Annotated in this window: 51 protein-coding genes and 1 pseudogene (1 of these 52 only partly in view); 25 read left to right on the forward strand and 27 right to left on the reverse strand. The window is 57.6% G+C overall.

Annotation, left to right across the window (positions count from 1 at the left end; translation table 11 throughout):
* Positions 1-562: 562 nt before the first annotated feature.
* The 11 genes and pseudogenes from PQU89_RS11375 to PQU89_RS11420 all read left to right on the forward strand — a co-directional run bounded on the left by PQU89_RS11375 (position 563) and on the right by PQU89_RS11420 (position 12,151).
* A complete protein-coding gene (locus PQU89_RS11375) occupies positions 563-1,162 on the forward strand; it encodes a DUF5710 domain-containing protein (protein ID WP_272765932.1) in 600 nt (199 codons plus the stop codon).
* Between the two features lie 115 nt (positions 1,163-1,277).
* Positions 1,278-1,415, forward strand: a pseudogene (locus tag PQU89_RS11380) (transposase); the annotation flags it as partial.
* Between the two features lie 147 nt (positions 1,416-1,562).
* Positions 1,563-2,447, forward strand: a complete 885-nt coding sequence (locus PQU89_RS11385) for a hypothetical protein (protein ID WP_272765933.1) — start codon at positions 1,563-1,565, stop codon at positions 2,445-2,447.
* A gap of 197 nt (positions 2,448-2,644) precedes the next feature.
* Positions 2,645-3,208 (forward strand): hypothetical protein, encoded by a 564-nt coding sequence (locus PQU89_RS11390; protein WP_272765934.1) that lies wholly within the window; start codon positions 2,645-2,647, stop codon positions 3,206-3,208.
* Positions 3,209-3,604: 396 nt separating this feature from the next.
* Positions 3,605-3,913: a 4-fold beta flower protein gene (locus tag PQU89_RS17165; RefSeq protein WP_373322808.1), complete on the forward strand. Its 309-nt coding sequence runs from the start codon at positions 3,605-3,607 to the stop codon at positions 3,911-3,913.
* 153 nt (positions 3,914-4,066) lie between these two features.
* A complete protein-coding gene (locus PQU89_RS11395; protein WP_272765935.1) occupies positions 4,067-4,795 on the forward strand; it encodes a hypothetical protein in 729 nt (242 codons plus the stop codon).
* A gap of 85 nt (positions 4,796-4,880) precedes the next feature.
* A complete protein-coding gene (locus PQU89_RS11400) occupies positions 4,881-5,102 on the forward strand; it encodes a hypothetical protein (protein WP_272765936.1) in 222 nt (73 codons plus the stop codon).
* Between the two features lie 997 nt (positions 5,103-6,099).
* Positions 6,100-7,815 carry an SIR2 family protein gene (locus tag PQU89_RS11405; RefSeq protein ID WP_272765937.1) on the forward strand — a complete coding sequence of 572 codons (1,716 nt, stop codon included), beginning with the start codon at positions 6,100-6,102 and terminating at the stop codon, positions 7,813-7,815.
* Positions 7,812-8,387, forward strand: coding sequence for a hypothetical protein (locus tag PQU89_RS11410; RefSeq protein ID WP_272765938.1), 576 nt, complete (start codon positions 7,812-7,814; stop codon positions 8,385-8,387). The genes PQU89_RS11405 and PQU89_RS11410 overlap by 4 nt, the downstream gene beginning before the upstream one ends.
* On the forward strand, positions 8,384-10,813 hold the full coding sequence (locus PQU89_RS11415; protein WP_272765939.1) for an AAA family ATPase: 2,430 nt from the start codon (positions 8,384-8,386) through the stop codon (positions 10,811-10,813). Before PQU89_RS11410 ends, PQU89_RS11415 begins: the two co-directional genes overlap by 4 nt.
* A 372-nt stretch (positions 10,814-11,185) precedes the next feature.
* Positions 11,186-12,151, forward strand: coding sequence for a hypothetical protein (locus PQU89_RS11420; RefSeq protein ID WP_272765940.1), 966 nt, complete (start codon positions 11,186-11,188; stop codon positions 12,149-12,151).
* Between the two features lie 666 nt (positions 12,152-12,817).
* On the opposite strand, the gene PQU89_RS11425 is transcribed toward PQU89_RS11420, so the two are convergent.
* From PQU89_RS11425 to PQU89_RS11440, 4 genes are all read right to left on the reverse strand, one after another.
* Positions 12,818-14,332 (reverse strand): DUF8370 family protein, encoded by a 1,515-nt coding sequence (locus PQU89_RS11425; RefSeq protein WP_272765941.1) that lies wholly within the window; start codon positions 14,330-14,332, stop codon positions 12,818-12,820.
* Between the two features lie 217 nt (positions 14,333-14,549).
* A complete protein-coding gene (locus PQU89_RS11430; RefSeq protein WP_308446596.1) occupies positions 14,550-14,795 on the reverse strand; it encodes a tyrosine-type recombinase/integrase in 246 nt (81 codons plus the stop codon).
* Between the two features lie 290 nt (positions 14,796-15,085).
* Positions 15,086-16,351, reverse strand: a complete 1,266-nt coding sequence (locus tag PQU89_RS11435) for a Y-family DNA polymerase (protein WP_272765942.1) — start codon at positions 16,349-16,351, stop codon at positions 15,086-15,088.
* 9 nt (positions 16,352-16,360) lie between these two features.
* Complete coding sequence (locus PQU89_RS11440) at positions 16,361-16,789, reverse strand: LexA family protein (RefSeq protein WP_272765943.1); 429 nt, start codon at positions 16,787-16,789, stop codon at positions 16,361-16,363.
* Between the two features lie 79 nt (positions 16,790-16,868).
* On the opposite strand from PQU89_RS11440, the gene PQU89_RS11445 reads away from it, so the two are divergent.
* On the forward strand, positions 16,869-17,486 hold the full coding sequence (locus PQU89_RS11445; RefSeq protein ID WP_272765944.1) for an SOS response-associated peptidase family protein: 618 nt from the start codon (positions 16,869-16,871) through the stop codon (positions 17,484-17,486).
* A gap of 238 nt (positions 17,487-17,724) precedes the next feature.
* Here PQU89_RS11445 and PQU89_RS11450 read toward each other — a convergent pair whose 3' ends face one another.
* From PQU89_RS11450 to PQU89_RS11460, 3 genes are all read right to left on the reverse strand, one after another.
* Positions 17,725-18,546 (reverse strand): endonuclease, encoded by an 822-nt coding sequence (locus PQU89_RS11450; protein ID WP_272765945.1) that lies wholly within the window; start codon positions 18,544-18,546, stop codon positions 17,725-17,727.
* Positions 18,547-18,661: 115 nt separating this feature from the next.
* Positions 18,662-18,964, reverse strand: a complete 303-nt coding sequence (locus PQU89_RS11455) for a helix-turn-helix domain-containing protein (RefSeq protein WP_373322809.1) — start codon at positions 18,962-18,964, stop codon at positions 18,662-18,664.
* 204 nt (positions 18,965-19,168) lie between these two features.
* Entirely contained in the window at positions 19,169-19,480 is a 312-nt protein-coding gene (locus PQU89_RS11460; protein WP_272765947.1) for a helix-turn-helix domain-containing protein, read from the reverse strand.
* Positions 19,481-19,570: 90 nt separating this feature from the next.
* On the opposite strand from PQU89_RS11460, the gene PQU89_RS17170 reads away from it, so the two are divergent.
* Positions 19,571-19,846, forward strand: coding sequence for a transposase (locus tag PQU89_RS17170; RefSeq protein WP_373322810.1), 276 nt, complete (start codon positions 19,571-19,573; stop codon positions 19,844-19,846).
* A 36-nt stretch (positions 19,847-19,882) separates the two neighbouring features.
* On the opposite strand, the gene PQU89_RS11465 is transcribed toward PQU89_RS17170, so the two are convergent.
* The 6 genes from PQU89_RS11465 to PQU89_RS11490 form a co-directional block, all read right to left on the reverse strand.
* Positions 19,883-20,368 carry a hypothetical protein gene (locus PQU89_RS11465; RefSeq protein ID WP_272765948.1) on the reverse strand — a complete coding sequence of 162 codons (486 nt, stop codon included), beginning with the start codon at positions 20,366-20,368 and terminating at the stop codon, positions 19,883-19,885.
* Positions 20,369-20,382: 14 nt separating this feature from the next.
* Positions 20,383-22,455, reverse strand: a complete 2,073-nt coding sequence (locus PQU89_RS11470; protein ID WP_272765949.1) for an integrase — start codon at positions 22,453-22,455, stop codon at positions 20,383-20,385.
* A complete protein-coding gene (locus tag PQU89_RS11475; RefSeq protein ID WP_272765950.1) occupies positions 22,445-23,989 on the reverse strand; it encodes a site-specific integrase in 1,545 nt (514 codons plus the stop codon). The genes PQU89_RS11470 and PQU89_RS11475 overlap by 11 nt, the downstream gene beginning before the upstream one ends.
* Positions 23,986-25,263: a tyrosine-type recombinase/integrase gene (locus PQU89_RS11480; protein WP_272765951.1), complete on the reverse strand. Its 1,278-nt coding sequence runs from the start codon at positions 25,261-25,263 to the stop codon at positions 23,986-23,988. The genes PQU89_RS11475 and PQU89_RS11480 overlap by 4 nt, the downstream gene beginning before the upstream one ends.
* 129 nt (positions 25,264-25,392) lie before the next feature.
* Positions 25,393-25,866, reverse strand: a complete 474-nt coding sequence (locus PQU89_RS11485) for a single-stranded DNA-binding protein (protein WP_047967281.1) — start codon at positions 25,864-25,866, stop codon at positions 25,393-25,395.
* Between the two features lie 74 nt (positions 25,867-25,940).
* Positions 25,941-27,302, reverse strand: coding sequence for an MFS transporter (locus tag PQU89_RS11490; protein WP_272757117.1), 1,362 nt, complete (start codon positions 27,300-27,302; stop codon positions 25,941-25,943).
* Between the two features lie 141 nt (positions 27,303-27,443).
* On the opposite strand from PQU89_RS11490, the gene uvrA reads away from it, so the two are divergent.
* The 3 genes from uvrA (at position 27,444) to gmtY (ending at position 32,073) form a co-directional block, all read left to right on the forward strand.
* Positions 27,444-30,266 carry an excinuclease ABC subunit UvrA gene (gene uvrA, locus PQU89_RS11495; RefSeq protein ID WP_272765952.1) on the forward strand — a complete coding sequence of 941 codons (2,823 nt, stop codon included), beginning with the start codon at positions 27,444-27,446 and terminating at the stop codon, positions 30,264-30,266.
* Between the two features lie 42 nt (positions 30,267-30,308).
* Positions 30,309-30,746, forward strand: coding sequence for a VOC family protein (locus PQU89_RS11500; protein ID WP_272765953.1), 438 nt, complete (start codon positions 30,309-30,311; stop codon positions 30,744-30,746).
* Between the two features lie 244 nt (positions 30,747-30,990).
* Positions 30,991-32,073 carry a gamma-mobile-trio recombinase GmtY gene (gmtY, locus tag PQU89_RS11505; RefSeq protein WP_272765954.1) on the forward strand — a complete coding sequence of 361 codons (1,083 nt, stop codon included), beginning with the start codon at positions 30,991-30,993 and terminating at the stop codon, positions 32,071-32,073.
* An 8-nt stretch (positions 32,074-32,081) separates the two neighbouring features.
* On the opposite strand, the gene PQU89_RS11510 is transcribed toward gmtY, so the two are convergent.
* From PQU89_RS11510 to PQU89_RS11545, 8 genes are all read right to left on the reverse strand, one after another.
* Positions 32,082-32,906, reverse strand: a complete 825-nt coding sequence (locus tag PQU89_RS11510; protein WP_272765955.1) for a hypothetical protein — start codon at positions 32,904-32,906, stop codon at positions 32,082-32,084.
* A 35-nt stretch (positions 32,907-32,941) separates the two neighbouring features.
* Positions 32,942-33,445: a hypothetical protein gene (locus tag PQU89_RS11515; RefSeq protein ID WP_272765956.1), complete on the reverse strand. Its 504-nt coding sequence runs from the start codon at positions 33,443-33,445 to the stop codon at positions 32,942-32,944.
* Complete coding sequence (locus PQU89_RS11520) at positions 33,442-34,119, reverse strand: P-loop NTPase family protein (protein ID WP_272765957.1); 678 nt, start codon at positions 34,117-34,119, stop codon at positions 33,442-33,444. Before PQU89_RS11520 ends, PQU89_RS11515 begins: the two co-directional genes overlap by 4 nt.
* A gap of 735 nt (positions 34,120-34,854) precedes the next feature.
* On the reverse strand, positions 34,855-35,919 hold the full coding sequence (locus tag PQU89_RS11525) for a patatin-like phospholipase family protein (RefSeq protein ID WP_272765958.1): 1,065 nt from the start codon (positions 35,917-35,919) through the stop codon (positions 34,855-34,857).
* Entirely contained in the window at positions 35,916-36,809 is an 894-nt protein-coding gene (locus tag PQU89_RS11530) for a diguanylate cyclase regulator RdcB family protein (RefSeq protein ID WP_272765959.1), read from the reverse strand. Before PQU89_RS11530 ends, PQU89_RS11525 begins: the two co-directional genes overlap by 4 nt.
* A gap of 1 nt (position 36,810) precedes the next feature.
* Positions 36,811-39,231, reverse strand: coding sequence for a dynamin family protein (locus PQU89_RS11535; RefSeq protein WP_272765960.1), 2,421 nt, complete (start codon positions 39,229-39,231; stop codon positions 36,811-36,813).
* Positions 39,232-39,432: 201 nt separating this feature from the next.
* On the reverse strand, positions 39,433-40,464 hold the full coding sequence (locus PQU89_RS11540; protein WP_272765961.1) for a helix-turn-helix transcriptional regulator: 1,032 nt from the start codon (positions 40,462-40,464) through the stop codon (positions 39,433-39,435).
* Between the two features lie 69 nt (positions 40,465-40,533).
* Entirely contained in the window at positions 40,534-42,165 is a 1,632-nt protein-coding gene (locus PQU89_RS11545; protein WP_272765962.1) for an AAA family ATPase, read from the reverse strand.
* Between the two features lie 154 nt (positions 42,166-42,319).
* On the opposite strand from PQU89_RS11545, the gene PQU89_RS11550 reads away from it, so the two are divergent.
* Both PQU89_RS11550 and PQU89_RS11555 read left to right on the forward strand, forming a co-directional pair.
* The gene (locus tag PQU89_RS11550; protein ID WP_272765963.1) at positions 42,320-42,517 is read left to right on the forward strand and encodes a hypothetical protein; all 198 of its coding nucleotides are present in this window, start codon (positions 42,320-42,322) and stop codon (positions 42,515-42,517) included.
* A gap of 233 nt (positions 42,518-42,750) precedes the next feature.
* The gene (locus tag PQU89_RS11555) at positions 42,751-42,990 is read left to right on the forward strand and encodes a hypothetical protein (protein WP_272765964.1); all 240 of its coding nucleotides are present in this window, start codon (positions 42,751-42,753) and stop codon (positions 42,988-42,990) included.
* 162 nt (positions 42,991-43,152) lie between these two features.
* Here PQU89_RS11555 and PQU89_RS11560 read toward each other — a convergent pair whose 3' ends face one another.
* Complete coding sequence (locus tag PQU89_RS11560; RefSeq protein WP_272765965.1) at positions 43,153-43,767, reverse strand: tyrosine-type recombinase/integrase; 615 nt, start codon at positions 43,765-43,767, stop codon at positions 43,153-43,155.
* Positions 43,768-44,192: 425 nt separating this feature from the next.
* Entirely contained in the window at positions 44,193-44,930 is a 738-nt protein-coding gene (locus PQU89_RS11565; RefSeq protein ID WP_272765966.1) for an EAL domain-containing protein, read from the reverse strand.
* Between the two features lie 180 nt (positions 44,931-45,110).
* Here PQU89_RS11565 and PQU89_RS11570 point away from each other — a divergent pair, with 180 nt between their 5' ends.
* Positions 45,111-46,709, forward strand: coding sequence for a methyl-accepting chemotaxis protein (locus PQU89_RS11570; protein ID WP_272765967.1), 1,599 nt, complete (start codon positions 45,111-45,113; stop codon positions 46,707-46,709).
* A 4-nt stretch (positions 46,710-46,713) separates the two neighbouring features.
* Here the strand turns inward: PQU89_RS11570 and PQU89_RS11575 are convergent, their stop codons facing one another.
* From PQU89_RS11575 to lptF, 4 genes are read right to left on the reverse strand one after another with little or no spacing between them, the layout of a single operon-like run.
* Positions 46,714-47,160 (reverse strand): MaoC family dehydratase, encoded by a 447-nt coding sequence (locus PQU89_RS11575; RefSeq protein WP_272765968.1) that lies wholly within the window; start codon positions 47,158-47,160, stop codon positions 46,714-46,716.
* A 4-nt stretch (positions 47,161-47,164) separates the two neighbouring features.
* Positions 47,165-49,738 carry a [protein-PII] uridylyltransferase gene (locus PQU89_RS11580; protein WP_272765969.1) on the reverse strand — a complete coding sequence of 858 codons (2,574 nt, stop codon included), beginning with the start codon at positions 49,736-49,738 and terminating at the stop codon, positions 47,165-47,167.
* On the reverse strand, positions 49,735-50,808 hold the full coding sequence (gene lptG / locus PQU89_RS11585) for an LPS export ABC transporter permease LptG (protein WP_120809636.1): 1,074 nt from the start codon (positions 50,806-50,808) through the stop codon (positions 49,735-49,737). The genes PQU89_RS11580 and lptG overlap by 4 nt, the downstream gene beginning before the upstream one ends.
* The gene (gene lptF, locus PQU89_RS11590) at positions 50,809-51,915 is read right to left on the reverse strand and encodes an LPS export ABC transporter permease LptF (protein ID WP_272765970.1); all 1,107 of its coding nucleotides are present in this window, start codon (positions 51,913-51,915) and stop codon (positions 50,809-50,811) included. It lies immediately after the preceding gene.
* A gap of 166 nt (positions 51,916-52,081) precedes the next feature.
* Here lptF and PQU89_RS11595 point away from each other — a divergent pair, with 166 nt between their 5' ends.
* From PQU89_RS11595 to PQU89_RS11620, 6 genes are all read left to right on the forward strand, one after another.
* A complete protein-coding gene (locus tag PQU89_RS11595; RefSeq protein ID WP_272765971.1) occupies positions 52,082-53,644 on the forward strand; it encodes a leucyl aminopeptidase in 1,563 nt (520 codons plus the stop codon).
* Positions 53,631-54,062, forward strand: a complete 432-nt coding sequence (locus tag PQU89_RS11600; RefSeq protein WP_272765972.1) for a DNA polymerase III subunit chi — start codon at positions 53,631-53,633, stop codon at positions 54,060-54,062. The genes PQU89_RS11595 and PQU89_RS11600 overlap by 14 nt, the downstream gene beginning before the upstream one ends.
* Positions 54,055-56,001, forward strand: coding sequence for a hypothetical protein (locus tag PQU89_RS11605; RefSeq protein ID WP_272765973.1), 1,947 nt, complete (start codon positions 54,055-54,057; stop codon positions 55,999-56,001). Before PQU89_RS11600 ends, PQU89_RS11605 begins: the two co-directional genes overlap by 8 nt.
* Positions 56,001-56,546, forward strand: a complete 546-nt coding sequence (locus PQU89_RS11610) for a cob(I)yrinic acid a,c-diamide adenosyltransferase (RefSeq protein WP_272765974.1) — start codon at positions 56,001-56,003, stop codon at positions 56,544-56,546. The genes PQU89_RS11605 and PQU89_RS11610 overlap by 1 nt, the downstream gene beginning before the upstream one ends.
* A 63-nt stretch (positions 56,547-56,609) precedes the next feature.
* Positions 56,610-56,909 carry a thermonuclease family protein gene (locus PQU89_RS11615; protein ID WP_272765975.1) on the forward strand — a complete coding sequence of 100 codons (300 nt, stop codon included), beginning with the start codon at positions 56,610-56,612 and terminating at the stop codon, positions 56,907-56,909.
* Positions 56,910-57,279: 370 nt separating this feature from the next.
* Positions 57,280-57,495, forward strand: partial view of a site-specific integrase gene (locus PQU89_RS11620; RefSeq protein ID WP_272765976.1) — the 5' end (the start) only. It continues 1,218 nt past the right edge of the window; only the first 216 of its 1,434 coding nucleotides appear in the window; it begins with the start codon at positions 57,280-57,282; the stop codon falls past the right edge of the window.

A 57,495-nucleotide genomic window follows, 5' to 3' on the forward strand; every position in this document is an offset into this window, starting at 1 on the left:
CCAACAAATGACGCACATAACCAAAGGAAGGCGTGGCGTCACAGGGGGGAATTTGAAAGGCTGAGTAATCCGTCAGCTCGGATGGAAAAATTGTAAGGGGAAGTGCTTACAATTGCAATCCAGATTATAAGTATTTCATTTGTGAATGATGTTGACCTTCCCTACCTGTCGTATCCGCAATTAGGAAACGGGTCTGTCGGTGCTGTCTATGATCTCAGACGAAAGAACGTGTGAATCGTTCACTGATGTTGTGTGGTGCTAAGCATTACTAGAAAGTATTACCGGCTTCCGATCCACTGCTATTGTCGACGATCGGATCCTACGCTCGATCTGTCCACAGGTCGGCTTTAGCCGCTTGGGATGTATCCTGCGCAACGTTAGCAATTAGTCAGCTATCGGCCCATGGCGATAGTCCCAGTCTGAATGACTGCTTTCCTCTGTAGCTTTGGGTCGTTCTCGCTTTGAGAGCAGCCATTGAAGTATCTGATCAGAGGTAATTCAGCATGTCAGGTGTGTCTGAGCCTCCAAAGATCTATGATAACGAAATGAAAAGGAGAGGGTGATGCCGCTATACCTAAACGTATCCTTCTCTGAGAAGGATGAAGCCAAGTCCCTTGGCGCAAGGTGGGATGCGCAAGCAAAGAAGTGGTTTGTACCTGATGGGGTAGAACCAAGTCCTTTTACTAAGTGGCTCCCACAGGTAGCCGTGCAGCAAGTCATGGTTGCACCCGTCTACTTACGAACATCAGTTGAGAGGTGCTGGAAGTGTGGTGAGAACAGTCATGTGTACTGCCTTGGTGCTTCCTCTATTAACGATGTCGAGTATGACGATGATGATGAGCCATACATTTACTCAGTTGATAATGACAACAGTTTGGTCGATCTCTGTGACCTGAATGAAGTGGATCACCGCTTGTTCATTGTCTTGAAGGAGCGGGCTCCTAAATATCGTCCTGATTATTCAAGTACCAAAAATTCCAGATGCTGGATGAATCACTGTGAGTACTGTGATGCGAAGTTGGGGGATTTCTACTTGCATGGAGAGCCGGGAGGTGCTTTTTTCCCGCTTACAGATAATGAATCTACTATCACTGAGATCCTGTTGTTTCAGAGTGGGGAGTTCACTTTTAGCGGCGGATATAGCCTGAAAGGAACTCTATGAGGTTGGTGCCAAAGGAATGAGTTGCCCCTATTTACTTGTTACCTCAATGGTGGCTTGGGCTGCCCCGGCTCCTGTAGGAAATCCTGCTCTATGATTTTAGCATGGGAGGATGTCCATGAGCACACAGCGTTTCACCCCTGAATTCAAAGAAGAAGCCGTCAAGCAGGTCACTGAGCGCGGCTACTCTGTTGCCGAAGTTTCCGCCCGGCTTGGGGTTTCCAGCAATAGCTGGTACAAGTGGGTCAAAGCCGTCACATTCAGAGAAGAAAACTGCTGAACTGATTGAAACTTCGGGCGGTGTGATTAACTTTCAGAAATCTGGCCTGAAGAACTCATTCCCAACAGCACATGTTTGACGCTACTGATAATACATTCATCACTTAGGTACAGGTTCTTAGATATGAAAACTTCTATTTCTGAGAGCAGTCGGAAGATTTTGGCGCAAAAATTTCTTTGTGCGGTTCCTGGTGAGCGTCGAAAACTAAAGTGGGATCTCAAACATGGCTTTCGAATCAGTAGCGACGGTAAGCAGGTTGCCTCCGCATACTTCTCTGATAATGCGCCGGATCACGAAGTTGAGTTTGCTCTGGACTATGCTCACTTAGCGGATACCGATCGTGAGAGGGGGGCACTTGTGAAGTGGCTCCGGTATCAAAAGTGTCTGTTTGGTGGACAAGATCCCAAGGTTCACCAGCGCGGAGATCCGGTCGATTGGTTTCGTATTGGTTTTTCTTCTGTCGGCGATGCTCTGACATTCCTCCAAAGTTTCAAGAATGAGCGGCAGATGCTTAACCCAAGTGTTAGATGGCAGATCCTCGCAGATGCCACCTCCGAGGCGTCGGAGCAAGAGTTACCTACCGTAGTTGAAAAATTGGAGGTTCCAGAGCCTCACACAGCACGTGAAAACAAGATGAGCATGTGGAAGCAGGTGGTGGATCGATTAGTAAGTACTGCTCAGCAGACAACCTCCCAGTCCAACGGACAGGTGGCATACAAGACAATAAAGAACAAGAATAATGCGTTCACGTCACAAGAGGAATTCGCGTTATACGTGCTGGCTCTAATCGAGAAACAAGATGGCTGTTGCGCCATTAGTGGCCTGCCGCTCCGGCCAGATGAGCAATGTGAAGACGTCGAGATGCTTGCGTCTCTGGATCGCATCGATAGCAACGGTCACTATGAGCCTGGTAATCTTCAAGTCGTGTGTCGATTCATCAACCGTTGGAAAGGGGCTGATGAAAACGCACTATTTGTGCGGCTCATAGGCGCTCTCCGAAGTTCCTAAACATTGAGCCATCAGCATGCCTAAAGATTAGTTGGTTAGGCAACCAAATCGTATTGGTGTGGCGGCAGATCGGCCTTAGCTGACGATCGAGCAACTGAGAAAAATGGCTGCTTTCCTATTGGAAGTAGCTGAAATTTATATAGCAAACAAAGGGCGATTCAAGTATATTCCTTAGAAACTCTTCAAGGGACTTATAGATGTCAAGCTGCTACGATGATAGTTTTCTCTGTCAGAATCCGCAATATCCAGATTTTGATAACATCGCAATAAAAGAACTTCGCAACCCACCTTCAGTACATGAAATTATAAATCAAAGTAATTTTTGCACTCACTTGCCAACCAATGCAGACGATATTATTGGTGATATTACACATAAAATGTACCTAAAAGGTCTGAACAATAAAACTGGGCTCTACCACCTCTGGATTGAATTCGAAAATTGTACAGATCATAACGCACACACCATGCTATGCATTTATGTAGGAAAGGGCATGGCAGAGAATAGAATCAATATTCACATTAAAGAAAAACTTCTCAATAATAATGTTTCAATTTATGCGAGCTTCTATGAGTGCAGCAATCGTATATCTAAGTATCTAGAACAGCTTTTCCTGGATACTTATAGCTTTATACTTAATAAAAATGAAAATAGTGGCGACAAGAAACTTTTCGCAGTATGGGGTGAAGAGCGGTATATTTTAGGAACTGAGATTAATGCTGTCAGCAGTCTGTGCCGTATCCAAAACTTTGACGACCTGTAGATGTTCTAGCATGGCTCGAATTTTTACAAGATAAACAATGTAAATAACTATTTTGTTTTACTCCCCCATTTTTTTCTTGTGCTCTATTGCAAATGTAGAAAATGCAATTCTTGACTGTAATAGAGCAGTAGCTGGTGGCTTGGCGTGCTGTGATGAATTTAATCTACCGAAGCAGATTTCGGTTTGCGATTTTATAAGAAACTTATTCTAGTATGCGCTGTAAAGCACTCGTAGCTGAGAGGAAATTCTCAGGCGAAATAGCTATCAGTACATCACAGAAAAAACCAAGGGCGGTCGAGAAATAGAAAGATGTTGAACCCCCAGGCAAACCAAATATGTACCTGCACAGGTGTATATTTCACGTTAGGCTCTAGTGCAGCCTACCAACCCAAGGAGATGAAATTGGATCACTTATGGACATGGAGCGGAAAGTATTTTGGCTACATGGATGGGGATCGGCTGTGGACGCGCGATGGTCGTAATGTAGGCCGACTTCAGAACGGAAAAATATATGCGTCAAATGGCGACTACATCGGAGAAGTCAGAAACGACAACCGACTTATCACACATAGCTCGAAGCAAGGCCACAGAGGCAGTTCCTTTACGCCCTACGGAAAAAGAATCGGGATAGTTCCATTCGTGGACTACGTTGGCTATGTCATGTATGCCGGGTACGAAGACTTTCCAGGGCCTTCCGAGATTTAAATTCAGTCAAATCATGTTCGCTTTTCGCAGCAGCCTAATTGGTCGTTCAACGCGGACGCCACTACAGGCCATGGCCTGTAGCGGTACCCTCCGCACTTCGCGCTGCGGTGCCGGTTAACTTGGGCGTTATACGTACGATTTTCTGTAGAGACCATGATGAGTTGGAAAGAATTTTTACTTGAGGCATTTCGAATATATCGGGGCACGCTTGCTTCCAAGGTTGTCTTGGCGATCATCGCGCTGGCTGCGTCTCTGCTTGGGGCATCACCATGGTGGAGCAGTATTCTGGTTCCCATCATCGAAAAGTACCTGGACATTAAGGTTTCGGACCCGTCTGTGCCAATTGGGTTGGGGCTAATCGCGCTAGCCGTATTGCTAACGTTGATCGAGATGTATAGGCTTTATCGCCTTGAAGCTATGAAGGTTCAAAGCAACTCCTTCAATGAGGAAACTCGACAAATTCAGAGTGATGAGGCTTTCTTTCGTCTTAGGTCAGAGTCAGAGAAAAGCGCTTTGAGCATTCTTCGCCGATTAATTGATATGCACCTCAGTATTTATGAAACAGACCAGATTCTTGCGCCGATTGGTAAGCAGGTCAGGTACGGGGACGAAGAAGCAGTCTTTCGATACATCGACGCCATAGTTGTCGGGCAAGTGCCACACAAAGCCAAGCTAGACTTCTTCAGTTTGCTTGGTGACGCTACCGGTCACCCCCTAGCCTATAAATTTGTCCTCGTATACGAAGGGCTGGCAAAAGAAGCCGCGAGCAAATCGAAGACGCATCTCGTATATGGAACACCCCTTTATCAGGCCTTTTCCAACATCACCCATGACAAGATGCAAACAATTCGAACGCAAGCATCTTGGGAGGAGTACGTATAGCCATTCGTTCCAGCCGACCGCCTTCGGCGGCAGCTGGACTCAAACGCTAGACCCACATAGCAAGTAGCAGTTTCATGGAGAGTGAATGACAGAGGGCATATGCGAAAACCAGGTCATCACCCAGCAGACGCTGGTCACGCAGAACCTTTTCACAGGTGTTTCAATTGGCACCTTCCAGGAGGACTTCCAGCTATGCAAAGCAGACTTTCTTCGTCTTAAAAGCGAAGGCTCACCCATGGCCACATGGTCGCTAATCATTCTTTTCGCGTCTATTGGCTACGGCATGAGCATCTTGCCTAATGGATAAGCATCTGGTCAGCATGTGATTCGTGAGTGGCTGAATATTCGCACGGACTCCTCCACTAGCGCTCACCACAAAACCGCCATAGATTCGCGCTTGAAAAGCGCCATCATTTCGCATTCCAAATCCGCCATGCCGCCGCTTGGAAAAACCGCCAGTGCACTTATCCCATCTATTTAGCAGAATATGTGAATCCCGGAGAGTCAGGCCGCCAGAGCGGTCGCATCTGATCAGTTCCAGGCCCTTGTGCTGATGGCAGCCAATCTTGATCAGCAAGTGGGGCGTATCTGGATTTTGGCCAGAGTCGTCTGAACTGTCCCGGCTCCTATCGTATTTCTGCTCAATTACTGGTGGAGTTCGTGCGAATAGTCAGCTGCGGATTTCAGCGCTGCTGACCACTTGTGCCGGCGCACTCTTTCCGTTTCGTGGATGCTGCGCTGGTGGTGACCGCTTTCGGTTGATATGCTGTCAGCAAGGTGGATGACTTGCTGTGTCGCACTTCGGCCAGGTGCAGTCCGTCAATTAGGGCGAGCAGATGCCTGCTTCAGGCTGGTTGCTGCCATTCGTCTCTGGCCTCGCTGATAGCCGCAACCGCACCATTGCCGCTGGTTATGTTTCGCCAAAGCTGCCCGTCGCTCGGCCTTACCTCATTCGAGTCTCTCGACTACCAAGAAGCCATTACGTGGTTGCTTTGAGTGTCTTTTATTCCACGGACGACTAACTGGTTGACCAGTTCGCGAAACGCGGGCTGAGGATCAGGAAGCAGTGCTGCGGGGGCGATGTCAAGGAAGCGTCGGCGCCCATCTTTTCCGAGTGGTCACGACGTCAATCTACCCCCTATCAGGAGCGCATGACCTGGCCGAACAGAACGCGATCTCGTTTGGCCAGGGCAATCGGCCTCGTTCGCCGACAGGATGGCGGCAAATGATCCTTCCCGCGTTACGCGCACGTGAAGTATCATTCGATGACTCCGTAATAAAATGAAAACTGGGAGAGGCCACGCATGGCCGCGTCTGACATCAGCGTACGTGATACGCTCAATCTGCTTGATGGCTCGTTCGATCCCTTCGCTGCCGGCGTGTCAAACGGGCTTTACGCATTCTGGTTGGGGTCTGGGATTTCATTCGGACGCGCGCCGAGTCTGCGGATCCTCGTCGGCAAAGTTGTCGAGTTCGTACGCTCGCGCATTAACCATGCGGATCCCAACTGCAAGTTCACCCGCACCTTGCAAGAGATTCTCAACTTGGCCAGCGCCTCAGCGGACGAACGTGCGCGCTCGAAGTTCGATGAGCCCTTTGCCAGTTGGCCGGATCAGGATGCCATCGCTTGGCGCTTGGTCAATAACTATTCCAAGCTGCTCGGCCTCACTGTCGAAGGCGAGGACATGGACTATCTCTTGTGGAGCGTCATCGACGTTGGCGCGACGTTCGCTGATCCCGCCATGCTCCCCGACGTGGAGCACCTCTGCCTCGCGGCCTTGAGTCTGGAGGGCGCTGTGCCTGAGATGCTCTCCGCCAATTGGGACCCGCTGGTCGAAAGGGCTGTGGACACCCTGACAGGCGGCAATGTCGCGCTGAGCCCGACGGTTGTCGCACGTCCCGCCGATCTTCAACTGCCCCGCAATAAGACCCGCCTCATCAAGTTCCACGGCTGTGCTGTGAAAGCTCAAGGTGACCCGGGCCAGTACCGCCAATGGTTGGTGGCGTCCAACGATCAGGTCGCCGCCTTCTGCACGCAGGCGAACAACCAGGGGCTGGTCACTGCATTGACGCACATCGTTGGGAGCAAGCGCACGCTGATGCTTGGCCTTTCAGCTCAGGACTCCAATATCCAGGGAGTCTTCAACAAGGCGGCTAACGAGTTGACGTGGCAGCTTGGCGATCCTCCCCCGAGCTATGTGTTCTCGGAGCAAGAACTGGGCATGGACCAGCGATCGCTCCTGAAAAATGTCTACCGCGACCAAATCACGCCAGCCAACCTGACGGCGGTCTTTGAGGCAGCGCGCATCCAGGCATACGCAAAGCAGTTGCTCACCGCGCTGCTGCTGGATGTGTGGTCGAGAAAGTTGCAGGCGTTGATCCTTCTCGCTCCAGGTCCGCTTCTGCTTGCGGAGCGTCAACATCTGTGCGCCGGCATCGTGTCGCTTCGCAACCACCTGGCAGATGTGGCGGAGCCGGAGATCGACTTCATCGATGCGCTCCTCGATCGGTTTGGACGCGCCTGTAAGTTGCTGCGTGACGGCCAAATCGAACTCCCCAATGTCAGGTTTGAGCCGATTACGAATGATGTCGTGACGGCCCTCCCGGGCAATCTTGCCTTGGGGGCCCTCGGGTTACGCGAGGCGGCCGTTGCACTTGGCCTAGTGGGAATGGGCTTGAGCCGCGATGACTGGACAGTGGAAGCCGAGGCTTTGGACAGGGAATCGGGGGTGCTGGCAGTCACCGGAAAAGGTGCAGCAGCGGCTCGCACCAAGGTGTACCTGACGGCCAGCGCGGCAGGCGCCGCGCTGCTTCGCAGCGAGGGCCACCTAGTAGAAACAGAAGGCCCCCTCTTGATCCAGTCTCAGAAGCTGGCGGTGCCAATGACTCGATCCCCAAGGGGGGCAGCAGGGCGAACCGGATTGCCGAAGGTGCGCGAGGTCAGCATATCGACCCTGCTGCAAACCTCCACCACCGCTGACGAGCTGTATGAAGCATTCCGACAGGAGCTTGCGCTATGACTGATTCAACGCCAGTGGGCCGTGTCACGGTGGCGCTTGAGAACGCTGGGTATCAGCGGCTTGCCAGTGGGCTCCAAGTCGGCGAACTGAAGTTCCAGTTTCCGGCCGCGTTCGTGAAGGCGAAGAGCTCGGCCGAACTGATCCTCGTCGCTGACATTGCAAGCGAGAGCGAGGCGCAGCTGACCCGCAAGGTCGACGGCGTGGCGCGCGCGCTGGACATCGCTGCCTCCACACGCTCGCTCACCCTAGTGGTCACCGGACCCCGTCCCAGTGCTGCCGCTCTGGAATCACTGGGACGGGTCTGCCGGGTCCTTCCTACCGGCAACATCACCGGGGACGATGGCGACGAAGTCCTCAAGAACTGGCTGGCTGTGCTGTTGCCCCTGTCGTTGCCCGAGCCTGAGTCCGTGTCGAGCAACTCCTTGGCCCGCATCTACGCCGCCGCACAAAACCTGGACGAGAACACCAGGAAGCTGATCGATGTTGCGTCTCTAGGGGAGCGCGCCGTCAGCAAGGAGCTGTACTCGATCATCGACGCCGCTGCCGTCCAGGCCAAGGAGAAGAACATATGACACCGCGCATCACGTCACTCACGGCTACCGACTTCCGCAGTCTTCGAGGGACCGTAACGGTCCCTATGGACAGCCCTGTCGTGCTGATCCATGGCCGCAATGGCGCTGGCAAGACCAGCTTGTTGACGGCGATGGAACTTGGCCTGACCGGCAACCTGGCATCGCTATCTCGGTTGGACCCGCGGTTTCAGGAGCATCTAGTTCATAAGGAGGCGATGTCCAAGAAGGGCTCGGTGTCGATCGGCGTCCACGGGCTTGGTGTCGAGTTTCCTACAGGGCATTTCGATATCCATGGCCACAAGTTCACTGGCAAAGCAGCGCTCGATCCCGTCCTGACAAGGCACTTTTCGGAGCGCTGCTACCTGGCGCAATCCACACTGACGAGGCTGCTGGAGTTCTACGAGGACAAATCGGCGAATGGCACAGCACTGACGCGATTCGTCAAGGAGCTGCTCGGGCTGGATGCGCTTGACGCCCTTATCGACGGCTTGTACGACGCCGGCGATGTTCGCCGGCTTCGCGGTCATGCCGTGAGTTTCTGGGACATGCGCGAGCAACTCCCAAGTTTGGATGACGAATTGAGCCGCCTGGCCAAAGAGCTCACTTCCGCCGAGGGGCAGGCAACGCAGCTCATACAGTCGGCACGGGAGCGACTCATCCCGCACTGGCCAGAAGTTGCCAGTCTCTCGGCGCTGGCGATGCTTGACCTGTTGAAGGAGCAGTCACAAGAGCCGGAGCTGCAACGCTTCACGCAGCTCCGGCGGGAGCTCAACGACACGGTTGCGCAGAGCCAGAGGGGGGTATCCGCCATGGCAGCCGACCAGCGCGTTGCCATCGAAACGGCCGCCGGCGCCGCAGACGTGGTACTACGGGCTTGGCTGGGTACCAGCGGCCAGCGTATGACGGAGCTGTTCGACAAGCTCGGTGATTACTTCTCTGATCTGCCGTCCCCCATTCAGAACCGCCCTGAGTACGCTCGCGCCTATGCCCATCGGGTCGTGTCCAATGAGGTGGCGCGATGCCAGCAGATTCAAGTCAAGGATCAAACAGCGCAGAAGCAGATATCGACGCTTCAGACTGACCGGCAAGGCCTCGCCACACGGCTGGAAGAGATCGACAAGCAGATCGTGCAGCATTCGGGCGAGGCCGGCCAGCTTGCGCAGGCGCTGTCCGCCCTGGTGCCGCATGTGCACACCGAAGAATGTCCGGTCTGTAGTCGGGACTTCGGTGAGGTTTCGTCTTCGCCGCTGCTGGGTCATCTCACGGCTCGGATTGCTTCCCTGACTCAGTCTGCGGGCCTTCTCTCAGCGTTGTCGCGGGAGCGGGCGAACACCGTGAGCGCCGTCGCGGCCCGCGATCGAGAGATCGGTGTCGCTCAGGCGCAAGTGCTCACGGCCGAAGCGAGAACGGAATACGGGCAAAGGCTTGCAACCCTTGAGCAGGCCTTGCACGATTTGAAGTCCCTGGAAGCGGAAGCTAAGGCTGGCGAAACCCTGTTCGGGCAAGCTGCCAACGCCGCGCAAGCTCTGACATCAGCTCGCGCCGGCGATCAGCAATCAGCAGCCATTCGAGACGCTGCTGGTCGGTATGCCACGGTGCTCTCCATGGATCCCATTGGTGCCAACGAGCCTTTGCAAGCGGCACTGCAGCGGTTCCTGGCTGAAGTATCTGCGCGGTTGGAGCGGCTGACTTCGAAAGAGTCGGCGCGCCGCGATGGCGAGGCGGCGTTGAGGGAACTACTGCTGAAGCAGCAGCACATTGAAGCCATCAAGGAGCGGCAGCTGGAGCGCCGAACTGCTCGTCGAGGCCTGCACGCGGCAAAGGAAGCGGGGGAGCGAACGATGGAACAGGCGCGCGAGCTTCTCAAGCTCGCTCAGGCCGAGCGTTCCCGTGTTGTGGGCCAGGTGTTCAACGATTCCTTGAATGCGGCATGGCGAGACCTCTTCGTCCGCATGGCACCGGATGAGCCTTTCATCCCCGCCTTCGCTTTGCCCCAGGCGACGAGGGGCGGCGTCGAAGCGAAGCTAGAGACCCACTACCGAGATGGCAGTAAAGGCGGCAATCCAAGGGCCATGCTCAGCGCCGGGAATCTCAACACGGCCGCGCTGACGCTGTTCCTCGCGCTCCACCTGTCCGTGAAGCCGCAGCTGCCGTGGCTGATCATTGACGACCCGGTGCAAAGCATGGACGAAGTTCACATTTCGCAGTTCGCTGCGCTGTTGCGGACACTCTCCAAGCAGCATGGACGCCAAGTGATCATTGCTGTTCACGAAAAACCCCTCTTCGACTACCTTTGCCTGGAGCTAAGCCCAGCCTTCGAAGGGGACCGATTGATCACAGTAGAGCTGGGGCGTTCGGCCAACGGAGACTCGGTAGCAAACACTCAGGTCAGAGACTGGAAGCAGGACCTGGCGATCGCAGCTTAGCCACCTTTGCTCGCTATAGACTTTCCGATGTCTGCAACGGCCGCGTGACTATGTCGATGTCTTGACATACGATGCGGCCATCTCGCCTTGGCTGTCGAACAACCGGTCTCAGGCAGTTTCGCGAGGGACTGTTCCTGGCCGAGTGCTGCCGCGCTATCACCGCAACCCGACTGACCGCAATCGCAACGTAGCGGTCGTTCATGGGTTGCCTCTTGCCCGACCGCTTTGGCCGACGACCGGCCATATCTGCACCGGGGAGACTGCTGATCGGCCAAAGCTGTCCTTCGCATGCGAAATGAAAAACGGCAGCTTACCGATAGGTAAGCTGCCTGATCATGCCGCTCATGGAAGCTCGGGAAAGATCATTCTGTTTTGATTCTTGCCTTGCATCTCCAGGCGCCTCATCATTTTGCATTCGTTGGCAGAGCCGAAATCACCCATACAATCTTCGAAAAAATTATGTCCCTCACTGGTATCCTTAGTTCGCCGTCGCAGCGACGAAGCTTTTTGCTCTTATCCGCATTGTTGTTGGTGTGTGGCATAGCTGGCATCCTCTCGATTGCTCTCTATGCGCCAAACACTCCCGTCTGGAATGCTGTGAACAGTTTCTTCATTTCGGTCGTTGCAGGCGGTGTCTTTGCGCTTGCCTCTGGACTGTACCTTCTCTATTTCTTTGATGATCCAAACGACATAGCCGCGTCCTCCATTTTACTACCGCAAGACATTGGTCAGACGTTAGAAGACATTGCAAAGAATGCGCCTGACTATAAGATCTTTGTAAGGACAGGTAGGCATTTTCGGGCAGAAATTCTTCCGATCCTAGCGAAGCAAGCTCGCCAAAACCGGCGCCGGGTTAGAATAGAAGTCGTCTTACTCGATTTGCGCGACGAAGCTATCTGCGGAAAATATGCAATCTATCGAAAAATATCGTCGTTTGACGGTAAGTCTTGGTCCGCGCGATACGTCCAGAAAGAAGTGCTAGCTACCATTCTCACAGTCATCGCCGCTTCGCGGGAAAACTCTGGATTGCTAGACATCCGCTTGTTCCTAAGCAGGCGACTGTCAACGTTCCGAATCGAGGGCTCATCCGACGAAATTCTTGTTACTCGCGAGGATCCGAAGGACACTGCTTCCCGCTATCTGCGGAGTCATCGCGACTTCCCCGCCTTCGTTAACGAGTTTGATTGGGTACGCGATGAGGCACACGAGGTTGCCCTAGAGGGTGATGATGAACTGCCTGCAAGGCTTAACGTAATGCTTGACGAGAATGTCATTATCAAAAGCCTGATGGAGGAAGCTGTGCAGGCCATGAAATCCGAATCGCCGTATGCTCGCTAACCTTGATGTCACACTCGAATGGAGTCGCGTTCGAACAGAGCCGCTACCGGCCCTTCAATCTGCCGTGAAGGCATGGCTAATGAGGGAAAGACCAACTTGTCTGAGGCATCCCCACGGTTTCTACGTCGTGTTTCTCGGACGTACCGAGACTGAGGAATGGCGCTTGCATTTCTGGCCTAAAGGACCACGAATCGTAACCGGGATGCCCGCCTTTATCCACACGCATAATTGCCACATCGAAAGCCGGATCCTCAAAGGTCAGATCACCAATATTCTATACAGCGTGAGTGCAGATTCGACCGGTTGCCACCCCCTTTACGAAGTCGACTACAGTGGCGATAGATACGCTGCAGCCACATCAAACCAACTCCGGAAGACCGCCACCAGGGTCCATGTTGCTATTCAGCAGCAGGATACATATAGATGCGGCGATACGTACAACGTTGAATGCAATGCCTATCATGAAGCCGTGGTATCTGATCGAGACTTCACGTCAACGTTGGTCTGCATGCATGGGCGCTCAAAGAGTTCAGTGATGGTCGTGGGGCTGGATGGATATCCGCAAACCATCGCCTTCACACGCGCCGAGTATCGTGCGCTAGACTTTGCCGAATGGCTTTAGCTATTAGCCATATACGCTCACAACTAATAGGAAGGAATCGTTTCCTAGGTCTTCGCCTTCGAGGCCGACGGCTTGTTCTCGTTGCTAGCGTCGATGAGGATGATGTCTGGCTTGCCGGCGAGCCCGAGAGTCTTAAGGATGCGCTGCACCTTGTTCAGTTCCGAGTCGCTGAAGTACAGGATGACCTTGAGCGACCGCTTCGTGTTGCTTGCCTTCTCGTAGATGGCAACCTGATTGCGCAGGTTCTTCTCAAGGCTCGTGTTGCTGGCCAGCTTGAACTCCACCAGGCTGGCGTTTTTCTTCCCCATCGAAATCTTGTAGTCAACCGGGCCACGGCCGTTGTTCACCTCCGCGTTTACGTCGAACGCCGTCGCGCACCATGTCAGTCGGAACATCGTCTGCAGGTCGGTTTCGCGCTTCACGGGCTTACCATCAACATAGAACAGCCGATAGCCGTCGTTGTCTTCGATGACGTGCTTCAGAAACATAACCCTACGGCGAGCCTCTTCCAGCGCGTCACCGCTTTCGTCCCCTGCCGGAGCCTGCTGCTGATTGCGCAGTTCATGAAGCTGGCGCACCAAAACCTGCACGTTCTCAACGAACTGGGCTTGGGTCACCTTGACCTTGATGTCGCTCTGCGCGTGCGCCTCTGGCGCGTCGTCCTCCTTCATGCGGATGTAGACGTCCAGAACTTCCGGATATGCGACAAGCGTCCGCAGCGCGGCTTCCTTGCGCTCGTTAGCCTTGGTGCGCTCGTCAATTTGGCGCATGAAGTGGTCACTGACGCGGCTGCGCAGGTCTTCATCAGGGATACAGACCTGAATTTCGGTGAACTGAGCGAGCATGTCGGCCTGGTTAATCCACGCTTCTTCTCGGGTCAGGATGTCCTTCGGTGTCAGTAGCACGTAGTCACCATTGAAGTACGGCAACTCGAAGTAGCCACTCCGCCAACGCCTGGTTCTGTAGTCGAAGACCACCTTGTCGACCCTGAAGCGCCGCACGGACTCCCTGCGCAGGTGCTTGATAGCGAATTCCTGTGTGTATTCGAGGAGGAAGCCCTTGATGAGGTTGGTCGTGAAGTCGCTCAAATGATCGCGGCCGACACCGTTACTCAGCAGCCCCAGTTTTTCAAGGTGACTGCTTGCCGTAATCGCCTCACGCCCGAAGTCCCGAAACACCGTGCGCAGATTCGTTGCGAGGGAGCGAGCAAAGTTGACACCTAGCCCAGTGCCGCCGTTTCCCACCCGGCTGAAACCCAACCAGTTCTGCTTGACCTCCTTGAACAGGAGCCACTGGTTGGTGTCCCCAGCGCTCAGTTCGCCTTCCAAGGCCCGCTCCTTCAGGAATACAAGGTACTCGATGATGCCGTCGTGTAGCTTCTTATACTTGTCCCCCTCGCTGTCGAATAAAAGGAACGGATCCACGAAGAGCGGCAAGTCGTTGACCAGTGCCACATTGAATGCACCGTAGTTGTCGACGACCTGCTCATCCACCTCGAATACGTCCGAGAAGTAAATGGGCACGAGGAAGTCGTCCTTGTCGTCGAGGTCTTTCTCCATTTGCACTCCCGGCCTTCCCAGACTTATTGTTCGACAGATTCTCGGCCGCTTGTAGTACCGAATGTTGGCGAATGCCGGTACGACGGTGGCGGTTCGCTACCATGCAGGCTACCCGAGACCAGTCATTACCAAAGGACAGCTCCTGATAGATTCTACGCGCATAGAATGACAACGGAACACGACCGCTCGAAAAATATGCCAAACCGCTGATGATGATTCAGATATCAGTCTGCTCAGAAATCTCCAGCGCATCATCTACCACAATGCCGAGGTACCGCACCGTACTTTCCAGTTTGGTATGGCCTAATAGCAACTGAACCGCTCGCAGTTTTTTGGTCCGTTTATAGATCAACGTGGCTTTGGTCCGCCGCATTGAGTGGGTTCCGTAGATTGATGAGTTCAGCCCGGCAGCCTCCGCCCAACTATGCACGATACTTGCATATTGGCGAGTGGAGATATGAATTTAGCATTTTGTTCTATTAGGAAAGAAGCATTGATTCCCTCCCCCCAGATGTGCATTTTCCATGAGGGCAGCAATCGCCGATCTTGTCGGCTCCGTTACTTTAAATTGCACCGGTCGCTGCGTTCTCCTCTGGATGAGGATGGCACGAGAAAGAATTTCCCTGCAGAGACAGTCGTGTTTAGTAATGCCCAAACAGGTGTGTAAATGCCCGGTTTGTATCTCCAAGCTGACGCATTGAGTCTGGTGTGCAACTGTCCGCTTTGGCCGAAAACCCGCCTCAGCAAGCAAAACTAGCGAACCCTGATGAGCTCATCCCAACGGGTTGTCCAGCATGGGGACCTTTTTTCTTGCCGCATCGCCCAGTCCTTCCTGATGCCCTCACTTCCTAGCCGCAATGTTCCGCGACCGTACTCTCGATTGATGCGATCCATGGTGGACATGAGGGCTGTGCGGCGCGGATCCGGCAATGGGGTGAACAGGTCACGCTGCTCCCTGCCGGCTTCGCTAATTTCCATCAGTACGATGCCAGCCTTCTTGTAGTGGTAGCCCTCGCGATACATCTGCTGCAAGCCAGCCATGGCCGCACTTGTAATGACGACGCTATCGGAAGAAGGATGAACCAATGGCACAACCAGCCAGCCGTTGTACTGTGGATCCTGTACACGAAAACGGTTGGTATGAATGTTGACGGCCACCAGCCGCGCCTCACTGTGTTGTCGCCGAAGTTTCTCAGCGGCCCGGCATGCATGGTGGGTCAGGCTGCTGGCCAGCGTGTCGAAGTCGGTGACCAGCTGGCCAAAACTACGGCTAGCGATAATCTGTTGCTTTGCCGGGGAGACATCCTCCAGTGACAGGCAACTGATCCCGTTCAGCTCAGCCACAGTTCGTTCAATCACCACACTGAACTGCCGTCGAATCATCTTTGGGTCTGCATGTTTCAAATCGAGAGCCGTATGAATGCCCATGTTGGCAAACTGTTCCGTGAGACGACGACCGATTCCCCACACTTCGCCGACCGCAATGCGGGCCATCAGCTTGTCTTGCCACTCGGGCGCCAGCCAGTCCCAGGCAAACACACCCCTGGCCTTGGGAAACACTTTGCCGACGTGGTTGGCGAGTTTGGCCAGGGTCTTGCTGGATCCGATGCCGACACAAGTAGGGATGCCTACCCGCTGCAACACATCCGCTCGCAGACGAGTTGCGTAGTCACGTAATGTCGGGATGCCGTCCAGCGTAATGAAGGACTCGTCAATGCTGTAGACCTCCTGTTCGAGCCCCCAGCGGCCGATTACCTGCATCATCCGGGCCGACATGTCGCCATACAGCGCGTAATTGCTCGAAAACACAGCCACCCCGTGCCGGCGGCACAGGTCGGCGATCTGGAAGTAAGGCAGAAAGCCCTTGATTCCCAACATCTTGGCTTCGGCGCTGCGTGCGACCACACAGCCATCGTTGTTACTCAACACGACGATGGGCTTACCCTCCAGGTCCGGCCGAAAGACCCGTTCACAGCTGGCGTAAAAGCTGTTGCCATCGACCAGTGCAAAAAGTGGCATGTGGCGTACCTACAGGAACGATTTCACGCAGCCGGTAACGACGCCCCAGATCTGCAGCTCCTGGCCATCCTGCAGTTCGATGGGCGGGTAGGCCGGGTTTTCCGGTAGCAAGAAGATGTGCCCATTCTGTTTCCGCAGTCGCTTGACCGTGAACTCGCCATCCACGATGGCTAGCACAATGTGGCCACTGACCGGTTCGATGCTGCGATCAATGACCAGTACGTCATCGCTGCTGATGCCCGCGCCACTCATGCTGTCACCACAGACACGCACCATGAAGGTAGCGGCGGGGTCGTGCACCAGCAAGTCATTCAGGTCGAGGCGGGTTTCCAGATAGTCATCGGCAGGGGAAGGGAAGCCTGCCGGCACCGTTGAGCCGTAGACCGGGATCGTCAGTTTGGATGGTTGCGTGGTCGGGGCAAAGAAAGCGGTAATCATGATGACACTCCTTGGTTGATTTGATTATGTACGAAATCAAGTGCAACACCAAGTTACCGCCTGAAACTATACTGTTGCCATGTGTGTGAACTTCATTCCGCCCACCCGCCAGCAGCTGACCGAGTATTTCCACGTCGACCCACCCGAGGAAGAGTGGAAGTCCGATATCTGGCAGGATTACCGCGCCCCCTTGATCATTGATACCGGGACGGGGGCATTCACCTTTATGGCCTCGTACGGCTTCATCCCGAAAGCTCACCTCCCGCCAGGCCGGCGCTTTACCACCATGAATGCTCGTGCGGAAACCGTCGGACAGCTGCATAGCTACAAGTCTGCCTGGCACCAATGCCAGCTATGCCTGGTGCCGATGCAGGCTTTTGTCGAGCCCTGCTACGAAACCGGAAAGAATGTCTGGACCAGGATCGGGCTGGCAAACGGCGAACCCTTTGCCGTTGCCGGAATGTGGCGTGGCTGGCAGGAGAGAGATGGCTCGACCAGCTACAGTTTTACGCAGCTGACGATCAATGCTGATGACCACCCGTTGATGAAGCGTATGCACAAGCCGGGAGACGAGAAGCGTAGCTTGGTGATTATTCCGCAGGAGCAGTGCGCCAACTGGCTGCAGTGCCGGAGCCAGGAAGTCGCCAGATCGTTTCTAACGAGCTTCCCGGCAGATCAGATGGCAATCCAGGGGTGATTATTTAGCCCCCTCAACAACGCACCACAGTTGGAGTTCTGCGGGCATTGTTGGTCGCTGTACCACGCAGGTGTGCGTGTTACCAAGTGGAGGACGAGCCAGTTCCGCTATTGCGGTTACCGGCACCCTCCGTGCGCATCGGTGCTCAATTTGAGCGAAGGATCTACTCGGGAGCGGGTCTTACCTGGGCACAATCAGTGTTAACAGGCCCTAGTCGATGACCGAGAGCCCCTCGGCTTTAACCACATAGTTCCACAAGCTTGCCGGGGTCATTAACCAGCGCGTTACCTTCACCCTGTAGCTTGATGATGCGTTCGTCACGGCGCAGTTCCCAGTCGTCGACTGGATAGCTCTTCGCCCACGCACACCACAGCTGTTTATCCTGATTGCTCATTTTCAGGTTGTAGCGCTGATGCATATAGAGACTGATCCGAGCCGCACGGCCACGCAATTCTTCGCGTGGCTGGAATCGTTTGAGTTTGAAGTCAGGCAGGCTTTGGCACTGCCCGTAAACCGGGGTTGGGTTTCGCGTCCAAGCGCCATACGAAAGGTTGCCGCGGTCCCCGTTAACTTCACCGACCGCCGGGACCAGGTTGTTGAGGTCCCCCTCCATTTGCGCGAACAGGGTGTCAGTCGCCGTGCAGTTCTTCCGGCCACCATTCTGCCAACACTGTCGTTGTGAGCCGAGGTGCGATGCCGGTACCACATGTTCCCATTCGATGCGACCGGCGCGTGTTGCATTCTTGCGCGGGACATAACCACAGCTGTCCAGGTCGACTGTTTTGCCGCTATAGGCACAGCCACAGTAGAAGTCGACTTCCATGCCGGCAAAGACCCGGGGCAGTACTTTCTTGGCTGCATTGAAGTCACGGTGGCCAACATCTCCCTTACCACTGACCAGTGTGACGGTCTCACTTTGCGGGTTCTCTTGCGAGGGCGGCTGGTCAAGGCTGGTCGCGATATGTCCGATCACCTTGGCCGTTTTGGTGGCTAGCTCGTTGTTGTCGAGGCAACCACTCAATGACAAGGAGAGCATCGTGATGGCAAGGATGGCGCGCATGGTAAATACCGTTTGAAACAAAGTGCGCACCCTAGCTGTATTGCCCCGGACAGACAAGGTCTTTGCCATCTGGTGACTAGGAGTAAGCCTCGCCAAGTCGTGCTGCCCGGTCTGCTCAGAGGGTAGTGGCGGACTTGCTTCTTAGCTCGCTCTGCAGGGTGTGGTACAGATCAAGATGATCTTGCTTGATGAATTGTGCGATCTCGAAGTCCATCTTGGTCAGTTGGGAGACATCAATTCCCTCGATGTAGACAAGACGGAGCAGCTCACCAGTCGGTCTGGGCATCGCGTAGCCAGACTCGTAGCGTGAGCCACTGGACTGGGTAACGCCAATGCCGGTCCAGAATTCAACTTGAGTCATGCCGAGTTTCCAGCGAATGGCGCGGGGATCTAATACGTCGGAATGGTCGGCTGTCACTCGTGGTACACCTTCTCAATCTGAATACGGCAGGGTCACCCAGTTGCCGACGTGACTTGCCCTAGCCAATGATGATCAAATCATAAATGATTTTGTAATAAATTTAACGCTCTGATGTCAGAGCGAGCTCATGGTGTAGTGGTGCTTGTGTGAGTAGGGGAGTCAACCCAGACAGGTGCCATCGTATCCGTTGGTCCTGTCGTCTTATGTTTTGAGGGTTTCGATGAATGCCAGTAGGGCCTGTTTCTGCTCTGGTTGTAGTCGGTGCATGGCTTCCAAAATCTCTGCCTCTAGCTTGTCTTCGCAATAAAAGTAGGCAACAGGTACGTCAAGAATGTGAGCGATACGCTTGAGAGTATCGAAGTCAGGTGTGTGTTTGCCTCGCTCGTACTGGTTCATGCGTGCGCTCGCATTGTTCTGCTCCAGGCCCAACAGCGCGCCAAGTTGCTGTTGGGTTAAATTTTTGCGAATACGCGCCTCTTTCAGGCGCAGGGGAAGTGGGCTGTGCAGAGACATGAAGGAGCCAAGTGCGGAGTCATCATGTCTAAGATTTTCTTAGCACATCCTCTTAAGGTATACTAAGGATTTCTTAGTTATCAAGTCATAATGAAAAACTCATATCCGAACCATCTCAAGATTGAAGTGCTTCAGTATCTGGAGAAGGTCGGCAGCATCGCGAAGGTGTCACGCAAATACGGGGTACACCCTTCAACTGTGTATGGGTGGAAATACATCGGTCTCCGAGAGTTTCTCCGGCGGGAGCCTAGGGCCCAGGCTAGCAGCAAGCTAAACTCGTCAGACTTGGCACATCGAGTGAAGCAACTGGAGCAGGAAAATGCTGTGTTGCGAGAGGCCGCAAAGTTGTACTTTAAGTATGCCTGAGGAGGGGGCGGCAGGTACTGCCGATTCACAACAAGGTTATTTTGCTGCTCGGTGTTTGTTGGCTTTCGGTGCTTGCTGTTTTGGCTCTGCCCGGGTGTTATCCCGATCGATTGCAGGCAGCGATCGGCTCAGAAATTCCTCGGTCAGTCCCCGGGTGTGGGCGTTGTATGCCCACACCACAAATTGCTCAAGGAGTAGTGTGTTTTCTGCTTTTAGCCGAGCGTTCTCGGTCTGCAGCCTCTCGTTGCGCCCAATGAGCATTGCCACTTCCTCTTCCGATCTCGGTTGCGCAGCCGGAGAGAGTCTGTTCGTCTTTTCAGACAACGTCGCTTTCCGAAGTTGAAAGGCCAATAGGATCCGCTCGTGCTGGTGAAGAGCTTGCCGTGTGTAGGTACTGCCCAGTCTTTTTCCGATACTTTCGATAAGCTTTTCCCAAGTCAGCTTACCGCTCCAACCGTCGAGGATGCCGACAATTTCTTTAATGATGTTGTCATTAATGTTTTGGCCTCGTTGAGTTCCCATACTCAGTCTCCCCGTCAATCTGCAAATAAATCCCGAAGCTGCGCCATTGGCGGCGTGGTCTCATCCTGGTTGACAGTGAACGTCGGTAGGTTCCCCGTGGTATTTCCTGTGTCCTGCTCCAGCAGCGATGGCGAGCGGACGTTTGCTAGCTGAATGATTGCTCCGACGGGTACTGCAGGGTTTCGCATGATGCCGTGAAGTTGTTCGAGCCGGTTGACGGTGAGCTGGTGGTGCTGCATCCAGCGATCGCCGCCGACGTACCCATTCTTGGCTGCATCTTGTGCCTTCAGCAGTAACTGTCTGGCTTCGTCCAGTTGTAGCCGGAGGTAGGCCAATTTTCCCTCGTCCCCTTTAACACATGCGTGCTCTTCGCAGTTGATACAGTCCCGGTGAACTTGGCATGGCATCATCGAGTAATCGTGTATGCAGTAGCCGAGGTCAGTTGTGTGTGCTGTCTGGATTTTCAGCCGGGCAAACTCATCCCGCGCTATGGGTAGATACTTTGGCAGCGAGGCTAGGGGGCCATAGGCCAGTTCCTCATCACCGACCGCTTTGCGGATAATCATGACCATCTGATTGGCTGATACGTGGTCGTAGGCCTCGTTCTGGTGGATGTCTTTGCGGCCGGACCACTTGGCAATATCCAGCTGGCTCAGGCCGCCGGCTTGTGCAAGGGTATTCAGATAGTGGCGGAACTGATGGGTGGTGACCCTTATAGGGCTGCCATCATCCTCGGTAAACCCGAAGTTGGCGAAAATTGATGCGAGGCCATGTTCAATGCGTGTACCCAACGCGTCATTAATATGCTGAATAACCACTGGCTCAATCAGCGGGATATAGGTCGCTTTCCGACTATGGAAAAAATTGAGCGGAACAACTAGCAGTGCCTCACTGTATTTCAGGCCCTGTGCCCAGTTTAGATAGGGAAACCCACGCGGAATTTGCCTGATCACTGCATCTTCCACCGCTGAGAAACGGGCGAACAGTGCTTTACCTAGTCGTGTTAGTTGTATTTCGTTTGCTCTACACCACGTGATCGCACTTCCTTTTGTTTCGTCGTACCCCCACAGAATATTAGCGACCTCATGCATTGAAAGTAACTCTTGCTCTCTCAGATGGCTCAACTTTTCAGGAAGGTAGAGATGCCCGGGATTGTTTTCGTACCAAATCGCAACCTGACGAGCTACATTGGTACAACGGCGGATGCGATCCAAGGCAGCTTTCACGACCCCTGCCATGGATGGTACTACCCACTTCACCATCGGATTAGCGCCTTTGGCCGGCCACCAACGGAGTCCGTAGGCTTCTTCTTTTCTTTCCGAACGGTGCTGCGTCACCTCGCAGTCGAGCGGTAGTAGTAGAACTTCGTTGATACGATCAGGAGAGGCACAGAGTATGGCTGCAACGGCGCTGATGAGGATGTCGGCTGGTTCGCGGGCATTGCAGAAGATTTTTGGCAACGCATCCAATGCTGCCTGGGATGGCATTTTCTCTGCGCGCTTTAGGTCGAACTCTGTACCGATACGCGCCCCTTCCTGAGGTCTTGGAATCGGGTTTCTCCATCGGAGTGGGGTGCTAATTAAATTATGCTCCGCCATGAATTTGGCGATAAGTTCCAACTGGCTACCATTTCGATATGCGGCGCTTTCACTGAAATGGGCTCGGATGAGCTGAGCTGCACGGTTCAGGATACCCGTATCCACTTTTACTGGGGATAAAGACTCGCCATGTTCTGTCAGAGCAGCTGCTAGCGCTCGCAACGCCGCTACGCGTGGACCAAGTCCAACGACTGGACGCAGGCCCTGCATGTAGCGGATATAGGCCTTGGCAAAATCCATAAAGGGTATGGGCAAGGGTTCTGGGGTAGCACTGCCAATACTGTCTTGTGTGCAGAAGGTGATTCGTTCTCTTTTCGCTCCAAGCCCTTTACGGGCACAGGCATCCGTTACGTCCCATGTCATGTCATCAAATGCCATGTCAGTACCAAATACGGTCAGTTGATGACGGCATACATCAATGAAGCCGGCTAGATTGCCTTCAGCGTCCAGCCCTGCTTTCGGGGTAAAGTGGATGATGTTATCCGCCATGCTGTTCTCTTGCGGTGCGGATGCTCTTACATTGTTGAACGACCTGAGCGACTGCCAAGATGGTGCGGTCATTAATTGCTGCGATACGCGGATCTGTTCCAACCATCAGGCGCTGACGCTCTGCGAGGAGATAGTCGAGGACGGCTTCATGTGGTCCATCCAACCAAGCGTGAAATTTTCTGCAGGTGTAGCAGGCGATGGGGGCGGCAAAGCCGCAGAAACCGTTCTTGCCACAGTCGCCAACAGGTGTGAATTCTTGGGTATATTGCGGGGCGAAGATGTTCGAGGCTGGGTGTCCGCCTTGCCGTGGGTCTTCGTCGATAATGATTCCAGAGAAGGCTTGTGCAAGAGGGGCCAGTTGTACCGCCATCGCCCGGTCGATACGTGCGACCATTTCCGGCGTGGCTTCGACGTAGACCCAAACATTCTGCGTATCCGTATGGTCCAACAGTTCCGCAATGACTAGCTCACCGTGGCCTTCTGCGGCGGCTCGCGTGCCGAGGGTACGGCGGAAACGAGTTGGCGAGATGTGTAAGGGTTGGCCTGTACGTTCTGACTGTACTTGTAGTTTTGCAAAGATCGCTTTTACTCGTTGGCCGATGTGCTGGCCTGTTTGATGAAACTCCAGCCTTGGGGGATATTCCCGTCCAGATAAATTTTCTGGAAACAGCGGAGCTTGATTCGGGTCGTCCAAGTGGTGTTTGAACTGAGCCTTTACTGTTTCTGAGTAGGCCAGCAGTAGAGCTCCTATCTGTGGAGTCAGTGCTCGCTCTTTGAAAGAGCTGCGCGGAAGGGTGCCCAGTTGTTTTGCCCGCGGGATGCGAAGAATGTAAGTCTGTGCATCGTCTTGGCTGATGGTTAGGACGTCGCAGACTTTTAGGTAGGCGTATTGGATGGGGCGCTGACCAAGCATCATCAAAAGCCAGGCAAGCAGGTAGTCCCCCAGCGATAACTCCCTTTTTGTATAGGCGTCATTCAGGGCGCAGTGGAGGGCTTCTAGCTCGATACTGGTGAACGGGCCCTGTTTCGGATCCATAGTTAGGACGGCAACGCCTTTGGGGTTCCCTGAGAGTCGGATTGAGCTCAGAAATGTAATGGCGTCCGAAGAAACTCCGGGTAGACGAAGCCCTTCCCATTGTTTCAGAAAACCGGCTACATAGCCGAGGAACCATTCTTTATTTTTGCCAAGACTTGCACGGTAATTTATGAGGTCTGTGCTGCGGACTTCTTCTAGTACTAGGCCATTTTGGGCGAATAGCTCTTTGAAGAAACGCTTGAAATGTGCGAAACCGCTAATGAGAAAGGCCGGCGAGAGGTTTTCCGCATACCACAACAATACTCCTTTTAAGCTGTGGCGCATCATTGGAGAAATCTCTGCAATAACAGAAAAATTCAGGTTTACCGAGTGTGCGCCATCCCGGTAGTTCCAGTGGTCTGATGACGGATTAAATTCAACGCCATTCCGAGTTCTTGCCGTAGTCGGAAGAGGACGGTAATCATCTTCTGTGAGTGAAGGAAGTTGGCTCAGTATCATTCCGATCTCCTTTTTGGCTTTTGGGCCTGCATTTCGAGTGACACCGCCATTGCCTTATTCCTCACGTGGCGACGCGTGTAGGTAGCTGCAGTGTTGGAAGTCGGGGACCAACCCATCAGGTAAGAGCGGTAGCGTAGCTCTTCTGCCTCAGGAATTTTCTTGGCGTCCATCCGTTCCGAGAACTCGTCATTCCAATCATGCCGCAGTATGTGCGGGGTGATATCTTCAGGTAGGTCCGGTAGCCTAGTTCGCAGAACACGGAACAGCTTGTTCAGTGACGCCAGAGACATTGGTTGTCCAGTTCGCTCGGTGATAAATAGGAATGCCAGCTTCTTTGCCCTGGGAATCCGGGCGCGTTCATGCAGGATGTGGTGTTCAATCGAGGAGACTAGTGATTCTGATAAAGGCAGGATGCGCTCGCGCGTTTTGACTCGAGGCTGATGAATGCGAGGATCGGTCGGGTCGTCAGGCCGGCGCAGGATACTGATCTCGTTTTTTCGGAAATCAATATCCGAGATCTTGATATTCAGAAGCTCTCCGCGGCGAAGCCCCAGCGTGCGTAACAGGTAAATAATGAGCACATTACGGGAGCGCACGAAACGGTCTCGCCAGGGGTTTTCGGACGATGCTGGATCTATCACTGCGAGAATGCGTTCAAGTATCTCGTTTGGAAGCCCCTCTCGCTGTCCCAGAATGTTTCGACCTTTTGACTTAGGGATACGCTGTCGCAGAGAGCCAAGCACATCTGCCGCTGCAACTCGTAACATGGCGTTGAGTTCTGGCGTTAGCGCATGTCCAGAGAGATAGCTGCTGGTTAGCCATTCTAGATAAGCGTGAATGGTGCGAATCCTGTTCGCGGTAGTCTGAGGTGCAACAACTTTTGGGATCGTCTTCGACCGGTGCATCCGAGCCTTTTCCAGAGACAAAACATTAGCTTCCTGGAGCGAAGGTTGGTAAGTGTCGATATGATCTGATTCACCAGCCCACTCTCGGCAGCGCCGTGCGAGAGCATCGATTTCCCAGAGGGAAAGAATCTGCCCGGTTTTCATTCGTTCTTCCAACTTGATGTCATGCTCGGAAAGGAAGTCAAAGAAAACTACGAGTTCGCGCAGGGTGCGCAAGATGGTGGCAGTCGCGAGGTTGCGCTGACGTACTTCGGTCAGGATGAAGAGTGTGGGCTTGTACAGGGGCATGCCGGAAGCACGCTCGACTGGCAGCGGAAGGCGCTCCCCATTGGCAAGTGTGATGGTGCGGATGATAAGCTGAGATGCCATTTGTTGACACTTTCGTTAGTCACCGTCTTTTCTTATCTTGCACCGGCTTTCTAAAAGTGTAAACAAGAAAAAAGCCAAGTTACTTCAGTAACTTGGCTTGTATTATAGACAAAAGTCCGTTAGTCAGGGCTAGAACGGGATGTCGTCGTCCATGTCGTCCATTTTCGGGGCCGGTTTCGGCTCCATGCGGCGTGGTGCCGCCGGGGCGGCGGCGGGTGCCGCGGCCGGGGCGTCGTAGCGCTGGGCGCCACCGCCGTAGCTGTAGTCTTCGTCCGCGCCGCCCATGCCGCCGTCGCGCTTGCCGCCTTGCAGGCTGATTTCATTGACGCGCACGTCCGGCGACAGGCGTTTCTGGCCTTCCTTGTCCTGCCATTCGCGCAGCGTCAGCTGGCCGTAGACGGTGACTTGCTGGCCCTTGCCGAGGTAGTTTTTCAGCGATTCGCCGCGCTTGCCCCACACCTGGCAGGTAAACCAGTTGGTGGTCTTGCGCTCGCCAAAGCCGATGTCGCTGGCCACACGGAAGCTGAGCACGGCTTCGCCGCTCGGGGTGTAACGCAGTTCGGCGTCGGCGGCCAGGCGGCCATCAAAAGTAATGCTGTTCATTGGGGCTCCGTTTCATTTCAGTTCAAGGAGGTATTCGGCGCCGTCACGGGCTGAGGTGACGGCGGTGCGGCGGCTCAGTACGTTGCCTGGATCAGCTGCTTGACCGCGGCTTCGTCCCAGTCTTGCTGGGAGACCTTCAGGTAGGCCACCCGTTCGCCGAGCAACACCACCACTTCGCTGACGCCGCGCTGGCTGGCCAGCTGCCGCGACAGGGCATCGGCATCGCCCTGCCAGTGCTCGCCGATGTGGAACATCTGGCTCTTCACCGCCTTGGGCGGCGTCATGGTCAGCGACAGCAGCAGCCAGGCAAGCATCAGCACGCTGGTGAAGGCAAACACGCCCAGCGCGCCGTGGTGGCTGTACAGCCAGCCGCCGGCAACGGCACCGGCAAACAGGCCGAAAGATTGGGCGGTATTATACACGCCGATCGCGGTTCCCTTGGCATCGGCCGGGGCAATTTTCGAGATCAGCGACGGCAGGGTGGCTTCCAGAATGTTGAAGGCGACGAAGTACAGGGCCAGCCACAGCACGATCAGCCAGAAGCTGGACAGCGCCAGCGCCATGCCGATCTGCGCGGTGGTCATCAGCGCCACGGCGGCGACGAACACCTGCTTCAGCTTGGCCTTTTTCTCGCCGTAGATGATGGCCGGCACCATCAGCACGAAGCCGGCGACCACCACCGGCAGGTACACCAGCCAGTGCTGCGACTTGTCGAGGCCGCCGGTGCTGGTCAGCGCGAACGGGATGGTGACGAACATCGCCATTTGCGCCGCGTGCAGCGCGAAGATGCCGAAGTTCAGCCGCTGTAGCTCGCGATTGCGCAGCACCGCCGGCAGTCGCGCGGTGTTGGTGCCAGTGTCGGAGTGGAAGCTGGAGTGCACCGGGTCGGGAATGATGCGCCATACGCCGAGCAGCGCCAGCAGCGACAGCACGCCGGTGAGCACGAAGATGCCGTCGACACCGATATAGCGTGCCAGCAGCGGCCCCAGCACCAGACTGACGGCAAAGGTGGTGCCGATGCTCATGCCGATGATGGCCATGGCGCGGGTGCGGACTTCTTCGCGGGTGAGGTCGGCGAGCAGAGCGGTGATCACCGCCGAGATGGCGCCGGAGCCCTGGATGATGCGGCCCACGGTCAGCATCATGATGTCGTCGGCGCTGGCGGCGATGAAGCTGCCGGCGGCGAACAGCAGCAGGCCGCCGTAGATGATCTTCTTGCGGCCAACCTTGTCGGAGAGCATGCCCAGCGGCAGCTGCAGCAGCGCCTGCACCAGGCCGTAGCTGCCCAGCGCGATGCCGATCAGGGTGTGGTTGTCGGCGCCGCGCAGGGTTTCGGCGTAGAGCGCAAAGACGGGGAGGATAAGGAACATGCCCAGCATGCGCAGGGCGTAGATTCCGGCCAGGCCAAGGCTGGCGCGTAGCTCAAGTGCAGTCATCGGTACGGGTGAAATGAGGGCGTCGTCACAGTGGGCGGGCAGCGGCAGCGGATTTCTCGGTCAGGAAATCCATCGTGCTATGGAGCGGCTGCGCGCAAGTCCGGTATAGTAGCAGGTTCCCCGACCGACGGTGAGACAGGCATGGATTCCATCCGCATTCGCGGCGCACGTACGCACAATCTGAAGAACATCAATCTTGACCTGCCACGCCACCAGCTGGTGGTGATTACCGGCCTGTCCGGCTCCGGCAAGTCGTCGCTGGCCTTCGACACGCTGTATGCCGAGGGGCAGCGCCGTTACGTCGAAAGCCTGTCGGCCTACGCGCGGCAGTTCCTGCAGCTGATGGAAAAGCCCGATGTCGACCTGATCGAAGGCCTGAGCCCGGCGATCTCCATCGAGCAGAAGGCCACCAGCCACAACCCGCGCTCCACCGTGGGCACCGTCACCGAAATCCACGACTACCTGCGTCTCTTGTACGCCCGCGTCGGTGATCCGCACTGCCCGGAGCACGACGTGGCGCTGGCGTCGCAGACCGTCAGCCAGATGGTCGACCACGTGCTGGCACTGCCGGAAGAGACGCGGATGATGATCCTGGCGCCGGTCATCGTTGGCCGCAAGGGCGAGAACGTCGAGCTGTTCGAGGACCTGCGTGCGCAGGGCTTCGTGCGCGTACGCGTCGACGGCGAAGTGTACGAGCTGGACGCGGTGCCGAAGCTGGACAAGAACAAGAAGCACTCGGTGGAGGTGGTGATCGACCGCGTCAAGGTGCGCGCCGACATGCAGCAGCGGCTGGCGGAAAGCTTCGAGACCGCGTTGCGTCACGCCGAAGGCCGCGCCATCGCGGTGGAAATGGATAGCGGCAAGGAGCACTGGTTCTCCGCCAAGTTTGCCTGCCCGGTGTGCAGCTACAGCCTGCCGGAGCTGGAGCCACGGCTGTTCTCGTTCAATAACCCGATGGGCGCTTGCCCCAAGTGCGACGGCCTGGGCGAGATCACCTATTTCGACCCGACACGGGTGGTGGCGCATCCGGAGCTGACCTTGGCCGCCGGCGCGATCAAGGGCTGGGACAAGCGCAACCAGTTTTACTTCCAGATGCTGCTGGCGCTGGCCGAGCACTACGGCTTCTCGCTGGAGACCGCGTTCGAGGATCTGCCGGACGAGGTGCGGAAGGTGGTGCTGCACGGCTCCGGGCGCGAGGAAATCGAGTTCACCTACGTGTCCGAGCGCGGCACCAAATTCCAGCGCGCGCATGCCTTCGAGGGCATCATCCCCAACCTGGAGCGCCGCTACCGCGAGACCGATTCCAGCACCGTGCGCGAGGAGCTGGCCAAGTACCAGAACAACCAGTGCTGCCCGAGCTGCGGCGGTTCGCGCCTGCGGCTGGAGGCGCGCCATATCTACATCGGCCGCAAGACGCTGCACCAGATCAACCAGATGGCGCTGAAGGATGCCTCGGCCTTCTTCAGCGGGTTGCAGTTCTCCGGCCAGAAGCAGGCGGTGGCGGAAAAGATCGTCAAGGAAATCAGCGACCGCGTGTCCTTCCTCAATAACGTCGGTCTCGATTACCTGTGCCTGGCGCGCTCCGCCGACACCCTGTCCGGGGGCGAGGCGCAGCGCATCCGTCTTGCCAGCCAGATCGGCTCCGGCCTCACCGGCGTGATGTACGTGCTGGACGAGCCGTCGATCGGCCTGCACCAGCGCGACAACGACCGCCTGCTGGCAACGCTGCGGCGGCTGCGCGACCTGGGCAACAGCGTGATCGTGGTCGAGCACGACGAAGACGCCATCCGTGCCGCCGACTACCTGGTCGACATGGGGCCGGGTGCCGGCGAGCACGGCGGCGAGGTGCTGGTGGCCGGTACGCCGGCCGAGGTCGCCGCCAGCGAGAAATCGGTGACCGGCGCCTACCTGTCCGGCCGCCGCGGCATCGCGGTGCCGGCGAGCCGGCGCGAGGTCAATCCCGAGCGCCTGCTGCGTCTGGCCGGCGTCAGCGGCAACAACCTGAAGGACGTGACGCTGCAGCTGCCGCTGGGCATGCTGGTGTGCGTTACCGGCGTTTCCGGCTCCGGCAAGTCGACGCTGATCAACGACACGCTGTACAAGATCGCCGCCCGCGATCTCAACGGCGCCAGCGAGCAGCCGTCGCCGTACCGCGACATCAGCGGCCTGGAGCAGCTGGACAAGGTGATCAACGTCGATCAGAGCCCGATCGGGCGCACGCCGCGTTCCAACCCGGCCACTTACACTGGCCTGTTCACGCCGATCCGCGAGCTGTTTGCCGGTGTGCCGCTGTCGCGCGAGCGCGGCTACGGCCCGGGGCGTTTCAGCTTCAACGTCAAGGGCGGCCGCTGCGAGGCGTGTCAGGGCGACGGCGTGATCAAGGTGGAGATGCACTTCCTGCCGGACGTGTACGTGCCGTGCGATGTCTGCCACAGCAAGCGCTACAACCGTGAGACGCTGGAAGTGCAGTACAAGGGCAAGAGCATCCACGAAGTGCTGGAAATGACGGTGGAACAGGCGCTGGAGTTTTTCAGCGCGGTGCCGACGGTGGCGCGCAAGCTGCAGACGCTGATGGATGTCGGCCTCGGCTACATCCGCCTGGGGCAGAGCGCCACCACGCTGTCCGGTGGCGAGGCGCAGCGGGTGAAGCTGGGACTGGAATTGTCCAAGCGCGATACCGGCCGCACCTTGTATATTCTGGATGAGCCGACCACCGGCCTGCATTTCCACGACATCGAGCTATTGCTGAGCGTGTTGTACCGCTTGCGCGAGAACGGTAATACTGTGGTGGTGATCGAGCATAATCTGGACGTAATCAAAACCGCGGACTGGCTGATCGACCTGGGGCCGGAGGGCGGCGCCGGCGGCGGCCAGATCATTGCCTGCGGCACGCCGGAGCAGGTGGCGGCCAACCCGGCCAGCCACACCGGGCACTATCTGGCGCCCTTGCTGAAAAAACCGTAACTGATCATAACGACATCATGAATTTATTATTTTGGGGTACGCATGCTGACGTTGGCCAAGATTGACCACCTGCACATCAAGGTAAATGACACTGCCAAGGCGCTGGACTGGTACCAGCGCGTGCTGGGCATGGCGCCGGATGTGCGCTACAAGCATCTGCAGGACGGGCCGCACGGGGTATTGATGCTGACCAACCCCAGCGCCAGCGTGCGTCTGGCGCTGAGCCAGGACGAGGCGGTGGTGGTGCCGGCCGGTGCGGTGGCGTTTGGCGTCAGCGGTCACGATTTCATGGAGTGGCTGGACCGGCTGGCGGTGGAGCGGGTGGTGAGCCGCGACGGGCAGACCATCGCCCGCGACTCGGTACACGACCACGGTTTCTTCTGCTCGGTGTCGTTCGTCGATCCGTTCGGCAATCCCTACGAAATCGTCAGCTACGACCACACCTGGCTGGCAGGCAAGCTCAAGCTGAAACGCGCCTGAGCCGGTTGCCGGCGGCGCTCCGTTGCCCAAGGTTGGCCGCAATACTTTATATGGAGTTGGTTATCTGTAATAATTAAGCCTCAAAACTACCACTTCTGAAGAATGAGGCGGTAGTTTTTTGTCTGCTAGTCATATTGGTATGGAGTGCTATAACTCCCAATATGACTACCGTTAACATTCTCCATACCTTACTGCATCAGGTTGCTGTGGGGACCATGCACGTTCAATGCTGGATGGGCATGGTATGACCCATACCGTCGTCTACTACAAAGTGGTGCGCGACAACACCGGCATCCATGAGGAAATCCCGGTCATCCTCACCGAGTTCGGACCGCTGCAACCGCTGATCCGTTACATTCTTTCGCGTCGGCACCTGCTCTCGGAGAGCAACACCAACAAGCTGGTGCAGGCGGTGGGCCTTCTGATCGACTACATGGCGGCGAACCACGCGGCCTTCGACAACCCACACGACCTGTTCAATACTTTCGTGCAACGGCTCTACAGCGGCACCGTGGGGATCGACGGCAACGACCCCAGCGACCTGTACTGGGATGCCCGCACGCCGGCGGTCGTGCGCGTGCTGGTCAATCACCTCTCCAACTTCTCCGACTGGGTGGCGCAGGAATACGGCACGCAGCCGCTCAATCCATGGCGGCAGGCCACATGCGCCGAGGAACAACTGGCATGGGCCGCCTGGCAGCACCAGAAGAACCGAGCCTTCCTGGGGCACTCCATGAGCGTTGACGTCGCCGCACTCAAGGTCAGCCAGGCTCGCAGCACCCTGCTCAAGAAAAGCCCCGTCATCGACCACGAGCCGGTCAAATACTTCCCGGCGGATCGCATGGTTGATCTGCTGTTCAGGGGCTTCATCGTGCCTGGCAAACAGAACAGTCCGCGCATCGAGGAGCGGCTGAACCTACGCGACATCCTGATCACGATGCTGATGCACTACAGTGGGCTGCGCATGAGCGAACCGTTCCACCTCTTTGTGCATGACGTAATTCCCGACGATACAGACCCAGGCAGTGCGCTGGTCAAGATCTATCACCCCAGCCTCGGTCAGGCACCGGGCGATCTGCGCGATGCAAAGGGCAAGCCGGTGGTCTGTAACCGTGCTACCTACCTGCGCGACAAGTACGGCCTGCTGCCGCGGACGGACTACAAGAGTTCGCACACCCTGCATGCAGGCTGGAAAGGCAATGCACTCGACAGCAAGCAGCACTTCATGCATGTGTATTGGGCGCCACGCTGGGCAGGGGAATTGTTCTGGAAGCTATGGGTGTTCTACATGGCGCAGCGCGACCAGCTCAACCCTGATCACCCGTAACCGGAGTGTCAAAATCTTACTAAGACGGTTAGCGAGTAGTCGTGCTGCTCCTTTATGACTCGGTCGTACTCGGCGGAGAGTTTCACAAACTTGGGCACCTTCAACCGTCCCACGACGTTGAGGTTACTCTTTGCCTCGTTCAAGAGACTCAGGGTCAACTTACGCGTCAGCAACTGGTTCGTACCGGCCCGTCGCATTTCGAGGAGATTGCGCATATTTGGGTCCGCCAGCAGGCCGGTGCGACGAAGAAGATTTTCCGCAGCCGCAATCTCGGGGGGGCCTCCAGTGAACTCGTCGAAAAGGTTCATTTGGGCGCGGAAACGCTCGAGTTCCTCCGCCTCGATGGAGACTTGGGCACTCGCACCGAGCCTCTCACCCTTCACGTCAACTGAAGTCTTACCTGTGCGGGTGTGGAGGTCGATTTGCTCGACGCTGACCTCCTTTGCACCGAGGTACATGCACAGCGTAGAGAAGTGCATATGCTTCGCAAGAGCGAAGCGCTGGGGAGCAAGTGAGGCTTCCTCGTAGGAGTCAGCATCGAAGGGGCTCTGAACAAGCATATTGCCGGGACGAGCAAGCCCGGCATCAAGAATGTATCGGAGAGCCGGCAATACCTCGCCCTGCGGGTGAAACGGGAACGGTAGAACGTAGGCCTCCTCATCGAACAGCGATTGAGCTGCACCGGGTTCATAAGCGCACTTCTCAAGGTCGTGCTGCTGAAGAACTAGGATCGCCTTGCGGCTGCTCGGGTCGTTGGGAAATGAACCGGTTGTCATAGGTTGAAAGTCGCTCGATACCTGCTTATTGATGAAGGGAGGCGTTACGCCCACCATGGGCACAGCTTCCTGCGTTCGTGTCTTGTTCCTCGCTACAAACCCATTTTCATCAGCCAGTAGACGAAGCCCAAAAGAACGAGCCCCACCGTCCCGATCAAGACGGTACGTAGGAGCTTCGTCGTCGATGACTTTTTTTTTAGGGTCTCGAAGGATGCTCGCACGAGTTCGAAATGCTCGGGCTGCAACGTGCGCCCGATTCGCTTAGCAAAGTCGTTGAGTGCAACTGTAACCGAGGTGCCAAGCGCATCGACAACGGTAGCGTCGAAGTTGCCGTAACAGACGATCGGTGCGGTTCTCCCCGCGCTATCACGCTGTACGGATGAGACCTCCACGACGAAGCAGTTATCATCGGCGGTCAGTAGTACGCCACTCTTTTCGAAGAGCCGCTCTCCGCCCTTAATTACTCTTGATACGAGCGACACGGCCTCTTGGCGTCGCTCAGTGTCGTCGGGGGGTAAAACCTTCCCATGCACTTCGAAGTGGTCTGGCGAGGCGTTGTCGAGGGCCTGAGCCCACAGGATTAACTTATCCGTCATGGAGCCACCTGCATAAAGACTTGGTAGACGAGCGCCTCGGTATCTTGAACGGCCTTCATGCTCCCCAAGACGACCTTTGCTTGCTGTGCGCCGCCCGCACGTGCGACGAGTTCCACGACGATGGGAATCCGGCGGAATTTGTCGGTGTAGTCACCAATCTTGTCGGCCGTGATGTTTTGGAACTCTGAGTCGAAGTCGCAGTGGGTTCCGATGATGAAAAAGTGTGGGCGTGGGTTGCGAGATTTGAGCCAATCTCCGATGTGCTTCAGGTCATCTCTGACTCGAGTCTCTACGTTACTGTCGCCAGCAATGAGTCGGTCGGCGCGGAGGAGGTAAAACACGACGTCAGCCTGATCGTGTTGCTCCTTCCACTCAGCGTACGCCGCCTTGTCTCCGGATACGTCGAGCGACTCCTGAATCTTCAAGTTAAGCTCTTTGAGCTTAAAGCGGCGAGATGAAGTCTTCTCTGGAGCGACCGTTTGCTTGTACTCGGCGGGGATAGAGCCGGTACTCAAGAACTTCACGAGGTGAGTCTTACCCACGCCACGCGCTCCCAAGACGGCGATCCGTCTGCCTTTCAATGCAACGATGATGTCTTCCCATTTGACAGCAATTGTGGTCCCTGCAAGTAGGGATACGAGACCAATTGCAATCAAAATTAGTGGTAATGCCATTCAATAAACCCTTATAGCTAACGCTTGAATTCACCGATCTTGCGCGGTATCTCTCGAAGATTCGGTCGAGCGTCAATGCTATATTAAATGCATAAATTAGTCGCTAAAATTAAGCCATAGATTTTTTTTACGTATTTGAACTGCACGAAGGTCAGCATTGGGTCGGCTGACGTCGTCACTGTAGAGAAAATCAGCACATTCATGATGGGGCAGTGCCACTGACAGCTCTAGCTGGGTTGCTGACATAACACTGGCTACCACCCTGTGGCAGCTAAGGCCGAGTTGCACGCGTAGGCCGTCCGGCAGGTTTTCGAGTCAAGCAGTCATCTGAATGGCTGCTCCGACTATCTCCGGTAGGGCGGCTCCTCGCCGAGAGCGGGATCTCCGTGTCGGTTCACAATAGCCGACAGATGGAAACGCAAGGGCAGCTTTCTGGATGCTGTTAGCTACGGCAGCGCCCGGCCAACTGCAGCCGATCGCATGTCTCACAGAGCAGTCATTCGATCGACTGCTCCGCTCCAGAACCTGACGGACAAGCTACGCGCACAATTCGGCCAAAGCAGTCGGTCAAACTCATATTTGTGCAATGGCCTTTTCCACATCGGAATGCTGCCATTGCTGTATCTAGCAAACTATGGGCGGTTCATAGAGCAGGATTACCTACAAGGGCCGGGGCAGTCCAAGGCGCCGGCAGCGGGGGCAGACCGCCATCGTTCTGTACGGTGCAGGCTAGGCCTAGTCTAGGGCCCGCATGGCGTCGGTCAGCACTTGGTCGGATAAGCTGCTCTGCTCCTCGCTAGCAGTCAGCACTTGTCTGGCGTCCCGCAGCTGGCTCCGCAGCTGGCTGGCTTTCATTACTCGCCCGACGCAATGCAGCGTGTCCTGGTAGCCCTGTTCTATCCACGACGGGATGCGCTCGGGGTCGAAGCCCAGCAGGTCCTTGGCACCGCCCAGCGCCCCATCGTCCCGGACCATTGTGCTTTGCGGGCGGATTTCCAGAATGGTGGTATCTGGGTAATCGTGCCGGCTCCACAGCGAGCCGTCGCTCAAATGGGTCACAATCAGCAGCTTGCAGCCCGCTGCAACCAGCGGCGTAGCCGGCGTATTGCCCTGGCCGCTGCGCCAGCCGCCCTGGCCGCCGTCTGTGTAGCTGCGGCCATTGATCTGCCGTGACTGATACAGCAGCGGCAGTGCGGCCGAGGCCAGCAGCGCGTCGCGCTGCTGCGCGGGTGCCAGGCTTTGCACGTGCACAAAGTGCGAATCGGGTGTATCGGCTATGCCTACCTCGGCCGCCAGTACCCGTAGCAGGTCCATGCCGCCACCCAGGCTTTCAAACAGCGAGACATACAGCGGTAGGCCGTTGTTCAGCGCCCGGCTGTCCAGGTATTGGTCCATCAACGCTTGCAGCGGCTTGTCACAAAGGATGGCATCCTGCCCGCTGGCGTTGGGCAGCAGGCCCAGAGTGCCAGAGGCGGCGCGAGCAAATAACAGCGAGCCGCGAGCCGGCAGGCCGGCAGCGGCCAGCAGGCTCAGGTAGGCCAGCTGGCGATAAGGGTTCTTTACTGTCAGCGGGTTGTTGTCGGCCAGGGTTTGCCATAGCTGTTCCAGCCGCCGTGCTCCTTCGTGCAGTGAGTTGGCAGAAGCCAGCACGCCGCCGTTCAGTGCGCCAATGCTGGCACCGGATATCATGTCTACCCGGGTGCCCAGCTCAGCCAGTGCCTTGACCACGCCTGCCTGGTAGGCCCCTTTGGCGCCGCCCCCGGACAGCACCAGTCCGGTCTTGAGTGTGTCTTGTGTCATGCTGCTACGAATACCTCGTCACTGAGCGCCTCGACCAAGCGGCCGGCACGCATGATAGCCGGTACTTGTACCGGCAGGCTGGCCAACTGGCCGCAACTTGTCTGCACAAACGGGTGCTGTATGGTGTTGTAGTCTTCGGCCAGGTAGGCGAGGGCGGCAGGGGCATCGAGCAGGCTGCGGGCCGGTGCAGCCAGCCACTGCCGGGTTTCTACGCGCTGGTTGCCGCTCTCGCGCTGCAGCAGCGCCGTGGCACGGTCTATCACCAGGCCGAGGAACTGCTGCTGCTGACGGTGGCCAGGTAGGTGAGCGCGGCAATAGTCGCCAAATGCCCCCCAGCGCAGCTCTTCCAGCGCGGCAAAGCAGCGCCCGGCTGGTGAAAACACATCAAAGCGCCCAGCTTCCCAGCGGGCAAACACGCTGTCTATGTGCTGGCCCACTCGCTGCTCGAAACCGATACGGCCTAGCTCGGCTTCAATAGTGCTGCAGCGGGCGTGCAACTGCTCGGCCAGGCGTTCCAGCTGGGTGCGTGTATGGGCGGCATAGTTGGCCAGCCGCGCCACGTGCTGGTTCAGGCCACTGACACGCTCGTTTACCCGTGCGATGGCCAAGTTGCTTTGCGCCAGCGACTCGGTAAGCTCGGTGAGCCACTGCAGCGAGGCTTCCAGGCCTTGGGCCAGGTTAGCGTTGATTTCGCCCTGACGCCTGCTGGCGCTGCCTGTCAGGCCGTCGTAGCAGCGGTTAAAGAAACTGCTGCGCGCGTGCTGTACCCGCAGGTGGTCCTGCGTGACGTCGATACCGTTGGCAAAGTCGACAATGAACTTTTCCGGTAGGCAGGTCAGCACCTTGTAAATCTCGCTATCCCGGGTAATGGCTTGGGCTGTGTCTGTCACCTCAGGCTCCTTCATGCTGCAGCAGCGGTTTCAGGTCTTCGGCCAGTTCGTCGCAATCGCTCTTCAAGACGGGCAGTTTATTAAGCAGATTGGTGATGGCCAGTGCCAACTCTTCTTGTTCTTTCTTGCTACCCTCCTTGTCACGGATGCCCTGCTGCATGTCGGCGCGGATGTTTTCTACTTTGCTGCGGAAGGTGGCAAAGTAGTTTTGTACTTCCTGTTCCAATGGCTGCTGTACCATCTCGGCGATGGCGTTCTGGAGCAGCTTAAATGTCTGCGCAATGCTCTTCTGGGTTGCGGCGCGAATTTTTCGCATATCCAACTCGTAATATTCTTTGGTGGTCTGGTAGTCTTCCCAGCCCCAGTCGTCTGTGTTAAAGAACTTGCAGATGCCCCCCCATACCCCGGATTTACGGCGAGAACGGGTAACTGTTTCGGACCTTTCCTGCACCATGTTCTCCAACATCTCCAGCCCGGACATGTGCAGCGACGGGAAACGTGGCGGTGGTAGCCGGATTTCGATGCTGAAGCCGTCAGCCGATAGGCGGTCTTTCACTGTGGCGACGAGCTCGGCCACCATATTGCCGATGCTCCCCTCAAAGTCTTTGCGGAAGTCCTGCTGCATGTGCTGTATGGTGTCGATCAGGTTGCTCTCGCCGGACTTCATGATTTTTTCGATGGAAGAGACGAGACGCTTCAGCAGCGTGTCAACCTCATCCTTGTCACTGAAGCGCAGTACTGGGCTGTTTGGATCAAAGTCTTGTGAGTCACCATTGCCCCAGCTGTTATTCAGGACATTCTTCAGAAAAAAGCCGAGTGTGCCATCCGAGCGTTGTTTTTTCTTTTGGCTTTCTTGCTGTGCGAGTTCGCTATGCTGGATTTTTTCGATGTTTTTGCCTTCCCGAAAGTACTGATCCAGGCTGGCTTCCATTTCGGTGTGTAACTTTTTTAGTGCCGCGGCTGAGTTTCTGTCGATTTGGTAGAGCATGCTTTTGCCAAGTGCACCGGCTTCTTCTTCGGCATTGTCAATCTTGCGGCTGTCTTCGATCAGCGACGTGATCTGGCACTTGAGTTCTTCGGCATTGCGCGACAGTGCGCTCTTGCGCAGGCTGAGGAAGTTATCCAGTTTGTGGGTAATGTCCACCAGTTTGGCAGAGGCGGCGTCAATGGCGTAGACCGCCGCCTGGGCGTAGGCCGTCTGAACTACCTTTTCCATTGGTACATTAAACAGCGACTCCTGCCACAGCTCACTGGCGGCATCTTTTACTTCTTCGGCGTCTTCAATCTTGCTTTCCCAGCGACGACCGATGGCTTCATTGCCGAAGTCTTCTACCCATGCCTGCTGGTTGGATGCCGGTAGTCTGCCGTGCAGCGCCAGTTCGTGCAGCGCCCGGTTGGCCAGATAGGCCTGGCGGGCCGATACCGGGTAAACATGGGCCTCGTCGATAAAGCCTTTCATCAGATCGCTGGCCACCAGACGCTTGATCTCCTCAATGCTGTCGCCGTTGCGGTCTTTCTCGTCATACCTATTTACCAGGGCGAATAGGCGGCCATTGGCGGTGCGGGCAATATTTTTCAGCTGTTCGCGCACTTCATCATCGGCATCCGATTTTAGCTGACCGTAGTTCATCACGGCCAGAATGGCCGAGGCTTTGGCCAGCTGTTCCTTCATCATCACGCGCAGATGGCTTTGCCCGGCTTCGTTCGGCCCCGGGGTGTCCAGCAGCGTCAGGCGGCCGCGGGCATTGGCCATGTGGCGAAGGTGGGCAAACTCCACCTCGATGACCGGCATCTCGTGAACTTCGTCGTAGTGCTCGAAAGGAAAGGCAGCACCTAGCACTTGTGACAAGCGCACCAAGTCATTTAGGCTTTTCAGGAACCAGAAGATCTGCTCGGCACCTTGGTAGCGAGTCTCAAAGTGCTGTTTCTCGTGGATGCGGCGCAGCAGTTCCTGCATGTCCGGATTGTCGGTCAGCGTGTCCAGCTGTGCAGATAATTGCGGTTGGTTGACCAGTAGAACCAACTCATCCAGCAACTGGTTGATCGGGCCGTTGTTGTCAAACTTCAGCAGCGGCTCGACTTGCCCGGGGGTGTGGCGGATCAGTGTGGGGAGTGCCGTCATCGGCCGGTTGCGGTTGGGCAGCACCTCGGAGCCGACAATGGCATTGATGGTGGTGGACTTGCCGGCTTTCATGGTGCCGATCACTGCCAGCACCATGTCCAGGCTTTCCAGCTTGGTTTTTTCGCCTTGCAGCACTTCTACATGCTTGCCCAGTGACGCTTGGTCGAAGGTTTGCGCCTCTCCCTGCATGGCGGTGGACACCACCCCTTTTTGCTGGCTCATCCACTGCAGAAACTGGATGCTCAGGTCGAGCAGGCGGTTGGCTTCTGTACATAACACGTCGATATTGGGCTGACTCATTACCGGTTCCAATCTTGTTAATTATTGCAAATTGCATTTTCGTATAAAAATGCAAAATCATTCGTCATGATTGCTTATTTGAACGATATTAAAAAATCGGCTCAGAATGCGGGCAAGTCGATGATTTTTTTCTCAGAAGAACGTTTCTTTACGTCCGGTCTCCTTGGCTTAATGGCATTGGGCTTTAAATCCGTGTGCTACTCAAATCAGAGGGGCGTCGTATGTATTTGCACCTACTGGTTTTGATCTGTACTTTTCAGCGGCATGATTGAGTTGATTTATTATTATGCCTCTTAGTTCCAAAGGCTCATTGACCGTAATATTGTCGCCACTGGCTAGTATCCACCTTAGTAGTTGTCCACTTGATGGCATTGTTACCGTCAGCAATGATCCAGGATCGCCATCGCTCAACGGTTCCAGTTTCTGACTCTCATGCAGAGGGCAGTCATAGACCAGGTTTTCCACATAGCCACGCACAATTGCTTTCAGGGTGATCAGTTCGCCATTGGCGAAGTCTGCGCGGCCTTCGGCGATGTGGCGGTTGAAATCGAAGTCCTGTTTTTGGCGTGCTGTAATCGGGAGCAGTTCTGCTGTCCGAATGCGGTCGATGGCGTAGAGGCGTTCTTCCTGCTCGTCGTTTTTCAGCGCAAACAGGTAAATGCGTGGCCCGCGCTGCATGATTCCCTGCGGGTGCAGTGTTGGCGTGCTGCTTTTCTCTTGCCTGTCGATATATTTCACCTGCAGGGCGCGGCTTTCTTTCATGGCTCGGAGTACCTTAGTGAAAACCTGATAGTTGATTTTCGCCGGTTGCAGGCGCAGCGAGTCGGGAAGGATGCATATCTTGCTTTCGTCGAGTGCAATTCCCTGATCGCGAAGTTTCAGGCGATCGAGCAGTTTGGATAGTTCGCCGCTGGAAACGATCCCTTCGAGGTCTTTCTTCAAGTGCCCTACAAAGTAGTCCCAGATACTGTCGTCAATGTCACTGGTTTCTTCTATGCGCTGGTAGGCGGGTTGCTCGCGGCTGTTTTCCAGCGGGCGGACACGCCCTTGCTTGATGAGCCATTGCAAGTCACGCTGCAGGGTGCGGTGGTGCCGAATGACATCCTTGTTGATGTTTTCCAGCTTTCGCTGGATTTCTTTTATTGTCAGGCCGTGCTGGCTGGCCCCCTGGTCGCCGGGAAGTAAGCGTTCAATCAGCGCCAGGCGCTCTGTTCTGTCTTGTGATAGCGACATGTTCTTGTTTCTCACTCGCGTCGGTATTGGTGCAGCATAAGAAGATCGTGCGACAAACCTTGTCGCGTGTTATTTGCTTTGCATTTCCTCCGCCAGCAGCGCGGCAGCCCGTTCACTCAGCACCAGGGATACAGATAGCATGCCGCGCGTCATGCCAACGAAGAGCTTGGTGCGTTCGTGACGTGAGAGCTCGGCAAAGTCGATTTCAGTCAGGATAACGGCGCTGGCGGATTGGCCCTTGAAACGATATACCGATTCCAGCAGTAGCACGCCTTGGGTCCATTCGGGTTGGCCATCTGGCGTGAATTCACCGGTAAAGCGCTTTGTTGCGTACCCGGCCAAAGTGTCGAGCGAGAGCAGTTTCGAGTGCGCAATACCCTTTGTTGAAAGTACCGCCAGCTGCGCCACGTCGATACCCAGTGAGCGCTGTTCCTTGATTGCGTCCCCGGTCTTGCAGAGAAGGTCTTCCTCGCTGCCGTCGTACACGTGAAATGCTGGGACATCACCACGCCAGGGGCTTTTCGATTTGACGGTTTCCCTGGCGAGTGCAAATGCATTGATTGCATGGCAGACCTGTTGTGGGCTGCGGAAGTTATCCATGCATTGAATGCGGACTGCATCGGGCATATCGAAGGAAGGGCGGCCGTACAGGCATTGGTCAGGATCCTCCAGCATGTACAGCCGACCATCGAGCACCAGCATGGAGATCAAGCCGGTGATCCAGTCCGGTTGCAGGTCTTGTGCTTCATCCAGAATCAACAGGTCAATATTGGCAGCTTGGCTGTGGAGGTATTGCAGGTAGTCTGCTGCAGCCTGTTCAAACATGGCGGGGGCATGAAAGTCGAGTGTCTGCCGCTGCTGGCGGTAGTAATCGATACACAAGGCATGAAAGGTGGTGGACTGGCCAGGGGCAATGCGGGACATCTGTTCGGCCAGCGGCCGATTGAAGCAGACATACAGGGTGCGAAGCCCGGCCTGACCGGCTTCCTGCAGCAGTGTTACAGCTAGCTGGGTTTTGCCTGAACCCGCTGTGGCCTGGATGCGATAGCGCCGGGATGGCGCCTGCAGGCGGGGGACCCAGGTAGCCAGCCCGTCGGCTAGCCCTTTGACGGTTTTCTGGATTTGCCCTTGGAGAATGGCTACATCCGGGACAAGATCGAGGTGATTACGGAGAAAGGCTTTTATCTGCTCGGCAGCGGCATCAGGGACGCCCAGCGGCAGCAGATTTTCAACACGGGCCGGCAGGTTGGGGAAGTCAGCCGCATCAAAAATGCGCTCGCGTGGAATGCTGACAACAGGTGTACCGGCCAGATGAAAATCTGGCAGCACCAAGCAGTTGGACAGTGTGACGTGGAGTCCCGCCTTGCCAAGCAGCTGGCGCATTGCTCCGTATTGCACTTTCACCTGGGTAGCAATGTCGCGCTGGCGCAGGCCGTAGTCTTTCAGTAACTGGCCATTACTGATGGCCAACGCGCCTGACTTGACCTCAACAAGCAGCAGGTTGCCTGCAAGGTTCATGACGATCAGGTCAATCTCGCCGTGACAATCCCGACCTTCATACAAGCTGTGCCATTCCACATTATGGAAGATGACATACCCATCTGGCAGTGATTTCTGGAGCAGTGTCAGTACATCCATTTCACGGCGGTAGCCGATGGTTCTTCTCACTTCGCCTGACAAGTCTGGAAGCAGCTTGGCCATACACAACACTTCATCTGATATTTGTAAAGCATAAACATATCAGATTTTACATGCATTTACTTTAGAAAAAATGCAAGAAAGAGTGGTCTTGGTGACAAGGTATGTCGCAGGTCAAAGTCATACTGATACAGGCAGTAAGAAGAGGAGGGGCATTATGTTTCCTGAAGGAAAACAACCCCGTGAAGGTGATCCAGGATTGATTCTGTTGGCAGTTGTTCTCTTTGTTGTGTCGCTGGGATTGCCGGGCCGGTCCTGGGGAAGGGTGCTGCAAATGCTTTCGGCCGTTCTGCTGGCCATCGCTTTCCCGTTACTCGGTGTTCCCCTGTTGATTTACATCGTATTCATTGGTTGAGGAGGGTAATCCATGCCGGTGCCACTTGGCCCTGTCAAGTTTGTCTGCCCACGCTGCCATTGGCAGCGCACGATCATGATGCCATCGGATGTGATATGCCTGCCCGAATGGGCGCGTTGTTGCCCGCGCTGTGGTTGCGATCAAATGCAGCAAGCCAGGGGTAATCGCATAGAGAGCATGTTGGGTGCGCTTGCAGAGCGACTCTCCCGGGCTTTGGACTGACTGGAGGCAATGTGGTGAACGTTATATCGGGTAAAGCCCTTGCCAAGATGCCTTCGCAGGCCGAGCACGCGATGGTGGTCAGCCTGTTTGCAAGGGAACCCTTGTCCCGTATTCCGCTGATCGATCTTCGAAACACGCTGCGAATCTACGGGGTGAGCTTTTCTCACTGTATCGAGCAAGTCAATCCTGAAATGCCCGCCCTAGCGCTCCTCGCCTTGCGGGAGATGCGGCGCAGGTTGTATTGCAATTAGGCATGTAAATCGCCTCTGGTTTGCTTGTTACATCAATGGCTGCATTCCGATGTGAAAGCAGCCATTGATCATTATGGGCGTGAGCGGCCGTTTTGGCCGATAGGGACCCAGGTAGCAGCGAAAGCGCACTGCTACCCCGGTAAAGCTAATTGTAGGTATTACCTAAATTTCGATCTGCTCAGAAATTTCCAAAGCATCATCGACCTCGATCCCGAGATACCGCACTGTGCTTTCTAACTTGGTATGACCAAGCAAGATTTGCACCGCTCGCAGATTCTTTGTCTTCTTGTAGATCAATGTTGCTTTGGTACGCCGCAACGAGTGAGTGCCGTAGATTGATGAGTCCAGCCCAGCGGTTTCGACCCACATATGTACGATCCGTGCATATTGTCGAGTCGATAAATGTGGAGAATCCTCCAACCGACTAGGGAAGAGATACTGATCACTGCGCAAATGTGCTTTCTCTAGCCAGGCAGCTACCGCCAATCTGGTCGGCTCTGTCAGCTCAAACTGTACCGGACGCTGTGTCTTGCGCTGGGTGACAATGGCACGGGGCAGAATTTGGTTTCCATTCGTAATATCGCGCACTCGTAAGCTGACCAAGTCACAGCCACGAAGCTTGCTGTCGATCGTCAGGTTGAACATGGCAAGATCCCGTACCGCGTGCTTATTCTGGAGGTGGATCCGGATCGCCCAGATGTCTTTGGGCTTCAGAGGCGGCTTTTGGCCAATCAGCTTGCCTTTGTTCCATGCCTCACGCTTCTGTGTGGTGTCCATGACAGACTCCTTTTCGGTGGAAGGAATCTGATTATTGGTGGGTACGCAGTACGGTGAGGCGGGAGCCACAGATCGGCCTTTGCAGTCAGTGTCAAACGGAATTTCCGATCTAGTGCCCTGCGATAGCCCACATAAAAAATGCCACGACTGAAGCCGTGGCATAAATATTACTGTTAACAAACCATGAAGACTTATAGCTAAAAGCTCATACAGAAATATGTGTTCTTTTACTCCATATAGGTTTCAGCGGCCAACCTTGGGCAAACTGTTTTAGGGCATGTACTCGATCGGCTGCGACTTGATCTAAATGGGGCGATACGGCGTTAGAAACGGTTTCGGCATGCTTGTTGATGTCTGGATAAACGCCGCTTCCTCAGCCGCTGTTGCCTTGTCCCGCGTAAGCGCGCGAGATCGTAAACACGCACTTACAGCGCGTCCCGGCGGATGAACTCGGGGCGGAACAGGTAGCCCTGCACGAAGTCGACGCCCAGTGCCTGCGCCTGGCGCAGGTCGGCCTCGCTTTCGATGCCTTCCAGCACCGTCTGCTTGCCTTCGGCACGGGCAAACGCCAGCAGCATCTGCAGCATGCGCAACTGTCGTGGTTGCTGAAGCAGCCGCAGCCACTGGCGGTCGAACTTGTAGATGTCCACCGTACACAGGATCGGGATCGACACCATCGTCGCCGGTCCGCCGATGTCGTCCAGCGCGGTACGGATGCCGCGCTGCGCCAGCAGTTCTGCCAGCAGCATGCTGTGATCCGCTTCCTGCACATTGGTATTTTCGATCAGCTCGATCACGGTGCGCTGCGGCTGGCTCAGCAGGTCGAGCAGCGGGTGTTCCGGTGTCGCCAGCGACAGGCCGGCGACGGCGTGCGGATCGAGGTTGAGGAACAGCAGGCCGTCGCGGGGCGCATGTTCGATCTGCCAGCGCTTGCTCATCAGTTCGACCTGCACCAGCGTGACCGGCGAATCGTGCAGCGTGTCGAACACCGCCTGGGGTGGCAGCGGCTGGCGCGTTGCACTATAAAACCGTGCCAGCGCCTCGTAGCCCACCGTCTGCAGGCTGTTGGTCGCCTTGATCGGCTGGTATTCGGCGCCGATGCGTTGCCGTTCGATGACCTCCAGTAGCAGCTCGGTCGGGATGGTGTTGCGCGCTTGATTCATTTGATAATCATTTGTGTTTATGCTTTCCGAACTGTACCGGGTGCCACCGCGTTTGCAAAGCTGGCCGGAAGAGGTATTTTCAATCGCGCCTGCCGACGTTTGTGTAGGCTTGATTAGAAATGTTTGATAATCTTGCACGATTGGCGCACACATCAATAAGACACGATTATGAAAATAAATATGCCAGTGACAGCCAACGAGCTGTTTCTCGATCCCCTGCGCCCGATTGTTACCAAAACCGACCTCAAGGGCGCCATCACCTACGCCAACCGTGCGTTCATCGACATCAGCGGTTTTAGCGAAGCCGAACTGCTGGGCAAAAACCACAATATCGTGCGCCATCCGGACATGCCGGCGGAGGCCTTTGCCGACCTGTGGGACACGGTAAAGCAGGGCAAGCCGTGGGGCGGGCTGGTGAAAAACCGCGCCAAGAACGGCGATTTCTACTGGGTGGAGGCGCATGTCACGCCGATCACCGAAATGGGCAAGATCGTCGGCTATGTCTCGGTGCGCAGCACGCCCAACCGCGCCGAAGTCAGCGCCGCCGAAGCGCTGTACCAGAAGGTGCGCGACAAGCAGGCCAGCCTGCCGTCCACGCTGAAGCAGCTGTCCAAGCGCCGCGATAGCGGCAAGATCGGCTTCGTGCTGACCGGCCTGTTCAGTTCCGGCCTGGTCGCCGCCGGCTGTGTGCCGGGCTGGAGCGACGGCACGCGGCTGCTGGTCAGCCTGCTGTCACTGGGTGCACTGGCAGCCGCCTCGGTGTGGTGGCGCTACTCCGAGTGGCGCGTGATGCAGCGCCTGCACCAGGGCTTCCTCAATCTGGCGGAAGGCCAGCTGGAGTCGCCGCTGCAGACCCGTCTCGGTGGCCAGCTCGGCGCGATGATGGACAGTCTGGAAGGCCTGCGCCTGCACATGCGCGCGATGGTGGCGGATTCGCTCAGCGCCGGCGGTCGTACCTACGAGCAGTCGCACGCCCTCAGCCAGGAAATGGGCGGGCTGGTGGCGCGTGCCGAAGAGCAGGGCAAGGGCCTGCAGCAGATCAGCATCAGCATGGAGCAGATCAGCAGCTCGATCGGCCATGTCGCCTCGATGGCGCAAGACAGCGTGCAGGGTGCGCAGGAAACGCGCAATGCCGCGACCGAGGGCCAGCAGGTGATGCAGCGTGCGGCCGAGGCCGCCACCCAGGCGGTGGTGGTGGTCAATCGCTCCAAGGAAGAGCTGGCGGCGCTGGACAAGTCGATGACCGAAATCGGCGCCATGACCAACCTGATCCACGGCATCGCCGAGCAGACCAATCTGCTGGCGCTGAACGCGGCGATCGAGGCGGCGCGTGCCGGCGAAACCGGCCGTGGCTTTGCCGTGGTGGCCGATGAAGTGCGCAAGCTGGCCGAGCGTACCGCGACGGCGACCGACGCCATCGGCGACGTGGTGCAGCAGATCGTGCAGATTACCGACAAGGTGACGCTGAACATGGACCGTTCGGTGGAAGAGGTCGATCACGTCAGCGCGGAAATTCGCGCCTCGGCGTCGCAGCTGGACGTGTTGCTGGACATCGCCGACCGTGCTCACGACTTTGCCGGCAAGCTGTCGAGCCAGGTGGCCAGCGACTCTTCGACCGTGCACCAGGTGGCGGCGTCGGTGGAGCAGCTGGCGGTGCTGGGCGAGCAGAACATCGACACCGCCAACAACGTGCTGCACAGCGCGCAGGCGCTGGAGGTGGCGGCCGGCGATCTGGAGCGGCTGACACTGCACTACCGCAAGTGGCAGAAGCCCGGCTAAGCCCTTAGCTGTCCCTGCGCTGCACCCAAATCGCCGTTTCCAGCTGGACGGCGATTTCTTCATGCTGGTTGCGCGTTGTCCACTGCAGGGTGACGATGCCGAACTGCGGCTGCTTGGCAGAGGCACGCTGCGCCAGTACCTCGATCTCGGTTTGCAGCGTGTCGCCGGCACGGGTTGGCCGCGGCCAGCGCATATTGTCGACCTTCATGCCGACCAGACCGCCCGCGACCTGGCTCAGCTCGCTGGCCACCACCAAGCGCATGGTCAGGCTGGCGACGTGCCAGCCGCTGGCGGCGAGGCCGTTGAACACGCTGTCCTCGGCCGCGACTTCATCCAGATGGAAAAACTGCGGGTCAAAGCTGCCGGCGAAGTCGCGGATTTCGGCCAGCGTCAGGGTGTGGCTGGCGGTATGGAAGCGGCGGCCGGGGATGAGGTCTTCAAAATGCAGCATGGTGTCAGATCCGTAGTGCGTTGATCAGGTCGTTTTCCAGCGCCAGCAGCAGCTTGTCGTCGTGACTGGACGGTAGTGACAGCAGGAAGGAGTCTTCCACCCGGCCGCCCAGCGTCATGATCTTGGCGGCGTCGACGTTGACGTGATAGTCGGACAGCACCTTGGCGATCTTGGCCAGCAGGCCGGGGCGGTCGCCGCTGACGATGGACAGCACGTAGTGGCGCTGCTTGTCGTCGGCGCGGATCAGCACCTGCGGCTGGATCGGGAAGTGCTTCAGGTGGCGGCTGAGACGGCCGGGCGGCGGCATGCGGATCGGCTCCTGCCGCGCAAGGTTGGCCGCCAGCTCGAACTCGATGAAGTTGATCAGATCGCGATAGTCGCCGTCGTGGTGCTCCGGCAGGAACACGTGGAAGGTGTCCAGCGCGTAGCCGTGGCGGGTGGTGTGGATCTTGGCGTCGGCGATACTGTAGTTGGCGGCACCGAGGAAGGCGCAGATACGCACGAACAGGTCGGGCTGGTCGGCGGCGTAGACGATCAGCTCGATACCTTCCTTGTCCTCCGACAGCCGCGCGCGCACGATCGGGGTGCGGGTGTCCACGCTGCGATTGAGCACCCGCGCGTGCCAGGCGATCTCGCGTGCCTCGTGGCGCAGGAAGTAGATGCTGTCGACGTGCTGCCACAGCGTCTGCTCGACGCCGTCCGGCACCGCGTTCAGGCGCAGGATGGCCTGTGCCGCCTTCTTGCGCTCGGCCAGCTCCAGGTCGAGGTCGACTTCGCCGCCTTGCTGCAGCTTGCGCCGTGTGGCCTGGAACAGGTCTTCCAGCAGCTTGGCTTTCCACGCGTTCCACACCTTGGGGCTGGTGCCGCGGATGTCGGCGACGGTGAGGATGTACAGTGCCACCAGATGGCGCAGGTCGCCAACGTTGGCCGCAAATTCCTGCACCACCTGCGGGTCGTAGATGTCCTGCTTCTGCGCCACGCTGGACATGGTCAGGTGCTGCGCCACCAGCCATTTCGCGAGGTCGGTGTCGGCGGCGGACATGCCGTGCGCCTCGCAGAACTGGCGGATGTCGGCCATGCCCAGCTGCGAGTGGTCGCCGCCGCGGCCCTTGGCGATGTCGTGGAACAGGCCGGCGATGTACAGCACTTCCGGGCGCTCGAATTCGTCGATCAGGCGGCTGAGCAGCGGGTATTCGTGGTTGAACGCCGGCACCGCGAAGCGGCGCAGGTTGCGCACCACCATCAGGATGTGTTCGTCGACGGTGTAGACGTGGAACAGGTCGTGCTGCATCTGGCCGATGATCTTGCCGAATGCCGGCAGGTACTTGCCCAGCACGCCGTACAGGTTCATGCGGCGCAGGGTGCGGGTCAGGCCGACCGGCTCCTTGAAGAACTGCATGAACAGCGCACGGTTGTGCGGGTCGCGGCGAAAGCGCTCGTTGATCTGGCGTCGTGCGTGCCACAGCGCGCGCAGGGTGCGTGGCGCCATGCCGCGCAGGCCGTGGCGCTGGATGTGCAGGAAGGCGCTGAGGATGGTCGACGGCTGCTTCTCGAAGATATCCGGATCGCGGATGCCGAGCATGCAGTTGACGCTGTAGAAGTGCTCGTCGAGATCCTGGGTCAGCCGCGGCACGGTGCAGACGTAGCGGGCGCGCAGGTTGGGCAGCAGGATGCCGTTGAGCTGACTGACGTTCTTCGAGGCCTTGTAGAAGGTCTGCATCAGCTGTTCGCTGGCGCGGCGGGCATCGTCGTCGCTGAGGCCGGACATGGTGGCGACGGTGTTCTGCAGATCGAAGATCAGCCGGTCTTCGCGGCGTTTGGCGGCCAGGTGCAGGTCGATACGGATGCGTTCCAGCTGGCGTTCGCTGTACTTCAGCAGTCGCGCCTCGGAGGCGGTGAGGATGTCGTTGCTGATCAGGCTGTCCCAGGTCTGGCCGACGCCGATGGCCTTGCTGATCCACAGGATGGTGTGCAGGTCGCGCAGGCCGCCGGGGCTTTCCTTGATGTTTGGCTCCAGGTTGCTGCCGAGGCCGTAGTGCTTGCTGTGGCGCTGCTGCTGCTCCAGCAGCTTGCCTTCCAGGAACGGCAGCGGATCACGGTTGCGCTCGACCGCGCTGTTGAGTTGGTGGAACAGGGTGATGTTGCCGGCCAGCATACGGTTTTCCAGCAGCGTGGTGGCGACGGTGATGTCCTTGGCCGCTTCCTGCAGGCATTCGTCTATGGTGCGCACGCTGTGGCCGACATCGAGACCGATGTCCCACATCGCACCGATGAAGTCTTCCACGAAGCTGCTGAGGCTGTCGCAGGTGGCCGAGGGCAGCAGCAGCAGCAGGTCGATGTCGGAGTGCGGAAACAGCTGGCCGCGACCGTAGCCGCCCACCGCCACCAGCGCCGCACGCTGCCCCAGCCCCAGCACGTCCCAGGCGGAGCGGATCACGCCGTCGACCAGTGCGCTGTGCGCCTGCAGGTAGGCGCGGCCGTTGCGGTCGGCGGTATAGCGTGCGGCCAACGTGGCGCGGCCGTCCTGCAGGGTCTTGCGCCAGCGCTGGCAGAGCTGCTGTTGTGTGCTTGCCGTCATCGTTTTTCCAGTCGGAGTATGGCCCAGCCCCCTGCGATCAAGAACAGCGTGGTGGGGATGGTGGCCGAAAGCAGCGGGTTCCAGTCGTACAGCAGGCCGAGGTGGCCGAACAGCCGGTTACAGAAGTGGAAGGCGATACCGATGCTGATGCCGGTGAACAGCTTGACGCCGAGGTCGTTCTGGCGCCGCTGTGCCGGGGTGAACGCCAGCGCCACCAGCGCCATCGAAATACAGGCCAGCGGATAGAACAGCTTGCTCCACAGCGCGATTTCGTAGCGCTGGGTCTTCTGGTGATTGTTCTGCAGGTGCTCGATATAGGTCAGCAGGTCCAGCGCCGACATCTGTTCCGGCACCACCAGCAGCACCGACAGGATGTCCGGCTGCAGTACCGACTGCCACTGGCGGCCGGGTTGGCGCGAGGTGCTGACATGGTCGGCGTGCAGCGTGGACGAACGCACGCCTTCCAGTTGCCAGTTGCCTTCGCCCTGGTAGGTGGCGCGTTCGGCGAACTCGCTGCGGATCAGCCGGTATTCGTCGTCGTAGCTGTAGATGCGGATGCCGAGCAGGGTGTTGTCCGGCAGCATCTCGCGCACGTTGATCATGTTGTTGTCGTCCTTCACCCACAGCCCGGAGCGGAATTCCTGCGCGATCAGCGAACGCGTCGACTGCAGCTTCAGCCGCTCCGCCATCTGCTCGGACTGCGGCGAGATGAACTCGCCCAGTGCCAGTGCCGACAGCGCCATGATCAGGCCGAAGATCAGCTTGAAGCGGGCGATCTGCCCCAGCGAAACGCCGAAGGTGCGGATGGCGGTGTACTCGGCACTGCCGGACAGCTGCGACATCGCCACCAGCGCGCCGATCAGCACCGCCAGCGGCATCAGCTCGTAGGCGTGGCCGGGGATCTGCAGCGCGACATAGGCCAGCATGGTGCTGGTCTGGTAGTTGCCTTTGCCGAGATCCGGCACTTCACGAATGATGTCGAAAAAACCGTACAGGCCTAGCAGGCAGGCGAGGGTGAACAGGGTTGCGCCGAAAAAGCGCGCCATCATGTAGTTGCGTACGGTCTTCATTTACGGGGTCTTTCGCAGCCAGGCGCGCAGCACCGGCAGCAGCGAGCCGGCAGGACGGTTGCGGTAGTGGAGCAGGGCCAGTGCCAGCAGCAGGATCAGCAGGTGCGCCGGCAGGATGGCCAGCGCGCTCGGCAGCTTGTCGCTGGCAATCCAGTTGCGCAGCAGCCAGAGCAGGTTCTGATAGGCAAGGTAGGCGCCCAGCGCGAACACCAGATTGTAGGCGTGGCCGGAGCGCGGGTTGTAGTAGCTCAGCGGCAGGGCCAGCAGGGCCAGCAGTAGCGTGCACAACGGCAGTGACAGGCGCCAGGCCAGTTCGGCGCGGTCCTTCGGATCGTCGCTGCCGAACAGCTGCAAGGTTGGCCGCGAGCTGCTGTCCACTTCCGGCACCGCGGTGCGGACATTGTCACTGATCTTGATGCGGTAGCTGTCGAACTCCACCACCTCGAAGGCGCCACTGCCGGGCTCGCCGACATAGCGGCGGCCGTTGAGCAGGGTCAGCGTGCGGTTGCCGAATTCGTCCCGGCCCAGCTGGCCTTCCTTGGCGAATACCGACGACACTTCGCCATCGGCGATGTTCTGCACGAACACGTTGCGGGTGGCGCCGGTGGCAACGGAGTAGCTCTCGATGAAGTAGACGCGGTCATTGCTGCGCGATTCCTTGAATACGCCCGGTGCCAGCGCGGTCATCTCCTCGCGCTGTTTTAGTATCTCGGCGTACTCGCGGCTGCGCTGCTGTGCCCACGGCTCGACCGCCAGCGTGCCGACGGCCACCAGCAGGCTCAGTGGCAGCGCGTAGCGCATCACCGGGCCGACCCAGTCGGACAGCGACTTGCCGCTGGCCAGCCACACTGCCATCTCGTGCTCGCGCCACATGCGGGTGAACACCACCATCACGCTGACGAACACGGTCAGGATCATCAGCACCGGAAAGAAGCCGAGTGTCCAGAAACCGATCAGCGCCGCCACCGCCTCGTTGGCGATGCGCCCTTGTGCCGCGCGGCCGAGCAGATTGATGGATTGGGTGGTCAGCAAAATCGCCAACAAAATGAAAAAAACGCCGATACTGGTATAAGTCAGTTCGCGCGTGAGGCTTTTCTTAAAAAGCATAAAAGCGGGCCTGTTTTTGACAATGCGTCAAAAGGGTAGTGATAATTAGAAATATTAGCCGAAGAGGCTTTCGGTCAAAAATCAAGGTGGGCCAGTTGATTCAAGCCAAGCCAAAAGCTTGACGGGATGCGCCTTGATGATCCCAACACACATTGGAGAGCTATCAATGGAGTTTAACATTAAAAGCGGAAGCCCGGAAAAACAGCGCGTCGCCTGCGTTGTGGTCGGTGTCTATGAAACCCGCAAGCTGTCCTTTGCCGCTGATCTGCTCGATCGCATTTCCAACGGCTTCCTGACCGATGTCCTCAAGCGTGGCGACATGGACGGCAAGCTTGGCTCCACCCTGCTGCTGCACTCGGTGGCGCACACGCTGTGTGACCGCGTGATGTTGGTCGGTCTCGGCAAGGAGCGCGACTTCCGCGCCAAGGAATACCGCGAGGCGATCCGTGCCTCGGTCAAGGCGCTGGCCTCGACGCAGGCCAACGAGATCGTCAGCTATCTGTCGGAATTGCACGTCAAGAAGCACGATGTTGAGTGGATGGTGGAGCAGGCCACCGTCGCCACCGTCGATGCCTTCTACCGTTTCGACCAGTTCAAGTCCCGCCAGGACGAAGCGCGCGAACCGCGCAAGTTCACCTTTGCCGTGCCACGCCGCAGCGACCTCGCCGACGGCGAGCGCGGCCTGCAGCGCGGTCAGGCCATTGCCGCCGGCATGAAGCTGACCAAGGACCTGGCCAACACCCCGGGCAACCACTGCACGCCTAGCTATCTGGCGCAAACGGCGCAAACGTTGGCCGCAGACTTCGGCTGCGAGGTCGAGGTGCTCGGCCCGGACGAAATCGCCGCCCTGAAAATGGACTCCTTCCTCGCCGTGGCGCGAGGCAGCGACGAGCCGGCGCGTTTCATCGTGCTGAAGCACTTCGGTGCCCGCGACCGTGCCGAGCGGCCGGTGGTGCTGATCGGCAAGGGTATCACCTTTGATTCTGGCGGCATTTCGCTGAAGCCGGGCGAAGGCATGGACGAAATGAAGTACGACATGGGCGGTGCCGCCTCGGTGCTGGGCACCTTCCGCGCCACCGTGGAGATGAAGCTGCCGCTCAACATCGTGGCGCTGATCCCGACCTGCGAAAACATGCCGTCCGGCCGTGCGCTGAAACCGGGCGACATCGTGCGCTCGATGTCCGGGCAGACCATCGAGGTGCTCAACACCGACGCCGAAGGCCGCCTGATCCTGTGCGACGCGCTGACCTATGCCGAGCGCCTGAATCCGGCGACGGTGGTGGACGTGGCGACGCTGACCGGCGCCTGCGTGGTGGCGCTGGGCAATATTGCCACCGGCCTGTTCAGCAACCAGGACGGTCTGGCCAAGGAGCTGATCGCCGCCGGTGAGGAAGTCGGCGACCGCGCCTGGCACATGCCGCTGTGGGACGACTACCAGGAATTGCTGAAGAGCCCGTTTGCCGACATGGCCAATATCGGCGGTCGCGCAGGTGGCAGCATCACCGCCGCCTGCTTCCTGTCGCGCTTCGCCAAGGCCTACGACTGGGCGCACCTGGACATCGCCGGCACCGCGTGGCGCGGCGGCAAGGACAAGGGGGCCACCGGCCGTCCGGTACCACTGTTGGTGCAGTTCCTGCAGGACCGTGCGGATATCGCCTTGGGCAATGTCGTGCGCCGTGGTCGTCCACGTCGCGAATTGTCCGAAGTGGTTGAAGATGACGCGGATTGATTTTTACACCGACGTCGCCGCCCTGTACCCGTTTGCGTGCCGGGCGGCGCGTACCGTTTACCGCAAGGGTGAGCGGATGCTGATCGTGCTGCCGGATGAGGCGGCGTTGCGCGGCTTTAGCGCGCAACTGTGGGCCTACGGCGACACTGAGTTCATCCCGCACTGCGCGGCGAGCGATGCGCTGGCGGCGGAAACACCGGTGCTGCTGGCGACGGATTTTGCCGTCGCCGCCGAGGGGCTGGTGCTGCTCAACCTGTCGCCGGCCTTTCCCGACGCGCCGCAGCGCTTTCCGCGCATTCTGGAGGTGGTCGGCAGCGACGATACCTCCAAGGCGACCGCCAGACAGCGCTATCGCCGTTATCTGGATAGCGGTTTCGAAATTCATCACCACAATATGAGTGATGCCCGCCATGACTGAGCCACAAGCCCCGGTGCCGGACTGGAATTCCCTGCCGGTGTTGACCGAAGTCGTCGAAGCCCCGGCGGTGCCGGCGACGGAGTTGCCGCCGCAGGCCGAGGTGCCGGTGCTGGTCGATTTTGATATCCCCGATTTTGATTTCAGCGCCGAAATGGCACAGCTGGCCGATGCGCTGCCGGACAACGATCTGAGCTTTCCGCCCGACCTGACGCTGGACGAGGTGCTGTCCGCCGGCGAACAGTCGCCAGAGGCTACCGTCCGCGGTGATGGCGCACTGGACGCCGAGGCCCTGATTGGACGGCTGCCGTCGCTGGACCTGAATGTGCCGTTGCCGGACGACATGGATCTGGGCGAGGTGCTGCCCGGTTTTGCCATGCCGGAGGTGGCCGCCGATGTCGCGCCGGTCGCGGCGGATGAAGTAGCGCCAGCGGCGCAGTGGCCGACGGGCATGGCCGATGCTGCGCAGGCTGAAATAGAGGCTGAGGCAACGCCGTCGCTGGTGGAGATGCCCCTGGTGACGGATGTGGCAGAAACGTTGGCCGCAGAGCCTTTGTCTGGCGATGACGTGCCGCTGCCGACAGCGGTGACACCCGTCGACGAAGAGCTGGTCGCCGCCGGCGTGCCGGAGTCGAGTCTGGCGGATGTGAACGATGCTCCGCTGCTGGAAACCGCGGACGCCGAGCTGACCGCCGCCACCGCGGCAGCGGGCCTGGCGGCGTGGCTGGATCAGGCGGCCCAGGCTGTGCCGGCCGATGCCGCGCCGCTGGCTGATGTACCAGTTGGGATGGAAGCGACACCGTGGGAGGCGCTGTCGTCGGATGCAGTGCTGGCCGTTTCTGAAGCGGACATGGATGCCGAGGCGGTAGAATCGGCGCCGGAGTTAACGGTGGTGCCTGACGCACCGCCGCCCGTCGTGGACGAGGTGCTGCTAGATTACGCGGCGGCGCCTGACGAAGCGGACCTTGCTGCGGTCGCTGAGCCACTGCCGGCGCCTGATGAGGCGCTTGCCTCCGTGGTGCCGGAAGTTACAACCAGCGACGAAATGATCGCCAGTGCAGATGTGTTGCCGCTGGTCGAGACGGTGGCCGATGTGGCTCCTCCAGTCGGGGATGCTGTTACGGAGGCGGCGGCCGTTACGACCGAACCGCCGTTGCTGGCTGACGAGGTGGCGGTGCCACTCACCGCCGATATCGTGGCTGAGGTGGTGGAGGAAGGGCCGGCAGCCGGCGACGAATTTGCCTTTGACCTTGCCGCCGCAGAAGGCGCGGCACCGGCCGGCGTGGCGGCCGCCTACGTCGCGGCACTGGATACGCCGTCAGTCGCGGCCGAGGCTGATGCGGCGCCGCGTGGCTACCCGCTGGGCGAGAGCATTTCGCTGGACAGCCTGCCGACCGGGGTGCTGGGTGGCTGTCTGGGCCTGGCGGCCAGTCTGGTGGCCGAGCTGGATGGCGGTAACGCCAGCGACATGATGCCGGATCGCGAAGTGGAGCTGGCCTGGGCACGCGATCTGGGGGCGGAGCCGCCCTTCGACCTGACGCCACAGGACGCGATTCTGCCGGTACACCAGGTGCTGACTGCGCCGTCGCCAGCGGTGGAGGTGCCATCGGCAGCAGGGTTGGCCGCAGCGGCGATGCAGCTGTCGGGGATGAAGGAGGTGAGCCAGCCGCTGGCGGTAGCGCCAGAAGCGGCGGCCAGCGAGGCACTGTCGTCGCTGACCTCGGAGGCGCTGATAGATGCGCTGTACGCGCGCGTGTTGCCGCGCATGAAGGTGGAGTTGACGTTGTGGATGCAGGACGCGCTGGAAATGCAGGCCAAGCAGCTGATGTCCGGCGTCATGCAGCACCTGAAGGAAGATTTTGACATGATGCTGGCCGAAGCGTTGCGCGAGTCGCTGCGCGAGGCCTTACGCGAGGCGCAAGCCGGACAGGGAGAGCAGTAATGGGACACCGCTTGTCGCGGATTGTGACCCGCACCGGGGACGATGGTACTACCGGGCTGGGTGATGGCAGTCGTTTGTCTAAGAGCGCGCCGCGGGTGATGGCGCTGGGCGAGGTTGACGAGCTGAACTGCATCGTCGGCCTGCTGCGCTGTGAAGCTTTGCCGGCGGAGGTGGATGCCTTTCTCGCCGAGGTGCAGCACGACCTGTTCGATCTCGGCTCGGAGCTGGCGGTGCCGGGCTACGAGGCGCTGCACGAGTCGCAGTTGGCGATGCTGGAACAGCAGGCCGAGCAATGGAATGCGCAGCTGCCGATGCTGAAGGAGTTCATCCTGCCGGGTGGTTGTCGTGCCGCGGCGGTGGCGCATCAGGGGCGGGCGGTATGCCGTCGCGCCGAACGGGCGTTGGTGCAGCTGGCCGACACGCTGCGCGGCTTGCCGCGGCAGTATCTCAATCGCCTGTCGGACGTGCTGTTCATCCTGGCGCGCTACCTGAACCAGCAGGCGCAGGTGGCCGATGTATTGTGGCAGCCGCGCCGCAAGGACTGAAGCCGGCTGTTGCCAGCGGGCGGCCGTAACGGCCGCCTTTTTTGTTTGATTGATGGAGTAGGCATGAAAGTACAAGCGCAACATCTGCGTGCAGTGACGACCCTGTTTTCCGGCGCCTCGCCTCTGCGCAAGATTGCGGCCGGTGTGCTGTTGCTGGGTGCGCTGGCAGGTGCGATCTGGCCGAGTACCGCTTCGCGCGCGGATGCCGGGCAGATCGAGGGCGTGGTAGTGGGGGTGGCCGATGGCGACACCATCACCGTGCTGGACGACAGCCGGCAGCAGCACAAGGTACGTTTTGCCTTTATCGACGCCCCCTACATGCAAGTTCTACTAAAAAAACCATCACAAGGAAGTTTTACTTGAATGGACAAGTTAGATTGTCTATATCTGGACTCCGAGTGCACCTAAGTAAGGGCTTGTGGATGGAACTTCAGAAGGGTGACTAGTCGCTGTGGCTATAACAGCCCAGAGTCGTTCTGGTCATAACAGACATTAGTAACAAGATTGAACAGACCGATCTGGTTGTGGGGGAAATGGTATGGGGTTAGCTTGTTAGTTGGTAGTGACGCAGTCCGATCAATTTCGTTAAGGTGTTTTGGCTTGTTACCTCTGATTCAGTAGCAACCACTCCAGCCTCCACCTCGTTGAAGCTGGCATATGTATTGCAGCTTTGATTTCTTGGGGGTGATCCGTGAGGATACTACGTCGCAAGATTCTTCTGCCGGTCTTTCAGTTGTCGGAAGTGACGACAGCAGAAGATCCACGCGCAATTACCCGTAGCATCAAGCAGGGCAATGGGCATCCGGCCTTCAATTACTACTATCGTTTTGTTTTGGATAATCAGGCTGAACAGGACTTCAACTACAATCTATTCCCTGTCGTACTAGATCGAAATGCTGTTCCCTGGTCACTTGGCTGTCTTTATATTCTGACCCAGCTTGAAGCGGAA

The sequence above is a fragment of the Vogesella indigofera genome (assembly GCF_028548395.1).
GTDB classification, from domain to species: domain Bacteria; phylum Pseudomonadota; class Gammaproteobacteria; order Burkholderiales; family Chromobacteriaceae; genus Vogesella; species Vogesella indigofera_A.

Bases quoted from the DNA above. Each gene is read 5' to 3' on its own strand.
- PQU89_RS11510 (WP_272765955.1), bottom strand. From the start codon at position 32,906: ATGGTGGGCGTAACGCCTCCCTTCATCAATAAGCAGGTATCGAGCGAC.
- PQU89_RS11595 (WP_272765971.1), top strand. From the start codon at position 52,082: ATGGAGTTTAACATTAAAAGCGGAAGCCCGGAAAAACAGCGCGTCGCC.
- lptF (WP_272765970.1), bottom strand. From the start codon at position 51,915: ATGCTTTTTAAGAAAAGCCTCACGCGCGAACTGACTTATACCAGTATC.
- PQU89_RS11445 (WP_272765944.1), top strand. From the start codon at position 16,869: ATGTGTGTGAACTTCATTCCGCCCACCCGCCAGCAGCTGACCGAGTAT.
- PQU89_RS11375 (WP_272765932.1), top strand. From the start codon at position 563: ATGCCGCTATACCTAAACGTATCCTTCTCTGAGAAGGATGAAGCCAAG.
- PQU89_RS11400 (WP_272765936.1), top strand. From the start codon at position 4,881: ATGACAGAGGGCATATGCGAAAACCAGGTCATCACCCAGCAGACGCTG.
- PQU89_RS11450 (WP_272765945.1), bottom strand. From the start codon at position 18,546: ATGCGCGCCATCCTTGCCATCACGATGCTCTCCTTGTCATTGAGTGGT.
- PQU89_RS11490 (WP_272757117.1), bottom strand. From the start codon at position 27,302: ATGACTGCACTTGAGCTACGCGCCAGCCTTGGCCTGGCCGGAATCTAC.
- PQU89_RS11580 (WP_272765969.1), bottom strand. From the start codon at position 49,738: ATGACGGCAAGCACACAACAGCAGCTCTGCCAGCGCTGGCGCAAGACC.
- PQU89_RS11480 (WP_272765951.1), bottom strand. From the start codon at position 25,263: ATGGCATCTCAGCTTATCATCCGCACCATCACACTTGCCAATGGGGAG.
- PQU89_RS11410 (WP_272765938.1), top strand. From the start codon at position 7,812: ATGACTGATTCAACGCCAGTGGGCCGTGTCACGGTGGCGCTTGAGAAC.
- PQU89_RS11565 (WP_272765966.1), bottom strand. From the start codon at position 44,930: ATGAATCAAGCGCGCAACACCATCCCGACCGAGCTGCTACTGGAGGTC.
- PQU89_RS11415 (WP_272765939.1), top strand. From the start codon at position 8,384: ATGACACCGCGCATCACGTCACTCACGGCTACCGACTTCCGCAGTCTT.
- PQU89_RS11560 (WP_272765965.1), bottom strand. From the start codon at position 43,767: ATGGACACCACACAGAAGCGTGAGGCATGGAACAAAGGCAAGCTGATT.
- PQU89_RS11575 (WP_272765968.1), bottom strand. From the start codon at position 47,160: ATGCTGCATTTTGAAGACCTCATCCCCGGCCGCCGCTTCCATACCGCC.
- lptG (WP_120809636.1), bottom strand. From the start codon at position 50,808: ATGAAGACCGTACGCAACTACATGATGGCGCGCTTTTTCGGCGCAACC.
- PQU89_RS11390 (WP_272765934.1), top strand. From the start codon at position 2,645: ATGTCAAGCTGCTACGATGATAGTTTTCTCTGTCAGAATCCGCAATAT.
- PQU89_RS11395 (WP_272765935.1), top strand. From the start codon at position 4,067: ATGATGAGTTGGAAAGAATTTTTACTTGAGGCATTTCGAATATATCGG.
- PQU89_RS11545 (WP_272765962.1), bottom strand. From the start codon at position 42,165: ATGGCCAAGCTGCTTCCAGACTTGTCAGGCGAAGTGAGAAGAACCATC.
- PQU89_RS11465 (WP_272765948.1), bottom strand. From the start codon at position 20,368: ATGGGAACTCAACGAGGCCAAAACATTAATGACAACATCATTAAAGAA.
- PQU89_RS11540 (WP_272765961.1), bottom strand. From the start codon at position 40,464: ATGTCGCTATCACAAGACAGAACAGAGCGCCTGGCGCTGATTGAACGC.
- PQU89_RS11440 (WP_272765943.1), bottom strand. From the start codon at position 16,789: ATGATTACCGCTTTCTTTGCCCCGACCACGCAACCATCCAAACTGACG.
- PQU89_RS11470 (WP_272765949.1), bottom strand. From the start codon at position 22,455: ATGGCGGATAACATCATCCACTTTACCCCGAAAGCAGGGCTGGACGCT.
- PQU89_RS11475 (WP_272765950.1), bottom strand. From the start codon at position 23,989: ATGATACTGAGCCAACTTCCTTCACTCACAGAAGATGATTACCGTCCT.
- gmtY (WP_272765954.1), top strand. From the start codon at position 30,991: ATGACCCATACCGTCGTCTACTACAAAGTGGTGCGCGACAACACCGGC.
- PQU89_RS17170 (WP_373322810.1), top strand. From the start codon at position 19,571: ATGAAAAACTCATATCCGAACCATCTCAAGATTGAAGTGCTTCAGTAT.
- PQU89_RS11515 (WP_272765956.1), bottom strand. From the start codon at position 33,445: ATGACGGATAAGTTAATCCTGTGGGCTCAGGCCCTCGACAACGCCTCG.
- PQU89_RS11460 (WP_272765947.1), bottom strand. From the start codon at position 19,480: ATGTCTCTGCACAGCCCACTTCCCCTGCGCCTGAAAGAGGCGCGTATT.
- uvrA (WP_272765952.1), top strand. From the start codon at position 27,444: ATGGATTCCATCCGCATTCGCGGCGCACGTACGCACAATCTGAAGAAC.
- PQU89_RS11615 (WP_272765975.1), top strand. From the start codon at position 56,610: ATGAAAGTACAAGCGCAACATCTGCGTGCAGTGACGACCCTGTTTTCC.
- PQU89_RS11550 (WP_272765963.1), top strand. From the start codon at position 42,320: ATGTTTCCTGAAGGAAAACAACCCCGTGAAGGTGATCCAGGATTGATT.
- PQU89_RS11520 (WP_272765957.1), bottom strand. From the start codon at position 34,119: ATGGCATTACCACTAATTTTGATTGCAATTGGTCTCGTATCCCTACTT.
- PQU89_RS11605 (WP_272765973.1), top strand. From the start codon at position 54,055: ATGACTGAGCCACAAGCCCCGGTGCCGGACTGGAATTCCCTGCCGGTG.
- PQU89_RS11500 (WP_272765953.1), top strand. From the start codon at position 30,309: ATGCTGACGTTGGCCAAGATTGACCACCTGCACATCAAGGTAAATGAC.
- PQU89_RS11570 (WP_272765967.1), top strand. From the start codon at position 45,111: ATGCCAGTGACAGCCAACGAGCTGTTTCTCGATCCCCTGCGCCCGATT.
- PQU89_RS11600 (WP_272765972.1), top strand. From the start codon at position 53,631: ATGACGCGGATTGATTTTTACACCGACGTCGCCGCCCTGTACCCGTTT.
- PQU89_RS11405 (WP_272765937.1), top strand. From the start codon at position 6,100: ATGGCCGCGTCTGACATCAGCGTACGTGATACGCTCAATCTGCTTGAT.
- PQU89_RS11535 (WP_272765960.1), bottom strand. From the start codon at position 39,231: ATGAGTCAGCCCAATATCGACGTGTTATGTACAGAAGCCAACCGCCTG.
- PQU89_RS17165 (WP_373322808.1), top strand. From the start codon at position 3,605: ATGAAATTGGATCACTTATGGACATGGAGCGGAAAGTATTTTGGCTAC.
- PQU89_RS11435 (WP_272765942.1), bottom strand. From the start codon at position 16,351: ATGCCACTTTTTGCACTGGTCGATGGCAACAGCTTTTACGCCAGCTGT.
- PQU89_RS11485 (WP_047967281.1), bottom strand. From the start codon at position 25,866: ATGAACAGCATTACTTTTGATGGCCGCCTGGCCGCCGACGCCGAACTG.
- PQU89_RS11425 (WP_272765941.1), bottom strand. From the start codon at position 14,332: ATGGAGAAAGACCTCGACGACAAGGACGACTTCCTCGTGCCCATTTAC.
- PQU89_RS11525 (WP_272765958.1), bottom strand. From the start codon at position 35,919: ATGACACAAGACACACTCAAGACCGGACTGGTGCTGTCCGGGGGCGGC.
- PQU89_RS11610 (WP_272765974.1), top strand. From the start codon at position 56,001: ATGGGACACCGCTTGTCGCGGATTGTGACCCGCACCGGGGACGATGGT.
- PQU89_RS11385 (WP_272765933.1), top strand. From the start codon at position 1,563: ATGAAAACTTCTATTTCTGAGAGCAGTCGGAAGATTTTGGCGCAAAAA.